Source organism: Streptococcus sp. KCJ4932, assembly GCF_004352745.1.
Classification (GTDB): domain Bacteria; phylum Bacillota; class Bacilli; order Lactobacillales; family Streptococcaceae; genus Streptococcus; species Streptococcus ruminicola.
On the sequence record NZ_SJWW01000015.1, the window covers coordinates 1 to 53,568 of the forward strand.

Consider the following 53,568-nt stretch of genomic DNA (forward strand, 5'->3'; position numbering starts at 1 on the left):
ATATTATTGGGAGTTAGCACTAAAAGAAGCACGAAAAATAGACCCATATTATACGCCTAAACGTGGTGGTTACATGTTTGACGGCTTTCCTGAACGTCCTAAATATATGAGAATTAACACGTATTTAGATTAGATCCTTTAATATAAAAAGGTAAATTATCAATCGTTTTACATAAATATATTTATATATAATAAAACAACACCCAAGGGATATAAGGTGCTGTTTCTTTTTTGTTTTTTAGGGAGTGTTCATTTCATGAAATAACGTATTAAATATTACCAGTTAGCCAAGCAATGATAAAGAACAATGCAAAACCAAAGAGGTAAATAAGACCAATGATTGATAGAACTTTCAACCAAGGTTTGATTTGATGTTCTTTGTTATTAACCAAAGAATAATTAAGGTAACCAAAGAATGGTGTTGTGATGAATGATGCAATCATGGCAAAGCGGAGCATTGTTGCCACATTACCAGCAAATAGATAAACAATGATAAGACCAACTGCTGCTGTCACAGTCATCCAAGCATAAAGAGCTTTTTGAGATGATTCTTCCTTACCAAGTAATAATCGAAGGGATTCGTTGTTAGCACGAGAATACCCATCAATAACTGTGATAACTGTACCGAAGATACATAGGAAGGCAATTAGGGTAATCAAGAAGCGAGCCCATTCACCAAGTACTTCAGCGTACATGTTAACGAATTGAGCGATGTAAGCTGCTGATGCACTTTGTACTTCTTCACCAGAGCCAAATTGAATTAAGGCACCAAGAGCACAGAAGATAAGTGCTAAGATTGCTGTTCCAATGTAACCAATATTAAAATCAAAAACAGCATCCTTCTCTGACATATTGACGGTTTTACGTTTTTCAACTGACCACATTGAGTTGATGGCTGAGATTTCAATTGGACAAGGCATCCACCCCATTAATGAAACGATAAATGGTAATGCTGCCATACGCCATGGTGTTGGAGCTTCAAAGTTTGGAGCGTATTCACGGTGTTTGAATAATGCAACAACAACCGCCAAAACAGTTGCCAAAGTCAAGGCAGTCATTACCCATTTCGCAAGCGAATCAAGGAAACGATAACCACCGATCAGTAACATGGCCCAAATAATCACAATAATGATAGTAGTCAATTGTGAAATGCTCAATCCAAAGCCATTTGGGAAGACGTTGTATAAAATTGCTGCGCAAAGAATACCAACCCCAGCGGTATTAACGATTGCTGAGAAGACATTTAAGATGAAGAAAACAGCTAACCAACCTTTACCTTTTTCAGCATAGCCTTCAATCAAGCTTTTATTATTTTCCATTGTGTATTGGGAACCAAAACGGAAAAATGGATATTTGAAAATGTTAATCAAAATAATCAGCAAAGCCAATTGCCATCCATAGATAGCTCCTGCTTGTGTAGAAGAAACGATGTGTGAGCCGCCAACGGCAGCTGATGCCATTAGAATACCAGGGCCAAGTGCTTTAAGTTTAGTGCGCCAGGTCGACTGTTGTTCTGTACTTTCAGTCATAAACCAGACCTCTTTCTAAATAAACTTTCAATTTTCAGATAATTCTGAATTGTGCAAGATTTATTTTACAACTCAAACTAAAGAAAGTCAACCTTTTTACGTAAATTTTCTGAAAAAACTGAAAAATATATTTTGAAACACAAAAAAAGACCGGTAACTAGAGCCTCGGTCTCTTTAAAAAATACGTCTTTCTCTTTATTCTGTAAAATAATTAATATACCCTGCTACCACTCTAATCAAAATTAAGATTGCTACTACTAACTCGATGACATACAAAAAATATAAATCTTCAAAATAAATAACTGCTCCTTTTAATGCAATTGCCGTAACAATCAAAGGAAAAGTTAAAGCTGAAAACCCTGGATTGAAAGGGCTTTTTAAAATTTCTGGAACAAAATAAAGAACGGTAAGGTATAACATTTGCGACAGGATAATCAATCCTAAAAGTAATGGGCGATAGATAGTTTCAAAAGCATTGAGATAAGCAACTGACACTAAGGCTGGAGCACACAGTGTAGCTAGGTTAGCTTTTACATCGTCAGGAATTCCATGTTTCCACAATCTTAGAAAAATCGTCGGTAAAAGAACTATTAAAGCAAGTAAGAGATAAATAAAGATAGTTTTACCTAGTTGAGAGTATCCCGTCCAGGGAACAGTTAAACTAGAGATTCCTATTCCTATATATAGAACTGCCCATGATGGAAAGACGTTACTTAGCTCAAAATTCCATAGAAATCTTTTTGAAAAGATAACAATGTAACTAATCAATGCAATAAAAGACAGCCACCAAATCGTCCGGAAAACTCCCTCGGTAAATCCATACCATTCTGGAAAGACATCCTGATAGACAATCATCAGCATTCCTTGCATTAAGAGTGTTGGAAAAATTGAGGCTGTTAGCGGATTTTTAAGTGCAAGTCTATAGTTCTTAAAAGATTTTACAAATGCCGTTAGTAATAGTAAATATAAAACAAAAGCTATACCACCTAATACATAACGCAAAAGAGTTGAATAATCCCCCAAGGTGTTTCCTAATGAAAAAAAGCTCAATCCTAAGCCACCTAATGCTAAAGGAGGTTCTTTTAATTTTCTCATCTATTCTCCTTAGTATCATGTTTCTTTATAAAAACGAAAAAATACCTCACAAAACATGAGGTATTTTTATTGTAACATAAATAAGTTAGGGTCAAAAGCTCTTTAAAAATCCAGCTTACTATTAAAACAAGTTTTTAAAGAAGTTGACAATAGCTTGCCAGATGTTAGCCAAGAAGCCTTTTCCTGATTCTAAAGCGCTTGATGAATCAAAATTCAAGTTAATGCCTTTGAATGTTGAGCCAGCGTTTGAAACGATGCTATTTTTCAAAGATGCCAAAGCTGATTTGAAGCTACTGCTATCAATGATGCTTGATTTTGAAAGGTTGAAAGCAAAGTTAACAATCATGTTGATTTGGTTATTTGATAACACATCTTTCAATTTATAGTTATCAAGTGTTTCATCAACAATTTTACGAACATCATCTTTTGTCACGTTAGACCCGGCATCTGCTACTGCTGATTTGATATCAGCTAAAGCAACGTTCAATTTGTCAGCGTCATAACCATCTGTACCTTGATTTTCAGCATTGATAGTAGACAAGGTATTCAATTCTTCTTGTGCTAATTGCTTACTTTCATCAGAAACTTTAGCACCATTTTCTTCAAGTGAATAATAAATTCCAGCCAAAGCCGATTCACCTGTTACAGGGATTGGTGAGGCTACAGTGATTGCGGCGTGTTCGATACCAAGTGTTACTGCAGCGTTTCGGTACATATCTGACGTTACTTTTGTGATATTTTCAGGAGTGACAATATTAACCGTTAATGTCTCTGAAGATCCCAATTTTTGAATTTTAACTGATGAGTATAATTGTAAACTTGGGTCATCAGCAACATCCATAATCTTAGCATAAGCACTTGTTGTAATCGTTTTGACGCTTGTGTCTTTTGAACTATCATAACCAAGCAATGACAAGGTTTGATTGCGTTGGTCATCCGATAAAGAATAACCAAGCACATAATCTGGTTGCACATATGTTTCATCAATGACATTTTGAACTGAGTTACTTGCTGCTTGAACGTGACTAACTGTAAGAGTTGAGAATAATGCTAGCGCACAAGCCATGAGTGTCTTTTTAAATTTCATCTTAACTAATTCCTTTCACTTAGGTATTTAATTATAGCACTTCTTGTTTAAAGCGTCTGAAAAAAACTGTTATTTACTCACATTCTACTCGTGTAGTTCTAGGGGAAGACCATCTGGGTCAAAGAAGAACGTCATTTTCTTGCCAGTATAGTCATCGTGACGGATAGGTTGCACGTAAATTCCCATATCTTCGAGCTCAGCCTTATAGGCTTCAATATTTTCAACGTAAAAAGCTAAATGACGAAGACCGCAAGCTTCCATATGGTACTCTGGTTGCCCAACACGTTTTGGTGGTGCAACATAAGCTGGATCTGATGTCTTATTCCCGAAAATTTCAAGTTCGATAGAACCACATTTCAAATCAAGCTTGTAATCGTGACGTTCTGGACGATGGTTTTCGCGGATGATTTCAAAACCAAGTTTGTTAACGTAAAAGTCACGTGATTTGTCATAATCAGAGACGATAAGTGCCACATGGTGAACAGCGTTTAATTTCATAAAAATCTCCTTGTTAATGTATGTTTAGAAAAAGCCGAGAATAAAACTTACTCTCAGCTTTTTTCTTTAAAAGGTCATTTGATTGTAAGAGTAATCAAAGGCTTTGTGAATGTCATTTGATGCTTGATCATAGGCAATAGATGATTCTAAACTACCTCTAACAACAATTCGTTCAGTTGCTTGCTGATCTGTACAAGTTACTAGAGTGACCAAAGCTTGATCAGGAATATCATTTAAAACATCTGAACGGTCAGGTGTCACTAAAAATTTTTCAGTGATAACGTAGGTGTAAATTGTTGATTTATCGGTAAGGTAAATCTTCATTCCTGCCTTAGCATTCTCTAAAGGTGAAAACAACATCTTAGATGAACCAGAAATGCCAAAGACGTGATGGCTAGCAAGGGCATAATTATTCTGTCCACCCATTACTTGATCTTCTTTCATCGTTCCAGCACCGTAAGATAATTCAGTGTTTCCAAGACCCTTAAAGATTGGAAGGTTAATACCAAGATCTGGTATGGCAATACCGCCAATCACAGGAAGGTCAACATTAGCCGACTGAGCTTTTAACACTGATTCGACTGTTACAGGTTCAACTGCTGAGAAATCATAAGTCACTTTAGCATTTTGATTATCTTTAATCTTCTTTTTAGAGACTTTATTGATTTGATAATGATTTGACTGATGCCCAATCAAAAAATTACAAATGGATTTATTAAAAATCAAGGCAAGTCCTAAAAGCAATAGAACTAAACAAAGTGTAATCCTAAGGAAAGTCAAAAAACGATGTGTTTTCTTCTTTTTCATTATTCTAATCTTCTACTTCTTCAGTTTCTTGTTCTTCTTCTGGTTGAACAAGAGCTAGAGTCATGATTTTCGCATCTTGGTCAAGGCGCATGATTTTAACACCCAATGTTGCACGACCAGTTTGAGAAATGTCAGCGACGCTTGTACGAATCATGACACCTGTGTCTGTGATAACCATGATATCTTCATCGCCGTTAACTGTTACAAGTCCAGCCAATTGACCATTTTTCTCAGTAATATTAGCAGTCTTGATACCTTTACCACCACGACCTTTAGTTGGATATTCAGAAGCTAGTGTACGTTTACCATAACCTTTTTCAGTAATGACAAGAACTTCTTGGTCATCTGTAATACGTGAAGCACCGATAACTTCATCGCCTTCACGAAGGTTAACACCACGAACACCAGTTGCTGAACGGCTCATGCTACGAACATCAGATTCGTTAAAGCGAACGCTGTAACCAGTCTTAGTTCCGATGATAATATCATCATTACCATTTGTTCGGATAACGTTGATTAACTCGTCACCTTCTTTTAAGTTAAGGGCCTTAAGACCGTTTTGTCGGATATTGCTAAATTCAGACTCTTTGGTACGTTTTACAACGCCTTGTCGTGTGACAAAGAACAAGTAATTTTCGTTATCATCGCTGCCTTTTTCACTGATAATAGTTTGAACAGTTTCACCTTCATCAAGTTTTAGAAGGTTAACAATTGGCAATCCCTTAGCCGTACGACCATACTCAGGAATTTCATAACCTTTCAAGCGGTAAACACGTCCTTTATTGGTCATGAAATATACATGGTCATGGGTATTTGTAGAAACTAATTCACGAACAAAATCATCGTCATTAACACCAGTTCCTTGAACACCTCGTCCACCACGACGTTGAGCACGGAATTCGTCTTGAGCAAGACGTTTGATGTATCCTTTATTTGAAAGAGTAATCAAGACGTCTTCTTCTTCAATCAAATCTTCGTCTTCAAGTGAAAGAACTTCACCAACCATCAATTCAGTACGACGTGGATCAGCGTACTTACGTTTGATTTCGTCCATTTCTTCTTTGATGATTGTGATAACACGTTCTGGTTTTGCCAAAATATCAGCCAAATCAGCAATCAATGCGAGAAGGTCATCGTATTCGGCTTGGATTTTTTCGCGTTCCAATCCTGTCAAACGACGAAGACGCATATCAAGGATAGCTTGACTTTGACGTTCAGATAAGTTGAATCGACTCATCAATTCGCCTTGAGCAATGACATCAGTTTCACTGTTACGAATAATGCTAATAACTTCATCAAGATGGTCAAGAGCGATTAACAAACCTTCTAAGATGTGAGCACGTTTTTCAGCTTTGGCTTTATCGAACTCTGTACGACGAACAATAACTTCTTTTTGGTGTTCAATGTAATCAACAATGATTTGTTTCAAAGAAAGAATCTTCGGAACACCATTTTCAATAGCAAGCATGTTAAAGCTGAAGTTTGTTTGCAAGCTAGTAAGTTTGAATAAGTTATTTAGAATAACGTTTGCTGATGCGTCACGACGCACTTCAATGATAAATCGGATACCTTCACGGCTTGATTCATCACGAACGGCGGTAATTCCTTCGATACGTTTTTCTTGTGCTAAACGAACGATGTGTTCGTGAACTTTAGTCTTGTTAACTCCGTATGGGAATTCTGTGACAACAATACGTTCACGACCGCTCTTAGTTGTTTCGATTTCAGTACGTGAGCGAAGAACGATAGAACCTTTACCAGTTTCATAGGCTTTACGAATTCCAGATTTACCCATAACAAGAGCTCCTGTTGGGAAATCAGGACCAGGCAATACTTCCATTAATTCACGTGTTGTAACATCAGGATTATCCATAACCAGTTTAACGGCATCGATAGATTCCCCTAAGTTGTGTGGTGGAATATTAGTTGCCATACCAACGGCAATACCTGTCGCACCGTTAACGAGTAAGTTAGGAAAACGTGATGGCAAAACAAGTGGTTCACGTTCACTACCATCGTAGTTATCTTGGAAATCAACAGTATTCTTGTTAATATCACGAAGCATTTCAAGAGCGATTTTACTCATACGAGCTTCTGTATAACGTTGTGCGGCTGCGCCGTCTCCGTCCATAGAACCAAAGTTTCCGTGTCCGTCAACGAGCATGTGGCGGTAGCTCCACCATTGTGCCATACGCACCATTGCTTCATAAATTGATGAATCACCGTGTGGGTGATATTTACCCATAACATCACCGGTGATACGTGCAGATTTCTTATGAGGTTTATCTGGCGTTACACCGAGCTCATTCATCCCATACAAGATACGACGATGAACTGGTTTCAATCCATCGCGTACATCAGGAAGAGCACGAGCAACAATAACAGACATGGCGTAATCAATAAAACTTGTCTTCATTTCTGAAGTTAGATTTACGTCAATTAAATTCTTATCCTGCATTAAGGAAAAACACTCCTTTTCTAGTGTAAAACTCAACTATATTATACCACAAAAAGTACGGTAAAACCATATCTTGACCAATCTCCTTTTACGTCTTATTAACTAAATGTAAGATTAGCTATCAAAGTTTTCCTAAGTATTTTCAAAATAATAATATGGCAAAAAATCAGTAAAATCATTGTGAAAAATTCACTAACTTTTAAGATAAAAATAGAGAGTTTTCGCCTAAAATTTTTGTTTTCTTCTTTTTTCAAATTTTTACAATAAGTTCGTGACATTTCTCACTTAACGTGTTAAAATATTATTCGTATGGGCGTCAGCCTAAAAAAATTAAGGAGATGTTTAGATAAATGACTGCAACTAAACAACACAAAAAAGTTATCCTTGTTGGTGACGGTGCCGTAGGTTCTTCTTACGCATTCGCACTTGTAAACCAAGGAATCGCTCAAGAACTTGGTATCATCGAAATCCCACAATTGTTCAACAAAGCTGTTGGGGATGCTGAAGACCTTAGCCACGCTCTTGCTTTCACTTCACCTAAAAAAATCTACGCAGCTAAATACGAAGACTGTGCAGATGCTGACCTTGTAGTTATCACTGCAGGTGCTCCACAAAAACCAGGTGAAACTCGTCTTGACCTTGTTGGTAAAAACCTTGCTATCAACAAATCAATCGTAACTGAAGTTGTTAAATCTGGATTCAAAGGAATCTTCTTGGTTGCTGCAAACCCAGTTGACGTCTTGACTTACTCTACATGGAAATTCTCTGGATTCCCTAAAGAACGCGTTATCGGTTCAGGTACTTCACTTGACTCAGCTCGTTTCCGTCAAGCATTGGCTGAAAAACTTGATGTTGATGCTCGTTCAGTTCACGCATACATCATGGGTGAACACGGTGACTCAGAATTCGCTGTTTGGTCACACGCTAACGTTGCTGGTGTAAACCTTGAAAGCTACCTTAAAGACGTTCAAAACGTTGAAGAAGCTGAATTGGTTGAACTTTTCGAAGGTGTTCGTGACGCTGCTTACTCAATCATCAACAAAAAAGGTGCTACATTCTACGGTATCGCTGTTGCGCTTGCTCGTATCACTAAAGCAATCCTTAACGATGAAAACGCAGTACTTCCACTTTCTGTATTCCAAGAAGGTCAATACGCTAACGTAACTGACTGCTACATCGGTCAACCAGCTATCGTTGGTGCACACGGTATCGTTCGTCCAGTTAACATTCCATTGAATGACGCTGAACAACAAAAAATGGAAGCTTCTGCTAAAGAATTGAAAGCTATCATCGACGAAGCTTTCTCTAAAGAAGAATTCGCTTCTGCTTGCAAAAACTAATTTCTAGTTTTTAAAATAAAAAGCTATCCGTAAGGATAGCTTTTTTTGTGTCTTATTTTGCATTTAAGGCAGCCATTGTAATGTAGTTATATGGCTTATTAAAATGTGGCAAGAAGAACAAATCTGTGAGAGCTAATTTATCAATCGTAACACCTTCTTGAATAGCTAGTGAGAAAAGATGAATACCTAATGAAACATCTGCCATAGCCAGCATCTGAGCACCCAATACACGTCTACTTTCTTTGTCATAAACAATCTTTAAAGTGACTTCGAAGTTATTCTTCTCGATGAAATCTGGTTTTTGTTTGTCACTGTATTCTACTTCTTCTGCGTCAAAGCCTTTAGCTTTTGCTTTTTCAAGTGTCAAACCAGTCGATAGCATATTTAAGCCATAAATAGAGATACCATTTGATCCTTGCACTCCAATTCCTTCAAGATTATGACCACATGCATTATGAGCGGCAACAATACCAGTTCTTACTGCATTTGAAGCAAGGGCGATATAGTCCGTTTCGCAAGAAGCATTGTTATAAATGGTTGCACAATCACCAATTGCATAAACGCCTGGAATACTTGTTTCTTGTTTTTTATCAACGAGAAAAGCGCCGTTTTTGAAAAGTTCAACTTTTCCAGCAGCAAGGTTTGTATTTGGTCTAAAGCCAACAGCAAGGATAACCATATCAACATTATAACTTGCTTTATCCGTGATGATTTTCTCAACTTTTGTCTTGCCAACAACTTCTTTTACTGTTTCTCCGAAAGCTAACTTGATGCCGTGAGCTTGAAGATTATTTGCCATAATAGCACTTAAATCTTCATCATAATAACCTGCAAGACACGTATCTGCAACATCAATCAGAGTTACTTCCTTTCCTTTACGCTGAAAAGCTTCTGCTAATTCTACACCAATGTAACCAGCCCCCACAACTGCAACACGTGAAATCTCTTTTTCCTTAAGCTTTTCAATGACATCTTGAGCGTTTTGATAGAGTTTTACAAACTGAATGTTTTCCAACTTAGCTTCAAATTCTTGACTATCTTCTTTTAGCTCAACTCCCTTAATCGGTGGAATAATCGGTCTTGAACCTGTCGCAAAAATTAATTTATCGTAGCTTTCTAGGTGAGGTTTCCCATCAACCAAAGCTGTCACTAATTTCTTGTCGTAGTTAACTGACTCTACAGGAGAATTCATATAAATTCTAGCGCCCAGTTGTTCAAGCTCTTCTTTATTTGAATAAAAAAGCCCTTCTGGTCCTGAAATTTGCTGACCAATCCATAAAGCCATACCACATCCTAAAAATGAAATATTTGAATTTTGATCAAATACCACCACTTCGTTTTCAGAACCATAGTTAGTTAACATCGTTTTTATGCAAGCTGTACCAGCGTGATTTGCTCCAATTACAACAATTTTACTCATAGAAGTAACCTCGATTATCTTATTTATCAAGGTAACTATATCACATATTAGAAGCGCTTACAATTATTTAGCTTAAAAAATAAGTTGGCATAATACCAACTTATTTGTTTTATTTCGATTTAATGTAGTTAACACCATCTGCTTTTGGTGCAACAGCTTTACCGAAGAAGGCAGCCAAGACAACGATTGTCAATACGTATGGCGCAACTTTAAGGTAAACTGATGGAATGCTTGAGAAGAATGGTAATTGTGCTCCAATAATCGCAAGAGATTGTGATAAACCGAAGAATAGACTTGAAAGCATTGCTCCGACTGGATTCCAACGACCAAAAATCATAGCAGCAAGAGCGATGAAACCTGGACCTGCAATTGTTGTAACCGCAAAGTTGTTTGAAATCGTTTGTGCATAAACAGCACCACCGATTCCTCCAAGGAAACCTGAAATCATAACACCTGCATAACGCATAAGGTAAACATTAATACCAAGTGTATCAGCTGCTTGTGGGTGTTCACCAACTGAACGAAGACGAAGGCCAAAGCGTGTCTTGAAGATGATGTACCATGAAATAAATGATACCAAGATAGCTACGTATGCTACCAAAGATGTATTGTTAAAGAAGATTTTTCCGATAAATGGAATATCTTTTAAAATAGGAAATGAAAAACGACCGAATGTTTGAGTAATTGTATCTGTTTGACCTTTACCAAACAAGTGACGGCATTGGAAAACCGCAAACGATGGTGCAATCAAGTTCAATACTGTACCAGATACAACGTGGTCAGCACGTAAGTTAATAGTTGCTACTGCGTGGATAAGTGAGTACAAAAGACCAACTAAACCAGCAACAATTGAAGCAACCCAAGGTGTTGCATGTCCGAAAACATCAGCATAAGTGAGGTTGAACAAGACACCTGAGAAAGCACCCATAACCATGATTCCCTCAAGACCGACGTTAACAATACCTCCACGTTCAGAGAATGTTCCACCGATACTTGTAAAAATCAAAGGTGCAGAATAAATTAGCATGGAAGAAACTAATAGGGCTAACGTTGTTGAAAAACTCATCTTACTTTCCTCCTTCTTCTTTTTTAGTTTTAATAAATTGACGAATCAAGTAATCAGCTCCGACAAAGAAAATGATAAAGGCTGACACAACATCGATAACTTCTGATGGGATACCAATCATACCTGTTTTACCGATTGAAAGAACGGCATATAAGAATGATGCAAATGGAATACCAAGAGCTGTATTAACAGCAAGAAGAGATACGGCCATTCCGTCCCATCCAATACTTAATGAGCTTGTTTGAGAATAAACATTTCCGAATGTTCCAAGACCTTCAACAGTACCACCAAGTCCAGCAAGAGCACCTGAGATAATCATTGAAACTACAATCAAATGTTTAGCTGACATACCAGCGTATTCAGCAGCATGTGGGTTAATCCCTACAGAAGTAATTTCATAACCCAGTGTTGTTTTACGCATTAAGAACCATACGATAAAGACAGCAAATAAGGCGATGAAAATACCGATGTTGATACGTGAGTTATCTGTTAAAGCAGATAGCCATTCTGTTTGATATGATGCATTTTCAGAAACTTTGATAGTTGCTTCTGTTGTACGCATAATTTTATCTGGGAATACATCTTGGATAAGATATTGGGTTCCGTACAAGATGATGTAGTTCATCATGATTGTAACGATAACCTCACTTGTACCAAGGAAAGCACGTAAAATACCAGGAATGGCACCAGCGATACCACCAGCAATAAGACCGACTAAGACAGTACAAATTACTGAAACTGATTTTGGTAAATCAGGGAATGACAAAGCAAACCAAACTGACATTACCCAACCCATTAACGCTTGACCAGGAAGACCAACGTTAAAGAAACCTGCTTTTGAAGCAACTGAGAAACCAAGGGCAATCAGGATAAGTGGACCCATTGCACGGAAGATTTCACCAATATTTTTTACTGAACCAAATGCAGTGTAAAGCAAATCATTATATGCCCACAAAGGATTGTATCCGAAGCAAAGCATAAGGATTGCTCCGAGTAACATTCCAAGGAATACTGCAATCAATGGAACAGCCCATTTTTGGGTTTTCTTAGACATTAACATTAGAATCCTCCTTTTCCACTTTTCCACCAGCCATCAAAATACCAAGTTCTTGTTTATTGGTTGTGGCAGCGTCTAAGATACCTTGAATTTTACCATCATGAATAACGGCAATACGGTCGGAAACATCAAGGATTTCATCTAATTCAAAACTAATAACTAAAACGGCTTTACCTCTGTCACGTTCGGCAACCAAACGTTTACGAATGTATTCAATCGCACCGACATCAAGTCCACGTGTTGGTTGACTTACGATAAGCAAATCAGGATTGCGGTCGATTTCACGAGCGATAACCGCTTTTTGTTGGTTACCACCTGAAAGAGCTCCACCTGATACCAATTCACTTGCGGCACGAACGTCGAATTCAGCCATCAATTGACGAGCATGTTCATTCAACTTGTGATAGTTCATGAAACCATGTTTACTGAACGGCTCTTTGTAGTAAGTTTGAAGAGCGATGTTTTCAGCAATGGTCATATCAAGGACCATACCATCACGGTGACGATCTTCTGGCACGTGTCCAACACCCAATTCAGTAATCTTACGAGGACGTTGATTTGTCATATCAGAACCTTTGATGAAGAATTGACCAGATTCAACCTTACGCAAACCTGTAAGAGCTTCAACCAATTCTGTTTGACCATTACCATCGATACCTGCGATACCAACGATTTCACCAGCACGAACATCCAATGACAATTCTTTAACAGCTGGAACACCACGGTTTTCGTTAACAATCAAATCTTTGATTGAAAGAACAACGTCTTTTGGATTAGCTGGAATTTTATCTGTTTTAAATGAAACAGCACGACCAACCATCATTTCAGCCAATTCGTTACTTGTTGAATCAGCAACTGGAACTGTCTGAATTGATTTACCGTGACGGATAACTGTAACTCGGTCTGCTACGGCACGAATTTCATCAAGTTTGTGAGTGATTAAGATGATTGATTTGCCTTCTTTAACCAAATTACGCATAATATCAAGCAATTCAGTGATTTCAGAAGGTGTTAAAACAGCTGTCGGTTCATCAAAGATAATGATATCAGCTCCGCGGTAAAGTGTTTTTAAGATTTCAACACGTTGTTGCGCACCAACTGAAATATCAGAAATTTTAGCAGATGGATCTACGGCTAGACCGTATTTCTCTGATAATTCTTTGATTTCTTTACTTGCTTTTTTAAGGTCAAGGATTCCAGGACCTTTTGTCACTTCATTACCTAAGATAATGTTTTCAGCAACTGTAAAAGCTTCAACCAACATAAAGTGTTGGTGAACCATTCCGATACCCATCTTAGCTGATTTAGATGGTGAATCTAGTGTAGCCTCTTCACCTTTTACTAAGATTTGACCACTTGTTGGTTGTAGAAGACCAGCAAGCATATTCATCAAAGTCGATTTACCGGCACCATTTTCTCCGAGGAGAGCGTGGATTTCACCTTTTCTGACTTCTAAATTAATATGGTCATTTGCGACAAAATCACCAAATTTCTTGGTAATCTCACGCATTTCTATGACGTTTTCATGTGTCATGTGTGATCCCTTTCAGTCTAATAATAATTTTTAGGTCAGTTAAGCCCATTAAAAGACCTTTAATGAACTTAACTGAGATAAAAATGACTTTTTACCTCAGCCCCTGAAAAAAGGCGACCAATTTGGTCGCTTTTTTCAAAAGAGCGATTATTTGTTTACGCCATCATCAACTTTTACTTCGCCTTTGATAACTTTTTCTTTTGCAGTTTCTACAGCAGATTTGATGTTATCTGGAAGGTTTGTAGTAACAAGATCTACACCACCATCTTTAAGACCGTATGTACGAGTTTGGTTACCACCGAATTTTTCATCTTTAAGTTGAACGTTAGCGATATCTTTAACAACTTGACCTACTTCTTTGATTGTTGAAGTCAAAACAAAGTTTGATTTCACTTTATCAGATGAAGTATAGTTACCTTCTTCAGTTTGGTCACGGTCTACACCAACAACCCAAACTTTTTTGTCGCTATCAGCTGGTAATTTTTCGTTGATTTCTTTAGCTTGTGAGAAGACACCAGTACCTGAACCACCAGCAGCATGGTAAATAACATCAGCACCGCTAGCATACATTGTTGCAGCGATTGTTTTACCTTTAGCTGAATCAGAGTATGAACCAGCATATTGGACGTCAACTTTGATTGAGCTATCTACTGAAGCAACACCTTCTTTGAATCCAGTTTCAAAGCGAGTGATTGTATCAGATTCGACACCTCCTACAAAACCAACGTGTTTTGTTTTAGATTGCATTGCAGCTGCAATACCCGCAAGGTAAGCACCTTCGTTATCTGCAAACAATACACTTTCAACGTTTTTGTGGTCTGCAACGACATCGTCGATAATAACATAGTTTGTATCTTCGTTTTGAGGTGCAGCTTCATCAACAGCGTCGTGAAGGTTGTAACCAATTGCAAAAACAAGGTTGTAACCATTTGAAACAGCTGAGTCTAGGTTTGTTGCATAGTCTGACTCACTATCAGATTGGAAGTAAGTGTAGTCAGTATCTTTTTTCAATTTGTTTTCTTTACCCCAAGCTTGCATACCTTCCCAAGCAGATTGGTTGAATGATTTATCATCAACACCACCTGTATCAGTAACGATTGCAGCTTTTACGCTTGAGTTTGAGCTAGAGCTAGACGAATTTGAACGACTACATGCGCCAAGTGCTAATGTTGCTACTGCAGCAAGTCCAAGACCAACAATTTTCTTGTTCATGAAAAATGAACCCTCCTAAAAAACTTATAAGCAACTTTTGTTGCTAAAATCTATCAAGCCAAATGGCTTAATGAACACTCTGAAAATAGACTCCAAAAAGTCTACAAAACTGTGGCAATGTTACCACCTGACCGTCGTCACGACCGTCCACAATCAAAAATAAGTTATCGTTTGAAGTTCTTCTAATTAATGATTAGTAGCTACCTTCTGCAGCTGTTTCACCATTAACGATTGCAACACCAGAAGACGCTCCAATACGTGTTGCACCTGCATTGACAAATGCTTCAGCGTCAGCATATGAACGTGCACCACCAGCAGCTTTTACACCAATGTTAGGACCGACTGTTTTTCGCATAAGAGCAACATCATGTACATTTGCTCCTGCAGTTGAGAAACCAGTAGATGTTTTAACGTAATCAGCTCCAGCGGCTACTGACAATTGACATGCTTTTTCTTTTTCTTCATCAGTTAAAAGACATGTTTCAATGATAACTTTTACTAATTTATCTCCGCTTGCTTCAACAACAGCACGAATATCATTTTCAACAAAATCATACTCTTTTGCTTTCAAGCGACCGATATTAATTACCATATCAATCTCGTCAGCACCATTTTCAATAGCATCTTTTGTTTCGAATGCTTTCACACGGCTTGTGTTAGCTCCTAGAGGGAATCCGATAACAGTACATACTTTTACATCAGAATCTTTTAAGGCTTCTGCAGCATGAGAAACCCAAGTTGGGTTAACACAGACACTAGCAAAGTTGTATTCTTTAGCTTCAGCAATAAGATTATCAATTTGATCTTGAGTGCTTTCAGGTTTCAATAAAGTGTGATCAATGTATTTGTTAATTGACATTAATATAATTTCCATTCCTTCCTGAAAATGTTATTTTCATTTCATTAATAATTACACTCTATCTATTCTACCATTTTTTTGATAGAATGTAAGTCTTTTTTGCTATTTTTTTAATAAAGAGTAAAAATGGCAAAAACCGAAAATTCATTAAAACGCTTATTTCGTTTCACTTCCATATAAAAACCTTATTATAGCAACCTTTTTGCACTAAATATGACATATGTGTCATATGTCATATTCGGTATTTCTGAACCTTTTCCTATCATTTTACTATAAACAACAAGATTTTGCGACCGTAAAATTAGTGACTTTTGGTCTTGTAATCGCTTTATATTAGTGTATTTTATGATTTTTATGTGAATAATTATACTTTAAAAAGTGACTACCATGTCATAATTATTCTATGACATTTGTCACAAAGCTTATCATTAAAGGAATCCAACAAAAAAATCCTTATCGAACTAGAAATGATAACTAATTCAATAAAGATTTTTTATTCACTTATTAATTTTTTTCGCTGCGTAAAATATAATAGCCTTTATCACGTTTTAAAATCTCAACGTTTCCGAAAATTTCTTCCATTTTAGCTTTAGCACTTGGTGCACCTTGTTTTTTCTGAATAACAATTGTCAAATTGCCACCAACTTTTAAATAGTTAATACTTTCAGAAATAATTGTATGGACAACTTGTTTTCCTGCACGAATTGGCGGATTACTGATGATATAATCAAATGTTCCATTGACTTTCTCGTAGATATTTGATTGGAAAATATCAGCTTCGACACCATTTTTTTGTGCATTTTGTTTCGTTAAATCAATTGCACGATTATTGATATCAACCATAGTTGGTTTAACACCTTGAACTTTTGCTAGTGAAATTCCTAAAGGACCATACCCACAACCAAGATCTAACAGTGTCTTTCCTTTTTCGAAATCTAGGGTATTTAAAAGGACTTGACTCCCATAATCTACCATTTTTTTAGAAAAAACGCCTGAATCAGTTAAAAAAGTAAACGATTGCCCAAGCAAGGTAACTTTTAATTCATGAATGTCGTGAGCACTATCAGGGTTTTCTGCATAATACATTTTAGTCATTCTTCTATCACTTTCTCTTATAATGCACTTCTATTTTATCATACTCTTCTATCATATCAAGCATTGTAACTGTTTTCAACTAAAGCTTAAAATGCTATAATAAGGTACATAACCTCTTTAAGGAGTTTCGTATGACTAACGAATTTATTAATTTTGATCTTATTTCTCGCGAGACTTGGCAGGAATTGCATCGAAAAACTCAGCCGCTTCTCACAGCTGAGGAGCTTGAATCAATTAAAAGTTTAAATGATAATATCAGTATCCAGGATGTTGTTGAAGTTTATCTTCCTTTAATCAGTTTGATTCAAATTTACAAAAACGCTCAAGAAAACCTTTCGTTTTCAAAAAGCATCTTTTTAAAAAAAGATGCGAGTAAACGACCTTTTATTATCGGAATCTCTGGTTCTGTAGCTGTTGGGAAATCAACGACCAGTCGTCTTCTACAACTTCTACTATCTCGAACATTTAAAGATAGCAAAGTTGAAATGGTAACGACCGATGGATTTATTTATCCCAATAAGGTCTTGATAGAGCAAAATATCTTAGACCGTAAAGGATTTCCTGAAAGTTATAATATGGAACTTCTTTTAAACTTTCTTGACACTGTCAAAAATGGAATGACAGCTCGCATTCCTGTTTACTCACACGAAGTTTACGATATAGTTCCCGATCAAGAACAAGTTATCGAAGCACCTGATTTCTTAATCGTCGAAGGTATCAATGTTTTTCAGAATCAAAAAAACAAACGTATCTATATGACTGGCTACTTTGATTTTTCTATCTATATTGATGCTGAAAATGATTTAATTGAAAAATGGTACCTAGAACGTTTTGACAGCTTACTAGAACTTGCTAAGACAGACAAGACAAACTACTATAATAGATTTGTTAAAATGCCACACAAAGACGCGTTAGAGTTTGCCAAAATGGTTTGGAAAACTGTCAATCTTGTAAACCTAGAAAAATATATCGAACCCACTCGAAATAGGGCAGAATTAATTTTACACAAAACTGATAATCACAAAATCGATCACATTTACTTGAAAAAATAAGTAAATTTTCCTGAAACAGTGATTAAGACTTGCCAAAACGCAATAAATTCTATATAATAATGTAGTTAGATTAATTTGGAGGTGAAAACATTGGCAAATATTAAATCAGCTATCAAACGCGCTGAACTTAACGTTAAACAAAACGAAAAAAATTCAGCACAAAAATCAGCTATGCGTTCTGCTATCAAAGCATTTGAAGCTAACCCATCTGAAGAGCTTTTCCGTGCTGCTTCTGCAAGCATCGATAAAGCTGAATCAAAAGGTTTGATTCACAAAAACAAAGCTAGCCGCGATAAAGCACGTCTTGCTGCTAAATTGGCTAAATAATATCCAATGAAAACTCCAAATGGAGTTTTTCTTTTTCTAATGAACACTCTTACAAACTAAAAAGGATGCTTAAAGCATCCTTTTTTATTTACCAAAATTATGTCGGTTAAAACGAACTTCAAAGATAGTTCCTTTTGGATGATTATCCTTAACTTGAATATCACCTTTTAAGGCATCAACAATTTGTTTAGCTAAGGATAGACCAAGTCCAAAGCCACCTTTTTGACGTGTCCTTGCCTTATCAACGCGATAAAAGCGATCAAAAATTTTCGCTTTATCAGCGTCACTAATACCCGGCCCATTATCAGCGACGGTTAGAATAGTCTGGCGTTCTGTTGTTTTAACTGTAAATTCAATAAAACCGTCGTCATCAGTGTACTTAATCGCATTATCAAACAAGATTGTCATCAATTGTTTAAGCAAGGTGCGATCAGTTTTTATCGGACGATCCGCAGAATTATGAGCAACAAAAGTTTTACCATTTTCTTCGGCAATCATGTTGTAATTCTCAAAAATTTCATTAAAGATTGAAGGTTGGATTTCTTCTAATTCAACTTTCAATCCATCATCTCGCCTAGCAAGGTTCAAAAGATTGGTTGTTAAAATACGCATATTACGAACTTCGTCAAGACTCGCTGCAATACTTTCACTGTTATCAAGAATTGTTGCATTCGGTCGTCTAAAAAGACTTTCAAGTCGGTTTTGAAGCACCGCTAACGGCGTTCTTAATTCGTGACTAGCATTTTCAACAAAACGCTTTTGTTTTTCATAACTTTCTAAAATTGGTTTACGCATCCAATTTGCCAAGTAAATACTTGCTAAAATTGAAATCATCCAGAAAATAATCATGACTGAAACAGTTATGGTTACATAACGTTCGTTTGCCTCATCAAGCTGACTAACACTGATTAAGAAAGTCGCGTATTCAATCGTTGGATAGTCACTACTATACACTCTAACCGTTAAAACATGGTATTTTTCGGTTTGACCAAAGATAGTTGTCATTTTCTCGTCTTTAATCTCACCAATAGTGTCTTCATCAACACTAGATGCTAATGTCCCGAACTGGACAAACGCATCAATTGCATTTACGATTTTTCCATTTGTATCGTACAATAGCACACTGACATTACTTAAACTTGCCACATTTGAGCTGGGTTTTCCTTTTCCAGAATTACTAAAACTATTATTAGATTGTAAGGAATCACTACGCTCCATTGTTCGTGTGACGTAATCACTTGCGTTGTCAGCTGCATTTTTTAAAGTGGTATCTACAGAAGAATATAGACCATAACGCATAATCTGCAAGATAATTGTGGTCATAATGATAAAAATTCCTGTAAATACAATGAAGAAATGGAAAAAATTAGAAAACGTTCCTGTTGATAATTTTTTGTGTATGTTATTCAGCATCTTTTAGAATATACCCTACACTACGAAGTGTTTGTAGATTTTTAGCAAAATTTGTTCCTTTTAATTTTTTGCGAATCTTAGAAACATAAACTTCAACAACTGAAATTGTAGTATCGCTATCAAATCCCCAAATACGGTCAAAAATTTGTGATTTTGGCAAAATAACATTTTGGTTTTGCAAGAAATAAACCAATAAATCAAATTCTTTACCTAGTAACTCCACCTTTTCACCGTTAACAGTTGTTGTGTTAGTTGATGTATCAGCTGTTAATTCGTGGTAAGAAAGAGTATTATCATTGAATTTTCCAGAGCGTTTCAAAAGCGCTTGAATACGCATCTTCAACTCTTCGAGATAAAATGGTTTTGTCAAATAATCATCAGCACCAAGTTCAAAACCGTGTCCTTTGTCATCAAGGCTTTCTTTGGCTGTCATAATTAAGACAGGTGTCGTAATACCTTGTTCACGTAATTCCTTCAGAACTTGGAAACCATCTTTTTCTGGCAACATCAGATCAAGCAAAATGAGGTCATAAACACCACTTTCTGCCTCATAAAGCCCTTCTTCACCATCAAAGACTTGCATAACATCTGCAAAATCATCTAAAAAATCAAAGATTGAATTCGATAAACTCAAATCATCTTCTACTAATAAAATCTTAATCATATATCTTGCTCCCTTATTCGTCTTATTATATCATGACTTAACCCTTAAGTCTAAGTATTTAATACAATAATTTCAGTTTATCAAAAGCATATCGTAAGCAGCTTAAGATTTCCTAAAAACACAAAAAGCGTCTGAGTTTTCACTCAAACGCCCTTTATATTTTCTACTATTTTACAGCTGCAAGAGCTTCTTCGACAGCAACTTTACTTGTGCTAATCAAATCAAGACGAGCAGAGATTTCTTTGATACCCATTGTGATGTTACGACTGATGGCCATATCATTTAATTGTGGTTCAAAGAACGCTTTGTATTCTTCAAGACGTTCAGTTGTCTTGAATGAGTTGGCTGGGTAGATAACGAATTTATCAAAACTCATGTCGCCACCAAGTGCAGCTTTAATCCAATCCCAGTTTTCACGAGCCCAAGTCCAAAATGCACCCTGAGAGAATGGTTTATCAAGGAATGGACGGTACCAACTCATAGCTAAGTCTTGAGGTTTAACAACATCTTTATTTTTCAACTCAGCCAATACACGTTCAACTGTTGCATTATCTTTTGTATTTGACAAAGCAGATGCCAATTGACGTTTGAAGTTACCATCATTAGTTTTCACATAAGTATCAAGGTATAGAGATACTAATTCTTCAGTTTCAGCGTGTTTGATTTGGTTAGCAAGAACTGACATACGAATTGAGGCTGGAATCGCTTCGATATTGTCTTTGTGTTGGTGGAAAATAGCCTCCGCTTTTGTGACAGCATCTTCGTTATCAGCATACAACATCAATGAAATAGTATTTTGACGAACCATTTCATCTTCATCAGATTCACCAGCTTTTGGTTCAAATCCAAGACGATCATAGTTCTTTTGCATCAAATGACTAATCAATGCTTTGAATTGAGCTTGTGCTTGGCTACCTTCTTCTAAGAAAATATCTAAACCATCAACAACTTGTGAAATAGCTTCAGCAACTAAATATGAAGTTTCATCAGCAAGTTTAGTCAACAAAGGTACTAATTCTGCGTAAGAAATTTCGCCACTTTCAGCAAGTAAACGACGTTCTTGAATGACTTGAAGTTTTGAAACAGTATCAAGTTCAGTTAGTTGGTCAAGAACTGTATTTAGCAACTCACCTTTATAATTAGTGATGTAATGTGCTGTGTTTTCAGTGTTTAGACGGAAAGCACCTTCGTTATCAGCAGCTAATTGACTATAATTTGGAATTTCAAGGCGTGCATCTGTAAGAGTATCTGACAGACCTTTCCAGTTGCTATTGAGTGGAATTGGCCAAATACGATTTTGGTCTACATTTTCACCGATGAAGAATTGTTTTTGACTAAGAACAAGTGTGTTATCAACAACTTCAGCTGTTACGACTGGGTAACCTGGTTGTTCCAACCAAGCATCCATGAAAGCTGCAACGTCTTTTCCAGAAGCTTCAGATAATGCATTCCATAAGTCACGACCAATTGTATTTCCGTATTGGTGTTTTTCAAAGTAAATCTTAAGACCTGCACGGAAATCATCATCACCTAACCAGCGACGAAGCATGTGCATCAAACGGCTACCTTTTGCATATACGATTGCTGGGTCAAACAATGTATTGATTTCATCTGGGTGTTTAACTTCAACGTGAACTGATTGAACACCATCAGTAGCATCACGTTTAAGAGCCAATGGAAGTCCACCAGTTTGGAAATCTTCGAAAATGTTCCATGAAGGTTCGATAGCATCAACTGAAACGTATTCCATCATATTGGCAAATGATTCATTTAACCATAAATCATCCCACCATTTCATTGTAACAAGGTTACCGAACCATTGGTGAGCTAACTCGTGAGCAACAACAAGTGCAACACTTTGACGGCTCTTAACAGTTGAATTGTCATCAACTAGAAGATAAACTTCACGGTATGTTACCAAGCCCCAGTTTTCCATAGCTCCAGCTGAGAAGTCAGGAAGAGCAACATGGTATGACAATGGAATTGGGTATTTAACACCGAAGTATTCTTCATAAAAATCAATAACACGAACAGCGATATCAAGTGAGAAATCTAATGATTTAAGCGCATGGGCTTTTGTTGAGAAGACTCCTACTTCAGTACCATTTTTAGTTTTAGCTGTTTTACCTTGCAAATCACCAAGAGCAAAAGCGAGCAAGTATGATGACATGCGAGGTGTTGTGTCAAATGTCCAAAGACCAGTTTCTTTACGACGTTCAGCATCAACTTCAGGCATGTTTGAAAGTACGATTTCGCCTTCAGTTTGGTCAAATTTGATACTCAAATCAAATGTTGCTTTTGCTTCTGGCTCATCGATACATGGGAACGCTTCACGCGCAAAGTGACTTTCAAATTGAGTTGAAATGACTTCTTTTTTAACACCATCAACAGTGTAATATGATGGGTAAATACCAGTCATGTTATCAGTGATATTACCTGAAAACTCAACAACAAGTGTCATTGTTCCTGTTTCTGGCAACTCAACATGAACCGCTTCATTGTCATTATCAAGCGTAAACTCAAGGTTTTGGTTGTCTAATAAAACAGAAGCAACAGTTAAATCTTTTTGGTGGAATGAAATAACATTATCTAAAGCTTCACCACTAATGGCAACATTTCCTGAAAAAGTTTTAGCTTGACGGTTAATATCAAGGAAAATATTGTAATTCTCAGGAACAAACTTTTCAATAAAATGTTCTACAGTTTTCATATAACTCCTTTAAAACGTAGAATGAGGACCAACATACCGTTTCCCCCATATCACCTAATCTTTTAAATTTAAGTTTGGTAATAGTATTGTTGTCATTTTTTGTAAATGTCAGAATTGACACACAATACCATCAAACTTCATCATTATATCACAAAATATGATATATGTCAGTTTTAAAAAAGGGCAGCCAAAAAGACTGCCTAGCAGACAGCCTTTAATAGCTTTATAATTCGATGATTTTACCTGTTTTAAGGTAAATGACCCACTCACAAAGGTTACGAGCGTAATCACCGATACGTTCTAAGTAAGTAATAACCTGAAGGTATTCTTTACCCGCAAACACTGTATCTGGTTGTTGGCGAATAGATTCAACAGCCATGTTTTGAATTTCTTTAAAGTAGTTATCAATCACTTCATCAGAAGCAGCAACTTCATAAGCGCGTTCTTCATCACCAGTCACGTAAACGTCAAGCGCTTCTTCGACCATGTTGCGAACAGCTTTACCCATTTTTTTGATTTCTGCCTCTACTTCTGGCAAACGTTCTTCACCTTTAACGCGAATAGTTGCTTTTGCAATAGAGGCTGCATGGTCACCCATACGTTCAACATCACTTGAAGCTTTCAAAACTGTGATAACTGTACGCAAATCTTGTGATACAGGTTGTTGAAGGGCAATAATCTCAAGAGATTTCTTTTCAAGTTTTGTTTCAAAGTTATTGACAATTTCATCACCTTCAATAACTTCTTTTGCCAATTCACGGTCATGGCTAATAAAAGCACGAACTGTTTTGTTAATTTGTGACAACACTTCAGTACCCATAGCGTAGAATTGGTTATGCAATTTTTCTAATTCATCATCAAATTTTGATCTTAACATAATATCATCTCCTTTTGAGTGTTCCCAAAACTAACCAAATTTACCAGTGATATAATCTTCGGTTTCTTTGCATTTAGGATTCATGAACATTTCATGCGTTTTTCCGTATTCAATAAGCTTACCATCAAGGAAGAAACCTGTACGGTCTGAGATACGTGAAGCTTGTTGCATTGAACGTGTTACAAGAAGCATTGTGTATTTGTCTTTCAAACCATAAAGGGTATCTTCAACCTTACCAGCTGAGATTGGATCAAGTGCTGATGTCGGTTCGTCAAGTAAAATGATTTTTGGACTTGTCGCTAAAACACGTGCGACACAAACACGTTGTTGCTGACCACCAGACAAGCCAAGGGCTGAATCGTGCAAACGGTCTTTTACTTCATCCCAGATTGAAGCTCCAATCAAAGAACTTTCAACCGCTTCATCTAAAACTTGCTTATCTTTAATTCCTTTTAGACGTAGGCCATAAACAACATTTTCATAGATTGACATTGGAAATGGATTCGGTTGTTGGAAAACCATTCCAATTTCTTTACGAAGTTCAACGGTATCTGTTCGTGGGCTATAAATATTATGTCCATTATAAACGATTGAGCCTGTTAATGTCACCTCTGGATTCAAATCTCCCATTCGGTTAATTGAACGTAGAAGAGTTGATTTACCTGAACCAGAAGGACCAATAAGTGCTGTGATTTCATTAGGATAGAAATCCATAGAGACATTATTGAGCGCTTTTTTCTTATTATAGTAAACAGATAAGTCTCTTACTTTTAAAATAGGTTCTGTCATGTCTTGCCTTTCTAACCAAAGTGTCCTGACACATAATCGCTAGTTGATTGCAATTTGGCATTTTGGAAAATATTATTGGTTTTATCGTATTCGATTAAATCCCCCAAATAGAAGAAGGCTGTATAATCACTAGCACGTGCAGCTTGTTGCATGTTATGAGTAACAATGATGATTGTGTAATCTTTTTTCAACTCAAACATCGTATCTTCCAATTGCATTGTTGCAACTGGGTCAAGAGCTGATGCAGGTTCGTCCATCAAAAGAATATCTGGTTTTACTGCAATGGCACGAGCAATACACAAACGTTGTTGCTGACCACCTGAAAGTGTAAAGGCTGATTTATGCAAATCATCTTTTACTTGATCCCAGAGAGCAGCTTGTTTTAGAGAAGTTTCAACAATTTCATCTAAAAATTGTTTATCTTTGACACCTGCACGCTCATAGGCAAATGTAATATTTTTATAAATTGATTTAGCAAATGGATTTGGTCGTTGGAAAACCATTCCGATGTGCTTACGCATTTCGTAAACGTTAATGTTTTTGGCATTAACATCAATACCTTCGTACAAAATTTGTCCAGTGACTTTCGCAATGTCAATGGTATCGTTCATACGATTTAGGCTACGAAGAAAAGTTGATTTACCACATCCTGAAGGTCCGATAAGAGCAGTGATTTTATTTTTTTCAAACTGCATATCAATTCCCTTGATAGCTTCTTTTTGACCATAGTAAACATGAAGATCTTTTGTAGCTAGGGCTAATTTTTCTTCAGGAAAAGTAATAATATGTCTTTCATTCCAGTTATACTTTGTCATCTCTTCTCCTTTATTTTGCTGACGTTAATTTGGCGTGAAGTTTTTTACCGATATAACGTGCTGAGAGGTTGAAAATTAAGATGAAAATCAAGAGAACTGCAGCACTTCCTTGCGATACTTGAGTCGCATCAGGAATCGTTCCTTCACTATTAACTTTCCAAATGTGAACAGCCAAAGTTTCGGCTTGACGGAAAATTGAAATCGGACTTGTAATACTTAGCGGATTCCAGTTTGACCAATCGAGAGCTGGTGCTGATTGACCAGCTGTGTAGATAAGCGCTGCTGCTTCACCGAAAATACGGCCTGAAGCAAGAACGATACCAGTCACAATACTTGGAAGAGCTTCTGGAATGACCACGTGAACTACTGTTTCCCAACGTGACAAACCAAGTGCAAGACCTGCTTCACGTTGTGTGTGGTGAACATTACGAAGACCATCTTCAACATTACGTGTCATTTGTGGAAGGTTAAAAACGGTAAGAGCAAGGGCACCTGAGATAATTGAAAATCCATATTGAAATTGAACAACAAAAATCAGATAACCAAACAAACCAACAACAACAGATGGTAAAGAAGAAAGGATTTCAATACATGTTCTGATGAAGTTAGTGAAACGTCCTTTTTTCGCGTATTCAGATAAGTAAATCCCTGCTCCCATTGATAAAGGAATAGAAATAACCAATGTGATTACCAAAAGAAAGAGGGAGTTATACAATTGAATCCCAATACCACCACCTGCTTCATACGATGATGATTTTCCTGTCAAGAATGACCAATTAACATGTGGTAATCCATTAACCAAGATATATAGTAGTAATGATGCCAAAATCGCAACAATAATTCCAGCAATTGTATAGAGAATTCCTGTTGCTAACTTATCAAATTTCTTAGCGTGCATAGTTTCTCTTTCTTTCTCTTGTAATAAATTTAACAAGCATGTTGAATCCTAAACTCATAATGAGTAGAACCAACGCTAGTGACCAAAGAACATTATTTTGAACAGTTCCCATAACGGTATTACCGATTCCCATTGTAAGAACGGATGTTAGGGTTGCTGCTGGAGTTGTTAGAGAGGTTGGAACAACGGCTGAATTACCAACGACCATTTGGATAGCTAAGGCTTCACCAAAGGCACGTGCCATACCGAAAATAACTGCGGTAAAGATACCAGGTCTAGCAGCATTTAAAATAACGCGCCAGATTGTTTGCCAACGAGTGGCTCCCATCGCTAAACTAGCTTCTTTATAATGTCTTGGCACTGCTTTTAAACTATCGATTGTCATGAAGGTTACCGTTGGTAAAATCATAACAAACAAAACGCAGACACCAGATAAGATACCGAACCCAGTTCCACCAAAGATAGAACGTGTAAATGGAACGATAACTTGCAAACCAATGAATCCATAAACAACAGATGGAATACCTGTTAATAATTCAATAGCTGGTTGAAGAATTTTGGCTCCATATTTTGGAGAAATTTCTGTCATAAAGACTGCCGCACCAATAGCAATCGGAGTTGCTACCAAGGCAGACAAAATAGTTACAATAAATGATCCCAAAATCATCGGAAGAGCTCCGAATGATCCTGAACTTGGATCCCACTTACTTCCAAAGAGGAATGTGATTGGATTAACACCATCAACGAAGAAAGTTGATAATCCTTTTTGGGCAACGAAGATTAAAATCATTGCCACGATGAAAACAATTAGTACTAAACAAAAGAATGTAATGCCTTTTCCGAACTTCTCAAGGCGAGAATTTTTTGAAGGCGTTGTTAACTGTTTCTCAAGATCTTGATTTCTCATAGTATCTCCTTATTTTGCTGTAACAGTGCCATCAGCTGATTTGGTAACTTTCATTTCGTTAACTGAAATGTAACCCATATGTTCAACGACACCTTTTTGAATCTCATCACTCATAACGAAATCCAAAAATTCTTTAGTCAAACCAGTTGGTTTACCTTTAGTGTACATATGTTCATATGACCAAAGTGGCCAATTATTTTTGGTTACATTTTCAACTGTTGGTTTATAACCGTTTAGACGAATTGTCTTAACAGAACTATCAACGTAAGCAAAAGCAAGATAAGAAATAGCTCCTGGAGTTTGCGATACGATTGACTTAACCATACCGTTTGAGTCTTGTTCTTGACTTTGAATAGCTGAATCACCTTTCATGATGATGCTATCAAATGTCGCACGCGACCCAGAACTTGCTGCACGGTTAATAATAGAAATAGCTAAGTCTGGTCCACCAACTTCTTTCCAGTTTGTAATTTTACCAGTGAAGATTTGGTGTAATTGCTCAGTGGTTAAATTGTTAACAGCGACTTTTTTGTTAACAATAACCGCAAGACCTGCTACTGCTACTTGGTGATCCACCAACTTATCAGCATTGATACCTTCTTTTTCTTCTGCGAAAAGATCGCTATTACCTATTTGAACAGCCCCTGACTGAACTTGTGAAAGACCTGTACCAGATCCACCACCTTGAACATTGACTGTCTTACCAATATTCGTCGATCCGAACTCATCAGCGGCAGCTTCAACAAGTGGTTGCAAAGCTGTCGATCCTACGCTGGTAATCGACTGCCCCTTGTCAATCCAGCTTGAACAACCAGATAAGACAAAGGCTACTGAGGTAGCTAGCAATAAAAAGCTAAGAATTTTCATTTTTTTCATTTGCGATTCCTACTTCTTTTTGAAAATAAAAAGTAATTGACATGAAGTGTTACAAACACCTCACATGCAAATAGTAACATATCACTGAAAGCTTGAAAAGTGGTTTTCAGGCCATCACATTCAAAAATTGTACCTATAACAGTTTAAGGATTAAAGCGAAGTCCTTTTGGAAAGTAATTTTTCAGAATATTCCCAGTAAGTTTTGCAAAACCTATGCCGTTGCCGTTTACAGAAACTAAATACCAACCATTTTTTAATGGATTTTCTAAGTTTATGACATTTCCTGTAACATAAATCTTGAACTGTTCTATATCAATTTCTACAAACTGTTCTACGTCATTTGGTGAAAGGGCTAAGCCCAATGCAAAAGATGGTTCGAAACGATTTTTCTTAAATGTTCCTAGATGAAGTCCATTGCGAGCAATTTTTAATTTACCTAAATCAGGCAATCCTTCCGGCAACAAATAAAGGTTATCGCCAAAGGTTTGTAGGAGCCCATTTAGCTCAATTTTTAGATGTTTTTTGGCGAAATCTTGCCAAAGATTAAGCTGATCTTTTGTTAGATTAGATTTAACTGGCTTAACTTTATGGTGAGCTGGTTCCCTCGTATCATGTAGCTTAGCAACAAATTGTCCTTCACCTTTAAAACGGTGTGGATACATACGAGCAACTTCAGGCATGTCAATTCCTTCAGCCATTCCATTGATTTTTTCAATAGGAAGAAGTTCAAGATAATCGTATTCTGACAATAGCCAATTAACAACGCCTTCATTTTCCTCTGGGGACCATGTACATGTTGAGTAAACCAGTGTTCCACCAGGCGCTAGCATTTTCATTGCTTCTTCTAAAATCTCTTTTTGAAGACTCGCGCATTCTGCAGGATAACCTTCGTGCCAATACTGAGTAGCTTGGGGATCCTTACGAAACATGCCCTCTCCAGAACAAGGTCCATCAAAAACAATCAAATCAAAGTATTCTTTGAAAACTTTGGCTAATCTGTCTGAACTTTCATTGGTTACCACAACATTTTTAGCACCAAAACGTTCCACATTCTCAACCAAAATCTTACTGCGTTTGTTGGAAATTTCATTGCTAACCAAAACACCAGTATTATTCATATAACTAAGAAGATGGGTGGATTTTCCACCTGGAGCTGCTGCTAAATCAAGCACGCGCATATGCTCACTTGGTGCTGCAACTTGAACAACCATTTGAGCAGCAGGTTCTTGTGAATAGACAAGACCTGAAACATGTTCAGGTGACTTACCAGATACTTTTCCATAATGACCCCACGGGGTATTTGGAATAGGATTCTCAAAAACATGCTGAGTGTTTTTCAGAGGATTTACACGAAATCCAGAGACAGCTTCTTGAACAAATGTAGCAAAGAAATCATCTGCTTCTTGTCCAAGAAGATTACGGTATTTTTCAATAAATTTATCAGGTAATTTCATACTTATATGATAACAATTTCACATGTTAATTACAACTTTAAGACAAGGATATGACTGATTTTGTAGGTAGTTAAAAAGAAAAAAGCAGTTCGTTTTCGAACCGCTTAACTTACTGTAAAAATCCTGAAAAAAAGATTTGATTTCAAAGACTTTCGTGATTTTCATAACTAATATCACAATCTAAAACAACTTTTTATCTCATCGTGACGAACTCTTCAGACCCTGTTGGATGGATAGTTCAAAAGCTTTGGGAAAGCTTTTGAAGGCGAAAGAGAACTCTTTCGCAATTTTAATGAAAGGCATTCAGACAACTAAAAAGAAGAGTATCTCTATAGCTGAAAAAATCTACTCTTTGCTTATCTCATTGTAACGAACTCCTCAGCCCCTGTTGGATGGATGGCTACCGTATTATCAAAATCTTCCTTAGTTGCTCCCATTTTAATAGCTACTGAAAAGCCTTGTATCATTTCATCGACACCGTATCCGATTCCATGTAAACCAATGATTTTTTCTTTTTCACCCAGAGTAACCAATTTCATTTTGCTCGGCTGGCGATGATTTCCTAGTGCTGTGTACATCGGTGTAAAGTTTGAACGATACACTTTTACCTTATCTGCACCAAATTCTTCAATGGCTTTTTCTTCTGAATAACCGATTGAACCAATGGCAGGATGGCTAAAAATAACTGTTGCAACATCCTTATAATCCATTTTGGCATTTGGCTTATGGTTAAAGAGACGTTCTGATAGCTGACGACCTGCCTTAACCGCAACAGGTGTCAATTCGAGTTTCCCGTTAACATCGCCTAAAGCATAAATGCCTTTAACGCTTGTATTTTCAAACTCATCAGTTCTTATAAATCCCTTGTCGTCAAGTTCAACACCTGTTTTTTCAAGACCGAATCCAGAAATATTGGCTCGTCTGCCAATTGCCCAAATAACCGCATCAACAGTGTAACTTTCCCCATTTTTCAATACCAAGGTTAGAGAATCATCATCGTTCTTAATAACTTCCTTTGGAATTGCGTAAGTATGCAAGGTAGGACCACTTGCTGCCATGACGTCAACAAGCGTTTCAACAATTTCTTTATCGAATTTTCGCAAAAGACGGTTTTCTCGAACAAAAAGTTGTGTATCAGAGCCCAAGGCATGTAAAACACCAGCTAATTCAACCGCAATATAACCAGCTCCGACAACAGCAGTTCGTTTTGGAAGCTCGTCTAAGGCAAAAAAATCATCAGAAACCATACCAAACTGTGCTCCAGGAATATCTGGATACAGTGCATGACCACCTGTCGCCACTAAAATATGTGGAGCGGTATAATATTTTCCAGCAGCTTCAATTGTATGAGCATCTACAAATCTAGCGTATTCATAAACACGCTCCACACCATTACTATCAAATCCTCTTTCATAAGAGGCATGAATACGGTCAATGTAAGCTTCGCGATTATTTTTCAAAGTTTTAAAATCAAAACTTGTCTGCTCAAGATGAAAGCCATACTCAGCAGCGTAATTCGCTAATGTTTCCGCAACCTGTGCACCATACCACATCACTTTTTTAGGAACACATCCTAAATTAACGCAGGTACCACCGACTTCTTTACCTTCAAAAAGAAGTACTTTTGCTCCATGCATAGCCGCTCGATTGGCAGAAGCAATTCCACCTGACCCACCACCGATAACAATATAATCGTATTCTTTAACGTCCATGTAATCTCCTTGCCTAGTTTTTAATAAAGTCTAAAATTGCCTCTTCAGACAAAGATGAATCACAAACCACTCTTACATGACCGGCATTTGCGACCAATAAACCAGGGACTGTTGCGACTTTGTAAGTGTTACGAAGCTCCTCTAGTTCAGGAGTCGTATGATCACTGTTAATATAGTAAACAACTAATTGGTTTTCTTTAGCAACGTGAGAAAGCTTTGGCTCAAAACGTCGACAAAATGGACATGTCGGACGACCGATGAAAAGAATAAACTCATCAGCTGTTTGTAATTGCTCTTTGGCAGCTTCTACCGAAATATTTGTGAAATGTTCTGCAAATGTCGTCATAACGATACCTCCAAAAATCTTAACCTAATCATATCCTAAGACTAAATGAATCACAAATGATTAGCTTAAAAAAGAGCTCCAAAAGAAGCTCTTTTTATTTGCGAATGAATTCGCTGTCTACATCACTGTTATCTGAAAGATAGCGCTCAACTGTCATATGCAAATCATATTTGTCACGTAAGGCTGCTAATGTTGCCATCATAGGGGATGCATGGTGAGCATCAATCGCTTCTTGATTTTCCCAACTATCAATCAATAATAGTGTTTCAGGGTCATTTGCGGGAAAGAAATAATCATATCTGAGATTGCCTTTTTCAGCTCGAATGGCATCGGCTGTGCCAGATTTTTCCATCTCTTCCATGAATTTTCGAGCATTCCCATTAACGCCTTTGTAATACAAGTTTACTGTAATTGCCATAGCTTCACCTTTTTCCTTTCATGATTATTTTAATAAAAACTGTAAGTGTTTTCAATTATTCAACACAAAAAAAGCAAGCTCTTTGAGCTAGCTTTTGAAATGTCATTAGCCTAGGGCCACATCCATAACCATCATGATGACAAACCCAACCATCAAACCAAGAGTTGCTACATCAGTATTACCATTAGTCTGTGATTCTGGAATCAATTCTTCTACAACCACAAACATCATGGCACCAGCTGCATAAGCTAGGGCATAAGGTATGATTTGTAGCATAATAATCACAAGCGCTGCTCCTAAAACAGCCCCAATTGGTTCAACAATGGCTGACATTGCGCCAAGAAAGAATGCTCGAAAGCGAGAACTCCCATCAGCTCGAATCGGAATTGACAAAGCAGCCCCTTCAGGAATGTTTTGTAAACCAATCCCAATAGCAAGTCCCACAGCTCCAATAAGCGCAGCACTAGTCATATTACCAGAAGCAAGCGCCCCAAAAGTTACTCCGACTGCCAAACCTTCTGGAAAATTATGAATCGTTATGGCTAGAAAGAGTAAAGCCGTTTTTGAGAGTTTTTTCTTTGGTTGAATCCCTTCAGCTTCAGAAACATCTTTTCCCAGATGCAAGTGAGGGACCAGTGCGTCAATTAAACGAAGACTAAATGCCCCTAAAAGAAAGCCAACTGCTGCCGGTACCCAGGCTAAATTACCATAATCAGCTTTAGCATAAGCAAGAGCTGGGTCAAGCAAGGACCAAAAAGAAGCTGCAATCATGACACCTGCGGCAAATCCCATCATGATATCAAGCAATTTTCGGCTAACTTTAGTAAAGGAAAAAACAACGGCAGATCCAAGAATGGTACATCCCCAAGTAAAAAGTCCTGCTAACAAGGCTAAAAAGACAACATTTTGTGTCATTAGCCAATTCATCATAAACAAATCTCCTTTTATCGATATTATCCAATTAAAACGTCTTCTGTAAATTCATTCTTATTTTACCATAGGTGTAAAAGAAAAACCTAGTAAAAATACTAGGTTTGAGATAAATAAGTTTGTATCGTTGATAATTTTGCTTTTGGCACAAACATGACTTTTTGACGATGTGTAAAATCAGGTTCTTCACCGTCAATAGTTAACAAAACATAGCCGAGCTTCTCACCCATCACCTTAGCAGCGGCATAGTCCCAAGGTTGAATATATGAAAAGTAGGCCATCAATTGTCCTTCCATAACAGCTGCCATACTGATACCAGCACCGCCATAAACACGAACTCCCAAAGTTTGCTCAATCATATCATGAAGCCCATGATAATTATTAGCAAACATATTTGCATTGCATCCTACCAAGAAACGGTTCAATGGGCGATCTTGAAACGGTGGTAATTTTTGATCATTCATATAAACATCAAATTGTCCACCACCACAGTACAAGAAATCGTTCATCACATCATAAATCAAGCCAAACTGACCGACTCCATTTTCATAATAAGCAATCATAACAGCAAAATGTGTACCTTGCGCCACAAAATTGACAGTACCATCAATCGGGTCAAGAACCCAGACATTGCCATCTGTAATACTATGGTGGACACCATTTTCTTCTGCCAAAATATGGTCAGCTGGATAGACTTGCTTGATCTTAGCGATTAATAATTCCTGAGTTGCTTTGTCTAAATTCGTTACCAAATCATCAAAACGCGTTTTTTCTTCAATTTCGAGATCTTTAACCATATTAGACTTAATAAAGTCACCTGCTTCACGAATAATGTTTTTAGCAAATTGAAACTTATTTTCCAAGGGAAATGTATCCTTTCTCCTTTGCTTTAGCAGCTTTTACGGCTTGATAAGTCGAATAACCACTACTTTGTTGAAATTCGCGATCAATTTGTTTTTCTTGTGCTTTACTTTTTACAATTGTCTTAAAGGTTGCATAGCTATTTAATAAATCACTTACTGAAACTTTTGTTTCGTATGCGGCTTCAACTTGATTCAAAAAATGAAGCACTGATGCTATCTCTTCAGTGCTCCAAGACAAATCAAGTGGATAGCTGTAATTTTTCATACAATAATGTCCAAACTCATCGAAAACAAGTAATCTTTAATACAAGTAAAACCGATGAGTCATTCCTTTCTATCCTTCAATCTCTGCTTTAATTGTTGCCTCACGCAACTCTTGTTTGCGATAGTCGCGCGGTAAAAACGCACGAATTTCGTCTTCATTGAATCCAATTTGCATTCGTTTGTTGTCCAATATAATCGGACGACGAAGTAAACCAGGATTTTTTGCAATTAAATCAATTAAATCTGAAACAGATAACTCGTCAAGGTCAATATCCAATTTTTGGAAAACTTTTGAACGAGTTGAAATAATATCTTCTGTCCCATTTTCGGTGAACGCTAAAATATTCATCAATTCATCGCGACTAAGAGGGCTGGTAATGATGTTGTGTTCTTGAAATTTAACATCATGTTCATTAAGCCAAGCTCGCGCTTTTCGACAGCTCGTACAACTTGGTGACAAAAATAAAGTAATCATAAAACCACCTCTCTAATCTTCTTAACTTAATTATACAAAATTTTAAAAAAGTTTTCTATTTTTTCCCCAATTTTGGGCAAATTTTTTATCTGATTTTAGCTGTTCAACCAATTCTTCGGCTCCAGCGAACTTAATCATGCCTCGAATTTTATCTAACCAGATAATTTCGACCGTTTCGCCATAGATATCGTTTTCAAAATCAAAAATATTTGCTTCCAGTCGCAAATCTTGACCACCAAATGTCACATTTTTTCCGATACTTGTCATTGAGCGATAACGTTTTCCTGAAACGATAATGTCCGTCACGTAAACTCCCTCACCTGGAAGATAAACGCGATCTAAAACGGCAAGATTTGCTGTTGGAAATCCAATCGTGCGACCTCTAGCATCACCATGAACAACAATTCCTTTGGTTGAAAACTCATAACCTAATAGACGATTTACCTCAGAAACATTCCCTGATAGAATCTCTTGACGAATGCGTGAAGAGCTAATCTTTTCTCCGTTATCTTGAACTTCAGGAACTACAATAACATCGCCATCAAAAATTTCTGACAAATGAGCTGCATCTCTTCTATCGTGTCCAAACTTATAATCAAAACCAACGACAATAGTTCTTGCTCGCAAAGCTTTGATATAAGTGCTCAAAAATTCTTCTGACGGCACTTTTGAAAATGCTGATGTAAAATCAACTAAGTAAAGATCATCAACACCATACTCAGCAAATTTTTCGTAACGCTTTTCTGGTGCCGTTAAATTCAATAGTAATTCTGGTGTAAAACGAGCAAGAGCTAGACGTGGTGATTCATTAAAAGTCAAAACAGTTAAGTCTAGCTGATCGCGTTTTGCGATTGCTCTAGCTTGGTCAAACAGGGCTTTGTGCCCTTTATGCAGGCCATCAAAGTAGCCCAATACTAAAACACTGTCTCGAGTACGATCGATATCTCGAGCATCTTTTATATGTTGAATATTCATTTTTTCCATTCCATTATATAAACACTTTATTTGGTTTGTATAGGTCATCACGTGGAATTAGAATAGCAACAACTTTATCTTGATAGAAAGCAGCTAATTGTTCTTCAGTTCTATCTAAAGCAATTTTACGCCCAAATGAAATCTCTGTAACTTGATCTTCTGTCAAATCTACACGTGGCAAATCCATAACGCCATACTCGATTGGCAAAAGAAATGAAAAATCATCTTGCGCAACTTTTTCAGTGATTTCAGACAAAGTCAATGCATCTTCTAATTGGAGACCAGCTGAAGCTTGGCGCTCCAAATAAGACATATGACTAGCAAAACCAAGTGATTTTCCTAAATCAACTGATAAGGTTCTGATATATGTTCCTTTACTACAAGCAACTTCAAAGTCAAAATAACAACAATCATCTTTGAATTCTAACGGGCTTGTACGTTTAAAATCATAAATTGTTACCTGACGTTTGGGACGTTCAACGTCTTGTCCAGCACGAGCATACTCATATAAACGTTTTCCGTTGACCTTAACAGCTGAGTACATTGGTGGAATCTGAGTAATTTCACCAACAAAACCCGCCATAGCATGGTCAATGGTATCTTCTGTCAGCTCTGTTGAAACAGGAGTCTTCTCAACCACTTCACCACTAGCATCTTCAGTTGTTGTTGAAAAACCTAGGCAAATCTGCCCACGGTATACTTTTCCAGCTTCTGTCATATATTCAATCACACGTGTTGCTTTTCCGACAGCGATTGGCAAGACACCAACAACGTCAGGATCAAGCGTTCCACCATGACCAATTTTCTTTTCATGTAAAATTTTACGAAGCTTAAAGACTGCATCATGACTAGTCATTCCAGCTTCTTTTTTCAAATTAATAATTCCGTTAATCATAATTTCTATTATAACCGTTTTCAGTAAAAAAAGACAAGCTAAAACTTTGCATTGTTTTAACTTGTTTGAGTTTTTTTTAAATGTCGCGTTTGACATCACTGTCAATGTCTAAAAATTCTTGAATGTCTTGCACGTATTCTAAGACACCTTGGAATTCACCATTTTCATCACGAACGGCTGCATAGGTGATATGGATGAATTTCCCCATTTTTTCAGATTTAAACCACATGACAACTTTATCGCGTTCGCCAGAGCGAAGTAATTTGAAGACTTTTTTGACTTTATCTAACACTTTTGGTGGGTGGCAAAGTTCAACATTACGTCCAATTTGACTCGGTGTACGCTTAAACACCATTTTTTCTGGAACAGTGTTGTTATTAAAGTATTGGAAAATATCATCTTTGTTGACAAAGCTTATTTCCAAAGGTAGATGATTTAAAATCAAGTTTGCCTGCTCAACTGACAAATACCCGTTACCAAATGGCTGAGCAGTTGTACGATCAACAGCTGGCTTTTCTTTTTTAGGTGTAAAGCTGATGGTGAACTGACCTTCTGGCGTATCGATAACTTTCGTCAATTGATTATTATTCAATTCAGCACTAGTTTGACAAGAGTCATCAGAATTAACTGTTGCAGAAGCAGATTCTGGTTTCTCGCTTTCAAATGACTCACGTTTTGGTCGCCACTTAGTGGTTGGCTTAATGATAGCATAGCCGTAAGCATCACTTTCATCAGCAATAGCTAACCAATCATCTTGGGTAAGAGCTTCAAGAAGAATCATCAAGAGAATGGCTTCTTCTTTGAAAATCATTTCTTCAAATTCATGAGCAAAAGTTTCAAAGGCTTGTGACACTTCAGCAATTGATACTTCTGGCAACTTATCAACTGCTGCTTGCGCTTTTTTAAAGAGCTCACGAATATCATCATCAACACCCCACATGACACGTGGCGGAGCATCATGACCATGTTGTTCCATCAACGGGAAAAAGAGTTCTTCTTTACGCTTGTAATGGTTATCAAATTGCCCTAGCAGCCCCATTTGAAATTTCAAACCACGTAACAAATCATCACGAAAGTCTTCATTTTCAGGTTTCTCGTAGTTTTCGATAATACGGCGAATGCGCAACATAGCTGAGCGTAAAGCGAGATTTTCTTGTTTAAACACGTAAACAGGATGCCCTTCTTGTTCAGCATCTGGAACATCAACATCTGACACAGCTCCCTTAAAAAGGTTAGCGTGGACATTACACAAGCCCATCACATCCTCAAAAGTAATGCCTGTCTCATCTCCCATTAACTCATGCTCCATCATTGAAATCTCAAGCGCGGAAACACCTTTAAAGGTTTGATTGAAATCTTCCTGAACAGAGTCAGCATCCGCACCGTGATGCAAACGCAACAAAATATCTTTTAGTACTTCAATACGATTTTCAGTCATTGTTGCCTCCAATCACTTCATAACCGTTAAATTCAAGCACTTTTTGAATTTTATCAAGTGAGACATTAGCCAGTTTTGCTCCTGCTTTCAGAGAAGTCACTTTGCCAACGGTATTTAGCATAGTTACTTGCGCTAATGGTTTAAAACCTAAATCAACCAAAATAGCTTTAATCTCAGGGTGTTCTTTTACAACCTCAGCTACTGGTTTTGTTAAATCTATAATATTGTTCATTATAATAACCTCTTTTATTAGGGATAGGTTCATTATAGCACAAGAATTTTAAAACTGACTTCATCTGTCATAAAAGCTGACATCTTTTTAATCTTTCAGCGCTTCAAATTTTGCTCGCATTGTTGGATTTTTTCGGGTTAATTTTTTGACTGAAACGTCGTCAAGTTTATTATTAGCAAGGCGAAGTTGGTTTTCGCTTGTCGTCAAGAAACGTTTTACTTCTTCCATACGTCGGATTGATTTGTCAATTTCGTCAATGGCTTTTTTGAAGTTATTACTTGCTGAATTGTAGTTTTTCGCAAAAGCATTTTTAAAGGTTTCAAGGTCATCTTCAAAATGTGTAATATCGATGTTCTGTTCACGAACCAAGGCTAGTTCTTGCTTGTATTTAAGAGAATTAAGCGCAGCATTTCGCAAAATACCAATCAATTGGATGAATAATTGCGGACGAACCACGTACATTTTTTCATATTCATGGCTAACATCGACAATTCCGGTGTTGAAGTAGTCATTATCGGCTTCTAACATGGTAACTAGAACCGCATACTCACAATTTTTTTCACGTCGATCTTTATCTAATTCTTTGTAAAAATCTTTGTTTTTGTGTTTAGTTTTTGTCTCATCGGCTTCGTTTTTCATCTCAAACATGATAGATAGTATTTCAATACCATTTTCATCAGTTTCACGATAAATGAAGTCCCCTTTTGACCCACGGCTTGATACTTCGTTATCTTTACCGAAGGTTGCATTTGGAAAAGCATAGGCACGAACTTTATTAAATTCTGTTTCAGCATAAACTTCTAAGCTTTCGCCGATTGCCTTAGTTGATTGCTGAGCTTTGAAGTTTTTGTAGAATTCAACTTGTTCATTGGCAGCTTTCAATTGAGCTTCGTAGTCTCTTTTAACTGAAGCAAGTGATAATTCTGCTTCTTTTTCTTGGAGAGCTAATTTTGACTTAACATCATCACGTTCTTTTTCAACGCTAGCAACTGCTTCTACCAGACTTGTTTTATTTTCAAGTGATAGGCGCTCTAGTTGATTTTTAAGCTCAGCTACTTCTTTATCTTTTTCCGTTAAAGTTTTTGTTAGTTCCAAATCTTTAGCTGATTGGAAATTATCTAAACTAGATTTCAACTCAAGAATTTCTTGGTCTTTCTTGGCTAGTTGACGCTGATTTTCGAGCTCTAGACTTTGTTTTAACTGCTCTAATTGCGTGGTTAAATCTGCAATTTCTTTATCTTTAGCACTAGCTTGAACTTGCAAATCATTTTTTGATTTTTCTTCTAAAAGTGCCTTTTCTTTTTCTAAACGCTCATGAATTTCCTTGTCGAATTCGCTACTACGAACTTGGGCAAGCAACTGACTGTACTCTGTTTCATTAATGGTAAAGACTGTTCCACAATGGGGACACTTAATGTTATTCATAATTTCCTCGCTTGAATTTTATAATTACCCCTATTATAACAAAAAGAAGCCACAAGGACTTCTTTTATCATTTTAGAATAGATTCTTTGCAACATCATCACGAATATGTTGCCATTCTTGGTTTGCTCTAGTAATTTTTCGCTTGTAATCTTTCAAACCTTGTTCATATCGTTGAATGAGAAAAGCTTGTTTGAGTGGTTGAAGTTTTGGTATTTGAATACTAACAATTTTTTTCGTATTCAAATTCATTACATTTTTTCCGGTATTAGTTGTCTCAAGAAGTTCTTGACCTAACTCAGATTCTAAAAATAATTTGATATAAGTTCCTGATATATCAGCGGTCGGTCTTAACACGGTGATGTTAGCTGATGCAATAATTGCCCTATCTTGCTCATGAAAAACAGCGACTTTTTTTACTGTTCCTTTTGAGGCAATTAAAACATCTCCATCTTCTAAAAGGTAACGTGAGATACTGTCTTGTTCAGCATCAATCTTTTTCAAATGGTCGTAATCAATACCAGTCTCAGTCATATCACTTAAGTTAACAACCGATACATTTCCTGTATCTCCTAATTTTGAAACGGCCTTTCCTTTAAAATGCTCTGTTACGTCACTTAAAGAAACTTTGGCAATCGGATTTGCTTCATATTTCTCAATCAATTCACTCATAGCTATCTCTCCTTACATGTTAGTATTATAATACTAATCTGAACATTAAACAAGTTAAAAGAGCAGTATGACTACTGCTCCCCTACTATTTATTCGAAATTTATCAAGAAATCAATCGACTGATTTCAAAGCTTCTAGCATATCAACTGTCTTGAGGATATGATTAACAAGCCAACCTAACAAGAATAGTATGCCAATAACAACGATGATTGGAATGATGTAAATTGATAAACCAACTTCGGTCCCAAACTTAATTGAATCTGAACCAATCATACTCATAATCAGTTGATGTAAGTATTTTCCACCAATCAATCCTACTACAATACCAATTAATGATAAACTAATGGTTTCACGATAAATGTACATGGTCACTTCATTATCATAAAATCCAAGAACCTTAATCGTTGATAATTCTCGAATACGTTCAGCCACATTAATATTAGTCAAATTATAGAGAATAACTACAGCAAGTAAAATGGATATGATGATTAGAATCGTCATTGCGCCATTAAGAGAGACAACGACTGAGTTAACATTCTTAATCAGTGAAGCATTTTGGCTAACAGCTGATACACTATCCATGGCTAATAATCTTGTAGACATATCTTCAATATTCTTACTAGAGTGATTTTTAAGCGTGACAAGGTAAGCATTATCTTTAACCCCTTCATCAAAGAGCTTTTCATAAGCTTTTTGTGACATAAAGAGATAGTGACCAACATTCATTTCAGCAATTGCAGAAACTTTAAGAGAATGCCTATTCCCATTTTGATCTTTAAAATCAAATGAATCACCAGCTTTTACGTGATATAAGTCAGCTAATTTTTCTGATAGGACAACACCATCATCTGTTAAGGTCAAGTCTTGTGCTGTTTTAGCATCTTTCAAATGAATAAAGTCACCAAAACTTTTACCTTGACTAACCAAAATTGAAATGTCTTGTTTATCAGTCAATCCAGAGATACTTTCTGTGACGTGTGATAAATATATGCTTTGGTATTTGGATACTTTTTTAGAATCTAAAACAGACATCAAGTCTTTTTGACTGCCACTATCGTCATTGGTTACCACAATCATGTCATATGGCATTAAACGAGAAAATTGATTATCAATAATTTTTCCTAATGACGATTGAATACCTAGTCCAGCAAATAAAAGGGCAACCGAACCGGCAACGCCAAATATGGTCATCAGCATACGTTGTTTGTATCGAAAAATATTTCGAGCAGTGACTTTATGTGTAAATGACAAACGACGCCAGATAAAACCGATACGCTCTAAGAAAATTTTTGAACCTTTAACTGGTGGTTTTGGCAACAAAAGCTGAGAAGGTTTCTCACTAAGCTCTTTTCTAGCAATAATAAAGGCCGGTAAAACGGCACTAACAAGAGCGAATACAATTGCAATCACCGTATACGACCAATAGAAATAATAAGTCGTACTTCCTAAAGTCGTATCACCTGTAACAATCTCAGCAATGACGCGTGACAAAATGTAATGCCCCGCAAAAATTCCCAAAATGGTTCCTGTCATGCTAGCAACAAAACCATAGATAACAAATTTCATAATAACATCACTATTGCTGTAACCAAGAGCTTTTAACACTCCTGAATTAGTGCGTTCTTCATCAACAAATCGTGTCATTGTTGTGAAAGTCACCAAAGCTGCGACCACATACAACACAACTGGAAAGACATTACCGATGCTACCAATACTTGAGGTACTAGAAGCATAAGTCTGGTAACCTCCTCCACCAGGGAAACTTGAGCGAGTATACGTTGTATAAGTCGGCTCTTTCATAGCATCAAGCTTCATTTTAGCGTCATCAAGTTGCTTTTCACTCTCAGCAATTTGAGCTTGGGCTTGATTGATTGATTCTTGTGCTGCTAATTGTTGCTCATTTGGTAATTGAGTGAGTAAGGCTTTTTGCGCTTCCAGTTGAGATTTAGCTGCATCGACCTTTGCTTGATTAGCATCAAGTGAAGTTTGCGTTTCTGATCTTAATTGTGCTAAACGCTGACTAGGATTATCAGAAAGCAAATCCTCTAGCGCACTTTCTTTTTTAGCTAATTTTTTCTTATAAGTCTCTGAAAACGGATTTAGATTTTTTAAATCATCATAACGAATTCTAGCAATCGTGTAAAAATCACTGTCAAAGGCTGATTCTGGAACGGCGGCATAGTATTTCAATACTCCGTTTCCAGCACTTGATGTTCCAAGGCTAGATTTTGAAAGAATCTCTGATGAATTGACAAAGCCAACAATTTTGAATGTCGTTTTTTTCAAAATACCTTGTTCGTCAGACTGCGTAAAGGTGATATTATCACCAAGGTGGTATTTCTTTTGCATGGTTGAAGCTAAGGCAATCTCATCAGTGGTTTTGGGATAGGCACCTGAAACTAACTCATATTTTGAAATGCGTTTGCTGTTTGAAAACACACGAATAGCATCATCGGTATTTTTAATTGTTACGTCTGTTAAATAACCATAGTCAACTGTACTATTTTTAATCCTAGTCAGTTCTTTTTGGTCATCATCACTAAAACCATAGCTTGCAATGACTGACAGGTCCGTGGTATTGTGTTTTTTCAGATAAACACTTGCTGTTCTTTGCATGTCAGGACCAGTTACTTTTAAGGCGACAAATGCAAAAGCCCCAAGCATCATCAAAAGCATAATGGATAAAAAACGACCTTTTGAACTTCCGATTGATTTTCTGATATCTTTCCAATAAGTCTTTTTTGACATACCCATCACCTCAATATTCTAGTGTTTCAATATCTTGAGGATGCTCATTAACTTCGATACTGCTTACCGTAGCATCGTGCATATGAATCACTCGGTCAGCAATTGGAGCAAGAGCTGAGTTGTGTGTAACAATAATCACAGTTGAGCCTTTATGACGTGACATATCTTGCAAAATTTTTAGAACTTGTTTTCCGGTTTGATAATCAAGGGCACCTGTCGGTTCATCGCAGAGCAATAATTTTGGATTTTTTGCCACCGCACGCGCAATTGACACACGCTGCTGTTCACCACCAGATAGCTGTGCTGGGAAGTTATTAAGACGTTTTCCAAGTCCCACATCAATCAAAGTCTGCTCGGCATCTCTTGCATCGCTAACAATTTCTGATGCTAACTCCACATTTTCTTTGGCGGTCAAATTAGGTACCAAATTGTAAAATTGAAAGACAAAACCGACGTCGTTACGACGATAAGTTGTCAATTCTTTAGCGTTGTATTTAGCGATATCAACCCCGTCAATCAAAACTTGCCCTTCATCGTTCGTGTCCATACCACCGAGAATATTTAAGACAGTTGATTTTCCAGCTCCCGATGCCCCTAAAATAATGACCAATTCTCCTTTTTCAATGGCAAAATTAATATCATTATTAGCCACAATTTCAGTTTCACCTGCTTGATAACGTTTATAAGAATGCTTCATTTCAATATATGACATGAGATTCACCTCTTTATTTTTTCTTAATTAGACAACTTGTTGATTTAATTTGGACTATATTATATAATTTGATAAATTATTAAACAAGGACAAAAATAGACAATCTGTTCATTTTAGACCAAGACTAAGAAAGGAGCTGATTTTTTATGGCCAAGCGACAAACAGAAACCAAGAACTATCTTAAGCAAGCTTTAGCTAAACTTTTGTTGGAAAAACGATTTGAGGAGATTAGTGTCTCAGATTTAACCAAAACTGCTGGCATTAATCGTGGAACATTCTACCTTCACTATGTTGATAAATGTGACATGATGGACCAACTAAAAAGCGAAACGCTTGATGAGTTATTAGCTATTCTAAATGACGACTCTCTTTTTTCTGATAGTCGGACTGTTATCATCCAGTGTCTGGACTACATCCGCAAGAATTTTGAGTTTGTTTATGCCATTTCAAAATCATCTTCTTCCGATTTTTCTAAAACTATCAAAGATTTTATTTACAGCTTTCTTTTGACTATCCCTGATTTCAAAGATATTCTCGTGAGCTATTATGAAATTCCTTATCAATATGCGCTTGAAGTTTATTTATCTTCCATTGAGAGTATTATCTCTCTTTGGGTAAGTAATGGTGGAATTGAAAGTTCTGAAGAAGTCACCGATATAATCCTTAAAGTTGCTTCGCTTGATAAAATGGTATGACAATACTAAGAAAATCTCACTTTAGTTTAAGTGAGATTTTTTAACTATAGTGAGTTTACGGCAGCAAGAGCCGCTTGATAATCTGGATCTGAGTTAACATTTTCCAAGTATTCAGCATAAACCAATTGATTATCCGTATTTAAAACAAGCACAGCACGAGCTAGAAGATGCCATTCTGCCATTAAAAGACCATAAGTCTTCCCAAATTCATTGTCATAGTAATCAGACAACATAACCGCTTGATCAAGACCTTCAACACCACACCAGCGTGCTTGAGCAAATGGCAAGTCTGCTGAAATCGTAATTACCACGGTATCAGACATAGCTGAAAGTTCTTTATTAAACGTACGTGTCTGTGTTGAACAAATCCCTGTATCAATTGATGGCACAACGCTAATTACTTTTTTCTTTCCAGCAAAATCAGACAAGCTTTTAATACTTAAATCAGATGCTCGCAATGAAAAATCTGGTGCTATTTCACCAATTTTTAGTTGTTTACCAATTAAAGTTACGGAATTTCCAAGAAAAGTTGTCATCGTTTATTCCTTCCATTTATGAGAGTTTTTTTGTTATTTGCAAGAAAAGAAAGCCTTTTACTCTCCTTTCATTTTACCGAAAAATCTCTTTTTAAACGAAGAATATGCTTGAAAGTTAAAGATACTTGCTTGCCTCTCTAACTGAAAGTGGTGATAAGTGCTCTTTGTTTGTCATGATAAACTGTCTAACCCAAGCAGCGTTAGTTTTTGACAAATCACGTAAAGCCCAACCTATGGCTTTATTGATAAAAAATTCCTTTGAACCTAGATTTCTCAGAAGAATCTCTTGGAGTAAATCAATCTTAGTCTGATCTTTTCTACCAAGCTGGTGAAGAATGGCTAGTCTACATAGCCAGATATTATCATCATGTGCCCACGCTTTCATCACCTTATCAACTCTCTCATCCGTTAATCCAATGCGACCAATAACAACGGCTAGTATGTCAATACTATCCCACCACTGTTTGCTTCTTGCAAAATATTCAAGCTTTTCAATATCATCATAAGTCAGAAATCTTTGCATCGTACGCAAGTAATCAAGAACCAAATACTGACACTCACGGTGGTCATCTTGCCAGACCTGCTTTAAAAAAGCCCAATCAAGCTTTTCTGATTTTTTCTCATTGGCTAAAAATGATTTGTAAAGTGCTCGGCGTTTTGGTGTTTGAATACCATAAAAAGAAAATCGATTTTTCATGTAGGCAGACATAACTTGCGCTTTTGCCGAATCAGCGTTTTCTTCAAATAATCGAGTCATTTCTTCAAGCTTTGACAACTTTCTTCCTCCTTGGAGTAACTAAGCTATTTTTCACTTTCATTCTATCAAAAAGCAGTCTGTTTGGCATACAGACTGCTTGCTTTTACCCTATGAACATCAATACGATTGTTTGATTAGATTTTTTCCAAAGCTAGACGCAAATCTTCAATCAAGTCATCAGCATTTTCAAGACCAACAGATACACGAATTTGATTTCGAGTCACTCCACAAGCTTTCAAATCTTCTTCAGAAAGTTGTTGGTGAGTTGTTGTCGCTGGGTGAACAACAAGAGATTTGGCATCCGCAACGTTTGCTAAATCAGAGAAGATTTCAAGGTTATCGATAAATTTATGCGCTTCTTCTTGCCCTCCCTTGATGTGGAAAGTAAAGATTGAACCAGCACCTTTAGGGAAATATTTTTGAGCCAAGTCATAATATGGACTTGATGGCAAGCTTGGGTAGTTGACCTTTTCAACTTTTGGATGGTTTGCCAAAAAGTCGACAATTTTCTTAGTGTTTTCAATATGGCGGTCAATACGAAGTGACAATGTTTCAAGACCTTGCAAAAGTAAGAAAGCACTAAATGGTGACAAAGCTGCACCTGTGTCACGCAATAATTGCACACGAAGGGCTGTGATAAAAGCTGCAGCTCCGATATCTCGAGTGTAGCTGATATTGTGATATGATGGGTCTTCATCTACAAATTGTGGGAATTTACCAGATGCTTCCCAATCGAAGTTTCCTGAATCCACAACTACACCTGCAATAGTTGTTCCGTGTCCACCGATAAATTTTGTCGCTGAATGAACGGCAATATCAACACCATGTGAGAAAACATTGATTAGATATGGTGTACCAAAAGTATTATCAGTTACCAATGGAATCTTGTGAGCATGCGCAATATCAGCAATTTTTTCGATATCAGGAATATTGATAACAGGATTTCCAAGCGTTTCAATCAAAACAAGTTTTGTATTATCCTTGATAGCTGCTTCAACTTCTTCAAGATTTGCCACATCAACAAATGTTGTTGTCACGCCATAACGCGGAAGAGTTTCTTTGAGTAAGTTAAATGTTCCACCGTAAAGAGTTGTCGCTGCCACCACATGGTCGCCAGCGTGAGCAAGCCCAAGAACAGCATAAGTAATTGCTGCCATACCAGATGATGTTGCGACTGCTCCAACCCCATTTTCAAGGGCAGCAATACGATTTTCAAAAACTTCTACCGTTGGATTCCCGATACGTGAATAGATATTTCCTGGTTTTTTCAAACCAAATAAATCTTCACCTTCTTGAGCATTATCAAAAACATATGATGTTGTTTGGTAAATTGGAACAGCACGAGATTTTGTTGTTGGGTCAACTTCTTGACCAGCATGCAATTGTAAAGTTTCAAAGTTATATTTTCGTGACATGGCATGTACTCCAATCATTAAATTTTCTGAATGTACATACAATTTTACACTCTTTTAAAAATATTGACTAATACTTATTAAAAAAGACTAGGTATAGTTTCAAACTATACCCTAGTCAAATGCTCTGGCAAATCGCTGAGTATCAAGTTCAACTTCTTTGGACTGAGCGATAGCTGAAATCACAGCAACACCATCAGCTCCAGATTGCCGAATAGCAGCTACATCACCAAACGTAATACCACCAATTGCCACAATCGGAATGTCTTTATCCAATTCACGCATTTCTCTCAAACCATTTAATCCGATTACTTGGCCAGCATCAGATTTTGAAGAAGTTGGAAAAATAGGCCCTACACCAATGTAATCAACAACATCAATAGCTGATAAATGATATTCTTTAGCATTTCCAACCGATAGACCAATCAACTTATCTGGAAACAACTTTCTAGCCTCACGAACTGGCATATCATCTTGACCTAGATGAACACCATCAACACCAATTTCTAATGCCAAATCAATATCATCATTGATGAAAAATAAAACGTGGTACTTACGACAAAGTTCTTTAACTTTTAAAGCAAGATCTTTTTTTTCTCGCCCAGAAAGTGCCCCTTGACCTTTTTCGCGAAACTGAAAGCAAGTTACTCCCGACTTAAAAGCTGCTTCTAAGATATCCAAAAATTTCCCTTTGGGGCAATTTGGCGTGCCACAAATAAAATAGACCTGTAATTGTTCTTTATTCACAATACACCTCAACTCTCTTCAACCGCTCAACATCTTGATTTGTGATTTTGCAAAGAGCATCTAAAAAAGCTATCTGAAAACTTCCAGGTAAACCATTGCCTGATGCAGCTTCTGCTAGCTCACCTGCAATATTATAGACTGAGACTGCTTCTTCTAAGCAAGCAAGTAAGTCACCTTCTTTAGCCAGTCCGATAAATGCTGCTAGTACAGCTCCAAGTAAGCAGCCTGTTCCAGTAACAAGAGGCATTAAGGAGCTACCATTTTTAAGGAGTTTAACGTGACCATTGACTGCAATGGCATCTGTTTTTCCTGTGATGACAACAGGAATTTCAAGTTTTTGATTGGCTAACCAAGCGAGGTGTCCAATATCATCAACATCAGCAGAATCAACGCCTTTACTTTTGACATTTTGTCCAATCAAAGCAGCAATTTCCCCAGCATTTCCGCGTAAAAGTGAAATCTTGTGATGGTTTAGTAAATCAGACGCAACTTTCTTACGATAAGGGCCAGCACCAGCAGCAACTGGATCTAAAACAGTTGGCACCGAATGCTTATCAGCAATATTCAAGGCATCTTTATAAAGTTGCCAACTTCCTTCTTGCAAAGTACCAATATTAACCAAAAGACCACTAGCGTTTGGCAAAAAATCTTCCAAATCTGGCTGATATTCACTCATGGCTGGAGAGGCACCAAGAGCCAACAGACCATTTGCTGAGAAATTCTTGACGACATTATTTGTCAAACAAATGGTCAAAGGATTATTCTCTCGTAAGTCATCTAAATAAGTCATTTAATCTCCTTTGTATGTGACGTGATTAACTGGACCATTTCCATGACCAAGTTCTGGAGCAGTTCTGATAGCTTCGGTGATAAAACGCTTAGCTGTTCCAACTGCTTCTTGAACAGAACGACCTTTGGCTAATTCTGCCGTGATGACTGCTGCATAGGTACAACCTGTTCCGTGTGTATGTTTGGTCGCAATGCGTTCAGAGGTAAATGTCTGCACTTGACCATTTTCTAAAAAGAGAAAGTCTTTAGCTTCATTTTGTAAATGGCCACCCTTGATGACAACATTTTTAACGCCGTATTTAGCTTGAATAGACTTTCCAGCTTTGAAAATGGCATCTTCGTCTTTTAATTCTTGTCCAAAAAGTACTTCAGCTTCTGGTAAGTTTGGTGTGATAATGGTTGCCAAAGGAAGCAATTTTTCTTTAAGAGCCTCTACTGCTTCTTGGCTAATCAAACGATCGCCACTTGTTGCTACCATGACAGGATCAAGGACGTAAGGACATGATATAGTATTCAAATACTGACTCACGCGTTCAATGGTTTCAACTTCCGCCAGCATCCCTGTCTTAATCGCATCTGGCTTAATATCAGAAAAGACACTTTTTAGCTGCTCATCAAGAATCATTTGATCAAGGTTACAAATAGCTTGAACACCTTGGGTATTTTGTGCAACTACACTGGTAACAACCGCCATACCATAAACCCCACGCGCTTGAAAGCTCTTTAAATCAGCCATGATACCCGCCCCACCACTTGGATCAGTTCCAGCAATTGTTAGAGCTACTTGTAATTTAGACATTTCTTACCTCCTCTGGCCACTCTTCCTGATCAATTGCCATTTGGAAAAAATTGCGTTCATGCTGACAACTTTCCAAAAAGACACGAATCATTTCTTTTCTTTTTTCTTCTGGTAGTTGACTACTAAATCGCTTTAGTAGGTCAAAATACGTCGGTAAACAAGCTGTTGCTTCGTCAGCTGCGTAAAACTCAAACCATGCTTTAAATGGATTATCACTTGCAACCTTACCAGTCTCAAGTGCTTTTTTAGCAACCTGCTGATAAATCCACGGGCATGGAAGCATAGCTGCCAAGATGTAAGCTGGATTATCTTGACTTAGCTGATAGTACATGTGCTTAATGTAATGGTCAGAACTTGGATACCAAGCCTTATCAGCAATAATATCATGATAATCTCTTCCAGCTGCTTTAGCTAAAATATGGTGAGCTCCAACCTCATGATTAAAAATAAAGTCAATCTGTCCTAAAAAGAAGTCTTTGCTTGCTTTATCGGAAATTTTGGCAAATAGCTGAGCATAAATATCAGCGAATTTTTCCAAATAAATAGCATCCGCTTTTAAGTAATGGCAAATTGCCTCATCAGACAAATTGCCCGCCATCATTTGCTTGATAAAATCATCTGCTAAAATCTTATCGATAAAGATTTGACTACGTTCTTTCATTTCATTAATCATTCATTTCTTCCTTTACTATTGTTGTGAATTCCTTTAAGTGACGAATGGTGCGAAATGCCTGCTCTTGATTGTCTTGCGGGTTTTCAGTATTTGACAGATAGACACCTTGAATGCCAAATTTTTGAGCTGTTTTTAAATGGCGCGTGCTATCTTCCAGATAAAAAATCGTCTTGTCAAATAAGGCTTCAGTTTCAAGTACCGCTTGATAAAAATCTTCTGTTTTATCAGGAAATCCTAGCGCAATACAAGAATAAATACCAGAAAAGTATTGCAATACTCCTGCCGATTCTAAACCGATTTTGGCTAAATCATCATAATTTGATGTGACTGCATAAATCAAAAAATCTTCTTCAGCTAAATCGGCTAAGGTCTCTACAGCTTGCGGCATGAGTGAAACCTTTTGATAAGCCTCTTCAAGTAACTGCTGAGTTTTCTTTTCTGGATAAGTCAAGTTTTCTTTGGCAAATAAAGCTGATAAATAAGCTTGCGACTCAATCATATTTAAACGCCAGAGGTGTTTTTTTATCGTTTGAGTATAGGAAATATTGGCTAAAGCCAAGACTTTCTCAATCACCTCATCCCACAAACCATAAGAATCAAAAATAACCCCGTCTAAATCAAGAAAAATAACACTTTTACTTTTGGGCAACAAGGGCAACATAGCCTCCTTTGTCATACCCCTCAATCGGTTCCTCCACAAAATCATTAGTATAGATAGGCTGAGCTGTAAGGGTTTGGAAATATCGAATATTTGTCATGCCAAGTTCATCTCTTAAAATCGCTTCTTTTTCAAGAGGAGAATGGAAAACAGCAGAGCGGACTAACTCGATTGGATAAGGAAAAGTTGGGGCAATTTTATGAAAAATTTCTTTATTATAACCACCAACATGAGCAGCAAATTTATACAAAATACCATAAGCACTCTCCACTGGAACATCCAACAAAATCAAATGACCTCCCTTTTTCAAAGCGCGATGGCAATTCTGGTAAGCTGACGATAAATCCTTGATATAACTCGAACAACCGTTTAAATAAATCACATCATAGGCTTCTTTTGACAATGACGTTGTCTCTGCATCCCCAATCTTGACTGTCATGCCACGTTTTCTAGCAATTGTCGCCATATCATTTGACGGCTCAACACCGTATTTAACCTGAATGTCGAATTGTCTATGCAAAGCTGATTCAAAAAGACCACTGCCGCATCCAATTGATAGAATGGTTTCTTTTTCAATATCATGTAAAGCTCGGTGCAACAGTTTTAATTCACTGGCAAAGACATTACTATTTGTCATAAACCATTGGTCATACGCGTCTGCGTAACCGTCAAACATTTTTGCATCTGTCATTGTAATCCATCCTCCTTGAGACTTTCTAAGGCATATAATTTTTTCAAATTCATGAAATGTGTTGAATACTTCAAGCCACGAAGCACAGCCATTGCCAAAAAGCCTCCAATCAAAGTCGCCAAAACAAATCGTGGGGTAAAAAAGACCAAAGATTCTGCCTGACTTGCTTTTGCAAGTAACTCGTCATCCCCATGAGCTGACATGGTCCAAAACCAAACCATAACTGGTGCAGAAAGTAGCGAACCAATAATCCCTGTTCCAAGAAGCTCTCCAAACCATGCCATGACAGGCTTTTTCGTTAAACGGTAAAAATAAGTGGCTAAAAAAGCTCCTGGGACAGATCCAATAATAGCTAATGGAGCTACACTAGCCACACCAGCTTGAGTTAAAATCCGCATAATAGCAACAATTAATGCCATAGCTACAGCATAAATAGGCGTCATGAAAGTTGCCGCAATGATATTCATCACACTGGACATAAATGCCATGCCTTCAATCCGAAACAGAGGTGTTAGCAAAAAATCCAAAGCAATCATGATAGCCAGAACAGTTAAACGATGTACACGATTATTCGCCATAAAAATTCCTTTCCTGACACTAACATGCACCAAAAGCTCACAGAAATAAAAAAACGCCATTTGAAAAATCTCAAATGGAGTTTATCTATTTAAAAACTGCGAAACAGCTCTTTTGACTTTACAAAAGAACTATCTTATATCGATTTTTGCACAACAAAAAAACAGCTTTTTGTTGCTTACACATTTCCCTTCGTCAGTTCTAACTGCATCAGGTTCAATGGGTATAATCTCAGCTTTTACGCACCCCAAATGTCTTATTAAATTTACAGAATAACTATAGCACATTCAAGTTGAAAGCGCAATAATTTTCAGAAAAATGACACAATTTTTGCGGTGAATTGATAAAAAAGAGGTATAATTTGTACAAAAGAATTTTTAATAAACTGGAGTAATAAATGAAATATTTAGGACAAGCCTTCAAAGAATTAAGAGAAGCAAGACATATTTCGCTAGCAAATGCTACTGGTGGACACTTCTCCCCTTCAATGCTCTCAAAATTTGAAAGTGGAAAAAATGACCTTTCTGCTCAAAAATTATTGATAGCTCTTGAAAACGCACATATTGAAATTAATGAATTTCTTTATCTAACTAGAGGATTTTTGAAAAGTGATTTAGTAGAATTACAAGAAAAAATCTATTCTTTAGAAGAAAAGCTTGATCAAGCTGGTTTACAGAAATTATATGAAAGTGAGCAAAATAAGCAGAATAATAGAGATACAAAGATGCTTTACACCATAATCATAAAAGCACACATGAAAGCCTTTGATGAAACAACAGAACTAACATCTGAAGAAGAAGCGTTCCTTTATAATTACCTTTTTAATACTGAAATCTGGGGAAACCATGAACTATCTCTATTTTCGATTTGTTCTACTCTGTTATCTCCTGAACTATTTACAATGTATGCTAGAGAGTGTCTCCGAAAAACTGATTTTTTAGGGGAACTAGGCGAAAACCGAAAAATTATTCATACAATGTTACTAAATGGTTTTATGCTTTGCATCGATGAAAATGATTTTATTAATGCTAATTATTTTAATAAACAAATCCAAAATCATTTTTACAAAGAAAGCGAAGCTTATTACCGTACGATTTATTTATGGGCAAAGGGCTTGTTTAATTATAAACAAGGACATAAACAAGATGGATTGAAACAAATGAATGATGCAATCCAAATTTTAAAGACTTTAGATTGCCAATCAGCTGCTGATTATTACTCTTCTGGAATGCAAAAAGTAATCAGCGAAAACTTAAATTGATTATAATATTGAATATATTCAAGAGCTTATATC

General features: G+C 36.9%; 53 protein-coding genes and 1 riboswitch. Of the genes, 5 read left to right on the forward strand and 48 right to left on the reverse strand.

Annotation, left to right across the window (positions count from 1 at the left end):
- Positions 1-269 precede the first annotated feature (269 nt).
- The 6 genes from E0E02_RS07195 to gyrA all read right to left on the reverse strand — a co-directional run bounded on the left by E0E02_RS07195 (position 270) and on the right by gyrA (position 7,474).
- Entirely contained in the window at positions 270-1,529 is a 1,260-nt protein-coding gene (locus E0E02_RS07195) for an NRAMP family divalent metal transporter (RefSeq protein WP_074601968.1), read from the reverse strand.
- A 195-nt stretch (positions 1,530-1,724) separates the two neighbouring features.
- Positions 1,725-2,624, reverse strand: a complete 900-nt coding sequence (locus E0E02_RS07200) for a TDT family transporter (protein ID WP_133018233.1) — start codon at positions 2,622-2,624, stop codon at positions 1,725-1,727.
- A 121-nt stretch (positions 2,625-2,745) separates the two neighbouring features.
- Positions 2,746-3,711, reverse strand: a complete 966-nt coding sequence (locus E0E02_RS07205) for a DUF1002 domain-containing protein (protein ID WP_133018234.1) — start codon at positions 3,709-3,711, stop codon at positions 2,746-2,748.
- Positions 3,712-3,795: 84 nt separating this feature from the next.
- Positions 3,796-4,209: a VOC family protein gene (locus tag E0E02_RS07210; protein ID WP_039696872.1), complete on the reverse strand. Its 414-nt coding sequence runs from the start codon at positions 4,207-4,209 to the stop codon at positions 3,796-3,798.
- 66 nt (positions 4,210-4,275) lie between these two features.
- On the reverse strand, positions 4,276-5,019 hold the full coding sequence (locus tag E0E02_RS07215) for a class A sortase (RefSeq protein ID WP_240789025.1): 744 nt from the start codon (positions 5,017-5,019) through the stop codon (positions 4,276-4,278).
- A gap of 1 nt (position 5,020) precedes the next feature.
- Positions 5,021-7,474: a DNA gyrase subunit A gene (gene gyrA / locus E0E02_RS07220; RefSeq protein WP_039696870.1), complete on the reverse strand. Its 2,454-nt coding sequence runs from the start codon at positions 7,472-7,474 to the stop codon at positions 5,021-5,023.
- A gap of 350 nt (positions 7,475-7,824) precedes the next feature.
- On the opposite strand from gyrA, the gene E0E02_RS07225 reads away from it, so the two are divergent.
- Positions 7,825-8,814 (forward strand): L-lactate dehydrogenase, encoded by a 990-nt coding sequence (locus tag E0E02_RS07225; RefSeq protein ID WP_039696869.1) that lies wholly within the window; start codon positions 7,825-7,827, stop codon positions 8,812-8,814.
- A gap of 52 nt (positions 8,815-8,866) precedes the next feature.
- On the opposite strand, the gene E0E02_RS07230 is transcribed toward E0E02_RS07225, so the two are convergent.
- The 7 genes from E0E02_RS07230 to E0E02_RS07260 form a co-directional block, all read right to left on the reverse strand.
- On the reverse strand, positions 8,867-10,234 hold the full coding sequence (locus E0E02_RS07230) for an FAD-dependent oxidoreductase (RefSeq protein ID WP_133018236.1): 1,368 nt from the start codon (positions 10,232-10,234) through the stop codon (positions 8,867-8,869).
- A gap of 109 nt (positions 10,235-10,343) precedes the next feature.
- Positions 10,344-11,300, reverse strand: a complete 957-nt coding sequence (locus E0E02_RS07235) for an ABC transporter permease (RefSeq protein WP_074560192.1) — start codon at positions 11,298-11,300, stop codon at positions 10,344-10,346.
- Between the two features lies 1 nt (position 11,301).
- A complete protein-coding gene (locus E0E02_RS07240) occupies positions 11,302-12,354 on the reverse strand; it encodes an ABC transporter permease (RefSeq protein ID WP_133018237.1) in 1,053 nt (350 codons plus the stop codon).
- Entirely contained in the window at positions 12,347-13,891 is a 1,545-nt protein-coding gene (locus E0E02_RS07245) for an ABC transporter ATP-binding protein (protein WP_133018238.1), read from the reverse strand. The genes E0E02_RS07240 and E0E02_RS07245 overlap by 8 nt, the downstream gene beginning before the upstream one ends.
- A gap of 147 nt (positions 13,892-14,038) precedes the next feature.
- Entirely contained in the window at positions 14,039-15,103 is a 1,065-nt protein-coding gene (locus tag E0E02_RS07250; protein ID WP_133018239.1) for a BMP family protein, read from the reverse strand.
- Positions 15,104-15,296: 193 nt separating this feature from the next.
- The gene (gene deoC, locus E0E02_RS07255) at positions 15,297-15,962 is read right to left on the reverse strand and encodes a deoxyribose-phosphate aldolase (protein ID WP_074625712.1); all 666 of its coding nucleotides are present in this window, start codon (positions 15,960-15,962) and stop codon (positions 15,297-15,299) included.
- A gap of 504 nt (positions 15,963-16,466) precedes the next feature.
- The gene (locus tag E0E02_RS07260) at positions 16,467-17,057 is read right to left on the reverse strand and encodes a class I SAM-dependent methyltransferase (RefSeq protein WP_133018240.1); all 591 of its coding nucleotides are present in this window, start codon (positions 17,055-17,057) and stop codon (positions 16,467-16,469) included.
- 131 nt (positions 17,058-17,188) lie between these two features.
- Here E0E02_RS07260 and coaA point away from each other — a divergent pair, with 131 nt between their 5' ends.
- Complete coding sequence (gene coaA, locus E0E02_RS07265) at positions 17,189-18,109, forward strand: type I pantothenate kinase (protein WP_074964631.1); 921 nt, start codon at positions 17,189-17,191, stop codon at positions 18,107-18,109.
- 75 nt (positions 18,110-18,184) lie between these two features.
- Complete coding sequence (rpsT, locus tag E0E02_RS07270) at positions 18,185-18,436, forward strand: 30S ribosomal protein S20 (RefSeq protein ID WP_004231769.1); 252 nt, start codon at positions 18,185-18,187, stop codon at positions 18,434-18,436.
- Between the two features lie 84 nt (positions 18,437-18,520).
- Here the strand turns inward: rpsT and E0E02_RS07275 are convergent, their stop codons facing one another.
- The 25 genes from E0E02_RS07275 to E0E02_RS07395 form a co-directional block, all read right to left on the reverse strand.
- The gene (locus E0E02_RS07275; protein WP_039696862.1) at positions 18,521-19,849 is read right to left on the reverse strand and encodes a HAMP domain-containing sensor histidine kinase; all 1,329 of its coding nucleotides are present in this window, start codon (positions 19,847-19,849) and stop codon (positions 18,521-18,523) included.
- Complete coding sequence (locus E0E02_RS07280) at positions 19,839-20,513, reverse strand: response regulator transcription factor (protein WP_074563738.1); 675 nt, start codon at positions 20,511-20,513, stop codon at positions 19,839-19,841. Before E0E02_RS07280 ends, E0E02_RS07275 begins: the two co-directional genes overlap by 11 nt.
- A gap of 166 nt (positions 20,514-20,679) precedes the next feature.
- The gene (locus E0E02_RS07285) at positions 20,680-23,223 is read right to left on the reverse strand and encodes a M1 family metallopeptidase (RefSeq protein ID WP_133018241.1); all 2,544 of its coding nucleotides are present in this window, start codon (positions 23,221-23,223) and stop codon (positions 20,680-20,682) included.
- Between the two features lie 223 nt (positions 23,224-23,446).
- Positions 23,447-24,100 carry a phosphate signaling complex protein PhoU gene (gene phoU, locus E0E02_RS07290; protein WP_039696860.1) on the reverse strand — a complete coding sequence of 218 codons (654 nt, stop codon included), beginning with the start codon at positions 24,098-24,100 and terminating at the stop codon, positions 23,447-23,449.
- Between the two features lie 30 nt (positions 24,101-24,130).
- Entirely contained in the window at positions 24,131-24,889 is a 759-nt protein-coding gene (gene pstB / locus E0E02_RS07295; RefSeq protein WP_039696859.1) for a phosphate ABC transporter ATP-binding protein PstB, read from the reverse strand.
- Between the two features lie 11 nt (positions 24,890-24,900).
- Positions 24,901-25,704, reverse strand: a complete 804-nt coding sequence (gene pstB / locus E0E02_RS07300; protein WP_039696858.1) for a phosphate ABC transporter ATP-binding protein PstB — start codon at positions 25,702-25,704, stop codon at positions 24,901-24,903.
- 10 nt (positions 25,705-25,714) lie between these two features.
- Positions 25,715-26,602: a phosphate ABC transporter permease PstA gene (gene pstA / locus E0E02_RS07305; RefSeq protein ID WP_039696857.1), complete on the reverse strand. Its 888-nt coding sequence runs from the start codon at positions 26,600-26,602 to the stop codon at positions 25,715-25,717.
- Positions 26,592-27,509 (reverse strand): phosphate ABC transporter permease subunit PstC, encoded by a 918-nt coding sequence (pstC, locus tag E0E02_RS07310; RefSeq protein ID WP_039696856.1) that lies wholly within the window; start codon positions 27,507-27,509, stop codon positions 26,592-26,594. The genes pstA and pstC overlap by 11 nt, the downstream gene beginning before the upstream one ends.
- Positions 27,510-27,518: 9 nt before the next feature.
- Complete coding sequence (locus E0E02_RS07315; protein WP_074563743.1) at positions 27,519-28,385, reverse strand: phosphate ABC transporter substrate-binding protein PstS; 867 nt, start codon at positions 28,383-28,385, stop codon at positions 27,519-27,521.
- A 143-nt stretch (positions 28,386-28,528) separates the two neighbouring features.
- Positions 28,529-29,839 carry an RsmF rRNA methyltransferase first C-terminal domain-containing protein gene (locus E0E02_RS07320; protein ID WP_133018242.1) on the reverse strand — a complete coding sequence of 437 codons (1,311 nt, stop codon included), beginning with the start codon at positions 29,837-29,839 and terminating at the stop codon, positions 28,529-28,531.
- Between the two features lie 356 nt (positions 29,840-30,195).
- Positions 30,196-31,551: a glutathione-disulfide reductase gene (gene gorA / locus E0E02_RS07325; protein WP_133018243.1), complete on the reverse strand. Its 1,356-nt coding sequence runs from the start codon at positions 31,549-31,551 to the stop codon at positions 30,196-30,198.
- A 13-nt stretch (positions 31,552-31,564) separates the two neighbouring features.
- Positions 31,565-31,897, reverse strand: coding sequence for a thioredoxin domain-containing protein (locus tag E0E02_RS07330; protein ID WP_133018244.1), 333 nt, complete (start codon positions 31,895-31,897; stop codon positions 31,565-31,567).
- Between the two features lie 94 nt (positions 31,898-31,991).
- Positions 31,992-32,315: a putative quinol monooxygenase gene (locus E0E02_RS07335; RefSeq protein WP_133018245.1), complete on the reverse strand. Its 324-nt coding sequence runs from the start codon at positions 32,313-32,315 to the stop codon at positions 31,992-31,994.
- Positions 32,316-32,420: 105 nt separating this feature from the next.
- A complete protein-coding gene (locus E0E02_RS07340) occupies positions 32,421-33,245 on the reverse strand; it encodes a ZIP family metal transporter (protein ID WP_133018246.1) in 825 nt (274 codons plus the stop codon).
- 98 nt (positions 33,246-33,343) lie between these two features.
- Positions 33,344-34,108, reverse strand: a complete 765-nt coding sequence (locus tag E0E02_RS07345; protein WP_133018247.1) for an inositol monophosphatase family protein — start codon at positions 34,106-34,108, stop codon at positions 33,344-33,346.
- Positions 34,098-34,373, reverse strand: coding sequence for a UPF0223 family protein (locus E0E02_RS07350; RefSeq protein WP_133018248.1), 276 nt, complete (start codon positions 34,371-34,373; stop codon positions 34,098-34,100). The genes E0E02_RS07345 and E0E02_RS07350 overlap by 11 nt, the downstream gene beginning before the upstream one ends.
- Positions 34,374-34,442: 69 nt before the next feature.
- Positions 34,443-34,847, reverse strand: a complete 405-nt coding sequence (locus E0E02_RS07355; protein WP_024344044.1) for a Spx/MgsR family RNA polymerase-binding regulatory protein — start codon at positions 34,845-34,847, stop codon at positions 34,443-34,445.
- A gap of 42 nt (positions 34,848-34,889) precedes the next feature.
- A complete protein-coding gene (locus E0E02_RS07360) occupies positions 34,890-35,822 on the reverse strand; it encodes a bifunctional riboflavin kinase/FAD synthetase (protein ID WP_346503829.1) in 933 nt (310 codons plus the stop codon).
- A 13-nt stretch (positions 35,823-35,835) separates the two neighbouring features.
- Positions 35,836-36,717: a tRNA pseudouridine(55) synthase TruB gene (truB, locus tag E0E02_RS07365; RefSeq protein WP_133018250.1), complete on the reverse strand. Its 882-nt coding sequence runs from the start codon at positions 36,715-36,717 to the stop codon at positions 35,836-35,838.
- 76 nt (positions 36,718-36,793) lie between these two features.
- Positions 36,794-38,155: a DUF438 domain-containing protein gene (locus tag E0E02_RS07370; RefSeq protein WP_133018251.1), complete on the reverse strand. Its 1,362-nt coding sequence runs from the start codon at positions 38,153-38,155 to the stop codon at positions 36,794-36,796.
- Positions 38,148-38,387: a DUF1858 domain-containing protein gene (locus E0E02_RS07375; protein WP_039698211.1), complete on the reverse strand. Its 240-nt coding sequence runs from the start codon at positions 38,385-38,387 to the stop codon at positions 38,148-38,150. The genes E0E02_RS07370 and E0E02_RS07375 overlap by 8 nt, the downstream gene beginning before the upstream one ends.
- Before the next feature lie 87 nt (positions 38,388-38,474).
- Positions 38,475-39,812 (reverse strand): DUF2130 domain-containing protein, encoded by a 1,338-nt coding sequence (locus E0E02_RS07380; protein WP_133018252.1) that lies wholly within the window; start codon positions 39,810-39,812, stop codon positions 38,475-38,477.
- Positions 39,813-39,884: 72 nt separating this feature from the next.
- The gene (locus E0E02_RS07385) at positions 39,885-40,481 is read right to left on the reverse strand and encodes a restriction endonuclease subunit S (protein WP_133018253.1); all 597 of its coding nucleotides are present in this window, start codon (positions 40,479-40,481) and stop codon (positions 39,885-39,887) included.
- 111 nt (positions 40,482-40,592) lie between these two features.
- Entirely contained in the window at positions 40,593-43,229 is a 2,637-nt protein-coding gene (locus tag E0E02_RS07390; RefSeq protein WP_133018254.1) for an FtsX-like permease family protein, read from the reverse strand.
- Between the two features lie 10 nt (positions 43,230-43,239).
- Positions 43,240-43,941 (reverse strand): ABC transporter ATP-binding protein, encoded by a 702-nt coding sequence (locus tag E0E02_RS07395; protein ID WP_093814574.1) that lies wholly within the window; start codon positions 43,939-43,941, stop codon positions 43,240-43,242.
- Between the two features lie 146 nt (positions 43,942-44,087).
- Here E0E02_RS07395 and E0E02_RS07400 point away from each other — a divergent pair, with 146 nt between their 5' ends.
- A complete protein-coding gene (locus E0E02_RS07400; RefSeq protein WP_133018255.1) occupies positions 44,088-44,636 on the forward strand; it encodes a TetR/AcrR family transcriptional regulator in 549 nt (182 codons plus the stop codon).
- 44 nt (positions 44,637-44,680) lie between these two features.
- Here the strand turns inward: E0E02_RS07400 and tpx are convergent, their stop codons facing one another.
- The 10 genes from tpx to thiW all read right to left on the reverse strand — a co-directional run bounded on the left by tpx (position 44,681) and on the right by thiW (position 52,276).
- Positions 44,681-45,172 carry a thiol peroxidase gene (gene tpx / locus E0E02_RS07405; protein ID WP_133018256.1) on the reverse strand — a complete coding sequence of 164 codons (492 nt, stop codon included), beginning with the start codon at positions 45,170-45,172 and terminating at the stop codon, positions 44,681-44,683.
- 115 nt (positions 45,173-45,287) lie between these two features.
- Entirely contained in the window at positions 45,288-45,929 is a 642-nt protein-coding gene (locus E0E02_RS07410) for a DNA alkylation repair protein (protein ID WP_081340999.1), read from the reverse strand.
- A gap of 134 nt (positions 45,930-46,063) precedes the next feature.
- Positions 46,064-47,344, reverse strand: a complete 1,281-nt coding sequence (locus E0E02_RS07415; protein WP_133018257.1) for an O-acetylhomoserine aminocarboxypropyltransferase/cysteine synthase family protein — start codon at positions 47,342-47,344, stop codon at positions 46,064-46,066.
- Between the two features lie 111 nt (positions 47,345-47,455).
- A complete protein-coding gene (gene thiE / locus E0E02_RS07420) occupies positions 47,456-48,088 on the reverse strand; it encodes a thiamine phosphate synthase (RefSeq protein WP_133018258.1) in 633 nt (210 codons plus the stop codon).
- Positions 48,081-48,878, reverse strand: a complete 798-nt coding sequence (thiM, locus tag E0E02_RS07425; protein ID WP_133018259.1) for a hydroxyethylthiazole kinase — start codon at positions 48,876-48,878, stop codon at positions 48,081-48,083. The genes thiE and thiM overlap by 8 nt, the downstream gene beginning before the upstream one ends.
- The gene (thiD, locus tag E0E02_RS07430; RefSeq protein ID WP_133018260.1) at positions 48,879-49,676 is read right to left on the reverse strand and encodes a bifunctional hydroxymethylpyrimidine kinase/phosphomethylpyrimidine kinase; all 798 of its coding nucleotides are present in this window, start codon (positions 49,674-49,676) and stop codon (positions 48,879-48,881) included.
- Positions 49,669-50,349 (reverse strand): thiaminase II, encoded by a 681-nt coding sequence (gene tenA / locus E0E02_RS07435; protein WP_133018261.1) that lies wholly within the window; start codon positions 50,347-50,349, stop codon positions 49,669-49,671. Before tenA ends, thiD begins: the two co-directional genes overlap by 8 nt.
- On the reverse strand, positions 50,342-51,025 hold the full coding sequence (locus tag E0E02_RS07440; protein WP_240789024.1) for an HAD hydrolase-like protein: 684 nt from the start codon (positions 51,023-51,025) through the stop codon (positions 50,342-50,344). Before E0E02_RS07440 ends, tenA begins: the two co-directional genes overlap by 8 nt.
- Positions 50,985-51,698 carry a class I SAM-dependent methyltransferase gene (locus E0E02_RS07445; RefSeq protein ID WP_133018262.1) on the reverse strand — a complete coding sequence of 238 codons (714 nt, stop codon included), beginning with the start codon at positions 51,696-51,698 and terminating at the stop codon, positions 50,985-50,987. The genes E0E02_RS07440 and E0E02_RS07445 overlap by 41 nt, the downstream gene beginning before the upstream one ends.
- A complete protein-coding gene (gene thiW, locus E0E02_RS07450; protein WP_133018263.1) occupies positions 51,695-52,276 on the reverse strand; it encodes an energy coupling factor transporter S component ThiW in 582 nt (193 codons plus the stop codon). Before thiW ends, E0E02_RS07445 begins: the two co-directional genes overlap by 4 nt.
- Before the next feature lie 168 nt (positions 52,277-52,444).
- A riboswitch (TPP riboswitch) is annotated at positions 52,445-52,534 on the reverse strand.
- Positions 52,535-52,671: 137 nt separating this feature from the next.
- On the opposite strand from thiW, the gene E0E02_RS07455 reads away from it, so the two are divergent.
- Positions 52,672-53,535: an Rgg/GadR/MutR family transcriptional regulator gene (locus E0E02_RS07455; RefSeq protein ID WP_133018264.1), complete on the forward strand. Its 864-nt coding sequence runs from the start codon at positions 52,672-52,674 to the stop codon at positions 53,533-53,535.
- The last annotated feature ends 33 nt before the right edge of the window (positions 53,536-53,568 follow it).

Bases quoted from the DNA above. Each gene is read 5' to 3' on its own strand.
- pstA (WP_039696857.1), bottom strand. From the start codon at position 26,602: ATGCACGCTAAGAAATTTGATAAGTTAGCAACAGGAATTCTCTATACA.
- phoU (WP_039696860.1), bottom strand. From the start codon at position 24,100: ATGTTAAGATCAAAATTTGATGATGAATTAGAAAAATTGCATAACCAA.
- E0E02_RS07340 (WP_133018246.1), bottom strand. From the start codon at position 33,245: ATGATGAATTGGCTAATGACACAAAATGTTGTCTTTTTAGCCTTGTTA.
- E0E02_RS07330 (WP_133018244.1), bottom strand. From the start codon at position 31,897: ATGACGACATTTGCAGAACATTTCACAAATATTTCGGTAGAAGCTGCC.
- E0E02_RS07390 (WP_133018254.1), bottom strand. From the start codon at position 43,229: ATGTCAAAAAAGACTTATTGGAAAGATATCAGAAAATCAATCGGAAGT.
- E0E02_RS07280 (WP_074563738.1), bottom strand. From the start codon at position 20,513: ATGATTAAGATTTTATTAGTAGAAGATGATTTGAGTTTATCGAATTCA.
- E0E02_RS07225 (WP_039696869.1), top strand. From the start codon at position 7,825: ATGACTGCAACTAAACAACACAAAAAAGTTATCCTTGTTGGTGACGGT.
- E0E02_RS07230 (WP_133018236.1), bottom strand. From the start codon at position 10,234: ATGAGTAAAATTGTTGTAATTGGAGCAAATCACGCTGGTACAGCTTGC.
- E0E02_RS07385 (WP_133018253.1), bottom strand. From the start codon at position 40,481: ATGAGTGAATTGATTGAGAAATATGAAGCAAATCCGATTGCCAAAGTT.
- E0E02_RS07380 (WP_133018252.1), bottom strand. From the start codon at position 39,812: ATGAATAACATTAAGTGTCCCCATTGTGGAACAGTCTTTACCATTAAT.
- E0E02_RS07210 (WP_039696872.1), bottom strand. From the start codon at position 4,209: ATGAAATTAAACGCTGTTCACCATGTGGCACTTATCGTCTCTGATTAT.
- pstC (WP_039696856.1), bottom strand. From the start codon at position 27,509: ATGAGAAATCAAGATCTTGAGAAACAGTTAACAACGCCTTCAAAAAAT.
- E0E02_RS07440 (WP_240789024.1), bottom strand. From the start codon at position 51,025: ATGACAAAGGAGGCTATGTTGCCCTTGTTGCCCAAAAGTAAAAGTGTT.
- E0E02_RS07250 (WP_133018239.1), bottom strand. From the start codon at position 15,103: ATGAACAAGAAAATTGTTGGTCTTGGACTTGCTGCAGTAGCAACATTA.
- E0E02_RS07375 (WP_039698211.1), bottom strand. From the start codon at position 38,387: ATGAACAATATTATAGATTTAACAAAACCAGTAGCTGAGGTTGTAAAA.
- E0E02_RS07445 (WP_133018262.1), bottom strand. From the start codon at position 51,698: ATGACAGATGCAAAAATGTTTGACGGTTACGCAGACGCGTATGACCAA.
- tpx (WP_133018256.1), bottom strand. From the start codon at position 45,172: ATGACAACTTTTCTTGGAAATTCCGTAACTTTAATTGGTAAACAACTA.
- E0E02_RS07260 (WP_133018240.1), bottom strand. From the start codon at position 17,057: ATGACTAAAATGTATTATGCAGAAAACCCTGATAGTGCTCACGACATT.
- E0E02_RS07245 (WP_133018238.1), bottom strand. From the start codon at position 13,891: ATGACACATGAAAACGTCATAGAAATGCGTGAGATTACCAAGAAATTT.
- E0E02_RS07320 (WP_133018242.1), bottom strand. From the start codon at position 29,839: ATGAAATTACCTGATAAATTTATTGAAAAATACCGTAATCTTCTTGGA.
- thiW (WP_133018263.1), bottom strand. From the start codon at position 52,276: ATGGCGAATAATCGTGTACATCGTTTAACTGTTCTGGCTATCATGATT.
- truB (WP_133018250.1), bottom strand. From the start codon at position 36,717: ATGATTAACGGAATTATTAATTTGAAAAAAGAAGCTGGAATGACTAGT.
- deoC (WP_074625712.1), bottom strand. From the start codon at position 15,962: ATGTCAATTAACAAATACATTGATCACACTTTATTGAAACCTGAAAGC.
- E0E02_RS07410 (WP_081340999.1), bottom strand. From the start codon at position 45,929: ATGACTCGATTATTTGAAGAAAACGCTGATTCGGCAAAAGCGCAAGTT.
- E0E02_RS07360 (WP_346503829.1), bottom strand. From the start codon at position 35,822: ATGAATATTCAACATATAAAAGATGCTCGAGATATCGATCGTACTCGA.
- thiM (WP_133018259.1), bottom strand. From the start codon at position 48,878: ATGACTTATTTAGATGACTTACGAGAGAATAATCCTTTGACCATTTGT.
- pstB (WP_039696859.1), bottom strand. From the start codon at position 24,889: ATGACAGAACCTATTTTAAAAGTAAGAGACTTATCTGTTTACTATAAT.
- thiD (WP_133018260.1), bottom strand. From the start codon at position 49,676: ATGTCTAAATTACAAGTAGCTCTAACAATTGCTGGAACTGATCCAAGT.
- tenA (WP_133018261.1), bottom strand. From the start codon at position 50,349: ATGATTAATGAAATGAAAGAACGTAGTCAAATCTTTATCGATAAGATT.
- gyrA (WP_039696870.1), bottom strand. From the start codon at position 7,474: ATGCAGGATAAGAATTTAATTGACGTAAATCTAACTTCAGAAATGAAG.
- coaA (WP_074964631.1), top strand. From the start codon at position 17,189: ATGACTAACGAATTTATTAATTTTGATCTTATTTCTCGCGAGACTTGG.
- E0E02_RS07400 (WP_133018255.1), top strand. From the start codon at position 44,088: ATGGCCAAGCGACAAACAGAAACCAAGAACTATCTTAAGCAAGCTTTA.
- E0E02_RS07285 (WP_133018241.1), bottom strand. From the start codon at position 23,223: ATGAAAACTGTAGAACATTTTATTGAAAAGTTTGTTCCTGAGAATTAC.
- E0E02_RS07455 (WP_133018264.1), top strand. From the start codon at position 52,672: ATGAAATATTTAGGACAAGCCTTCAAAGAATTAAGAGAAGCAAGACAT.
- E0E02_RS07395 (WP_093814574.1), bottom strand. From the start codon at position 43,941: ATGTCATATATTGAAATGAAGCATTCTTATAAACGTTATCAAGCAGGT.
- E0E02_RS07275 (WP_039696862.1), bottom strand. From the start codon at position 19,849: ATGCTGAATAACATACACAAAAAATTATCAACAGGAACGTTTTCTAAT.
- E0E02_RS07415 (WP_133018257.1), bottom strand. From the start codon at position 47,344: ATGTCACGAAAATATAACTTTGAAACTTTACAATTGCATGCTGGTCAA.
- E0E02_RS07370 (WP_133018251.1), bottom strand. From the start codon at position 38,155: ATGACTGAAAATCGTATTGAAGTACTAAAAGATATTTTGTTGCGTTTG.
- E0E02_RS07315 (WP_074563743.1), bottom strand. From the start codon at position 28,385: ATGAAAAAAATGAAAATTCTTAGCTTTTTATTGCTAGCTACCTCAGTA.
- E0E02_RS07205 (WP_133018234.1), bottom strand. From the start codon at position 3,711: ATGAAATTTAAAAAGACACTCATGGCTTGTGCGCTAGCATTATTCTCA.
- E0E02_RS07200 (WP_133018233.1), bottom strand. From the start codon at position 2,624: ATGAGAAAATTAAAAGAACCTCCTTTAGCATTAGGTGGCTTAGGATTG.
- E0E02_RS07240 (WP_133018237.1), bottom strand. From the start codon at position 12,354: ATGTCTAAGAAAACCCAAAAATGGGCTGTTCCATTGATTGCAGTATTC.
- E0E02_RS07355 (WP_024344044.1), bottom strand. From the start codon at position 34,847: ATGATTACTTTATTTTTGTCACCAAGTTGTACGAGCTGTCGAAAAGCG.
- E0E02_RS07235 (WP_074560192.1), bottom strand. From the start codon at position 11,300: ATGAGTTTTTCAACAACGTTAGCCCTATTAGTTTCTTCCATGCTAATT.
- gorA (WP_133018243.1), bottom strand. From the start codon at position 31,551: ATGGACGTTAAAGAATACGATTATATTGTTATCGGTGGTGGGTCAGGT.
- E0E02_RS07350 (WP_133018248.1), bottom strand. From the start codon at position 34,373: ATGAAAAATTACAGCTATCCACTTGATTTGTCTTGGAGCACTGAAGAG.
- E0E02_RS07335 (WP_133018245.1), bottom strand. From the start codon at position 32,315: ATGGCAATTACAGTAAACTTGTATTACAAAGGCGTTAATGGGAATGCT.
- E0E02_RS07195 (WP_074601968.1), bottom strand. From the start codon at position 1,529: ATGACTGAAAGTACAGAACAACAGTCGACCTGGCGCACTAAACTTAAA.
- pstB (WP_039696858.1), bottom strand. From the start codon at position 25,704: ATGACAAAGTATAACTGGAATGAAAGACATATTATTACTTTTCCTGAA.